This is a genomic window from Nocardia carnea (assembly GCF_029868855.1).
Lineage (GTDB): Bacteria > Actinomycetota > Actinomycetes > Mycobacteriales > Mycobacteriaceae > Nocardia > Nocardia carnea_A.
In genome coordinates this window covers 1-41711 of record NZ_JARWOV010000082.1, presented here as the reverse complement: position 1 = coordinate 41711, position 41711 = coordinate 1, and the positions used below count along the sequence as shown (strand labels likewise).

Here is a 41711-nt window from a genome sequence, read left to right as displayed (position 1 = left end):
AACTCGGCGTGCGCGACGAATTCGAGGCGCTGAAACAGCGTATTCAGTAATTTTGGAGGCGCTCCGCGCCTCGAGGGTGGGGGGCCAGATAAACCCCGAGGTGTAAAACACCCCACCCCACCCCCCCCCCCCCCCCGGCGCCCCCCCCCCCCCCCGCCCCGGGCCGCCCCCCCCCACCCCTATATCGGGCCGACAGCGTCCCGGTGCCCGCACAGCGGAGCCGGAGCGCCTCCGAACTTACAGCTGCACCTCCGCGGACGCTCCACTCCCGAGACCGGATCGATCAGCCTCCGCCCCGCTGCGCCGAAAACACGGTTGGTAAGTTCGGCCGGTGTCGGATGCCGAGATGATGGCGCGTGGTGAGGCTGCCCTGCTGGGCCCCGCGCAGGTGCGGGAGCTGGCCGAGCGGCTCGGTGTCCGCCCGACCAAACAGCTCGGGCAGAACTTCGTGCACGACGGCAATACGGTCCGGCGGATCGTGACCGCGGCCGGTGTCGGGCGCGCGGATACGGTGCTCGAGGTGGGGCCGGGTCTGGGTTCGCTGACCCTGGCCCTGTTGGATGTGGTGGATTCGGTGCTCGCCGTCGAAATCGACCCGGTGCTGGCGGCGCAGTTGCCCGATACGGTGCGGGAACGGGCCGGTGTACTGGCCGACCGGTTGACCGTGGTACCCGGTGACGCACTGCGGGTCCGTTCGGATATGTTGCCGGGCGTGCCGACCGCTCTGGTGGCGAATCTTCCTTACAACGTGGCGGTTCCGGTGCTGCTGCACCTGCTGGCCGAATTCCCGAGTATTACTACGGCATTGGTGATGGTGCAGGCCGAGGTCGCGGATCGGCTGGCCGCGCGGCCGGGCGGCCGGGTGTACGGCGTGCCCAGTGTGAAGGCCGGTTTCTACGGCACCGTGTCGAAGGCGGGTGCGGTAGGCCGGCAGGTGTTCTGGCCGGTGCCGCAGGTGGAATCGGGACTGGTTCGGGTGGACCGGTTCGCCGAACCGCCCTGGCCGATGGACGAATCGCATCGCCTGCGGGTGTTCGAGGTGATCGATCTCGCGTTCGCGCAGCGCCGGAAGACTTTGCGGGCTGCGCTGGCGGGCTGGGCGGGGAGCCCGGCGGAAGCGGAACGGAGGCTGCTCGCCGCGGGAATCGCGCCGACTGCGCGCGGGGAAACCCTCGACACCGCGGCCTTCGTCCGCCTCGCCGCGCAGGCCGGCGATCAGCTCGCCAGTTCGTAACCCGCTTCGTCCACCGCGGCCGCGATATCGGAATCGGCGATCTCCGCGGCGGCGTCGACGACGACCCGCCCCGAGGCGAGGTCGACGTCCACGCTGGTGACGCCGTCGATTTTGCCGATTTCCGTTTTCACCGCCTGGACGCAGTGGCCGCAGGTCATACCGCTGACGGTGTAAGTGCTGGTGGTGGACATGGTGTCTCCTTCGTGCTCGGTCCTCTGCCGGGACACCCCGAATATACCCCCCGGGGGTAATTTACTGCAAGGCTGGTGCCGACTCGGGCCCTGCGTGGTCTTCGGATGGTCGCTGCCCGACAGCACCTATTAGGCTTGGGCACCGTGCTGTCCGTTGTGCCCAGTCCCGTCACCGTGCGGGCACCCTCGAAGGTCAACCTCCATCTGGGAGTAGGTGACCTGCGCGCCGACGGCTACCACGAGCTCACCACCGTTTTCCAAGCCCTTTCGCTGGCCGACGATCTCGAGATCGCACCCGCCAACTCGCTCACGCTGCGGGTCACCGGAGAAGGCGCCGCGGAAGTACCCACCGACCGGACCAACCTCGTCTGGAAGGCGGCGGTCCGGCTCGCCCAGCTGGCCGGCCGCGCGCCGCTGGTGGAGATCACCATCGACAAAGGTATTCCGGTAGCCGGGGGAATGGCCGGCGGCAGCGCCGACGCCGCCGCCGCGCTGGTAGGCCTGAACGAGCTGTGGGAACTGGGGCTGCATCGGGACGAACTCGCCGCGGTGGCCGCCGAACTGGGCAGCGATGTGCCCTTCGCCCTGCACGGGGGGACGGCGCTGGGCACCGGTCGCGGGGAACGGCTGCTTCCGGTGCTGTCGCGCAATTCATTCCACTGGGTGCTGGCCTTGGCGAAAGGTGGACTGTCCACACCGGAGGTATTCACCGAACTCGACCGGCTCCGCGTCCAGGGCGACCCCCCGCGACTCGGCGAACCACAGGCCCTCATGCAGGCCCTGGCCTCCGGCGACGCCCGCCAGCTCGCCCCGCTGCTCGGCAACGACCTCCAGGCCGCGGCCGTTTCGCTGCGCCCCGACCTGCGCCGGACCCTCCGCGCGGGAGTGGAGGCCGGGGCGCTGGCCGGTCTCGTCTCCGGTTCCGGCCCGACGTGCGCTTTCCTCTGCGAAACCACCGAAGCCGCGGTCGCCGTTGCAGCCGAACTCTCCGGCGCGGGGGTTGCCCGCAGTGTCCGGACGGCGACGGGTCCCGTGCCGGGGGCGCGGATAACGAGCCAGGATGAACCGCACCACCCGTCCCCGGAACCGCCGCCCCCCGGCCCGCGCCGGGCGTGATTCGTTCGGCCGGTTCTGTATCGAGTCGAGACTTTTGCGGCCTGTCCACCGGTCGCGGCCCCCGGCCGGTCGGTACGGCGCAGTCCGTTCGAGTGATCCCGGTAGTGAACCGGCCCGACGTCCGCGGCGTGCTCGCTGTGCGCCGGGATGTCCACAGTCCCGGCGGCCGGTTTCCGGGCCGGACGTAGCCGGTCGACCGGTGATCACCGGTCCGCACGGAGAACTGTTCGTCCGGCAGGCCGTTCGGGCTGAGCCGGCGTCGTACAGGAAGCACTACGTACTGCGACCCAGCGGTTGGTCCGCGACCGGATCAACCGGTTCCCGGTTACAGGCCGGGCTGCACCCCGGCGGCGGTCGGCCGGTACGCGGGGCTCGATAGGCTGGGCGGGGTCGCGTATCGGCGTGGCCGGCAGCGGAGGCGGAAGGATTCATGGCCAACCTGATCAATCTCGAACAGGTCAGCAAGAGTTTCGGGATCAAACCACTGCTCGACGGGGTCTCGCTGGGGGTGCATGCGGGCGAACGGATCGGGGTGGTCGGTCTCAACGGCGGCGGTAAGACCACGCTGCTCGAAGTACTGACCGGGATCGAGGAGCCCGACGGCGGCCGGGTCAGCCGCCTGGGTGGATTGCGGATGGCCGTGGTCACCCAGCGTGGGGTGCTGCCCGAGGGCGCGACCGTCGGCGAGGTGGTGCTCGCGGGGCTGGCCGACGATGCGCCGACCGGGGATATCGCCGAACACGAATGGGCCGCCGACCCCCGGATCCGTTCGATACTCGACGGGATCGGGATCGCCGGGCTGGGGCTGGACACCGCCGTCACCAATCTCTCCGGTGGGGAACGCCGCCGGGTCGCGCTGGCCGCGGCGCTGGTGCGCGAGCTCGACCTGCTGGTACTCGACGAACCCACCAACCATCTCGATGTCGAGGGCGTGCAGTGGCTGGCCGAACATCTGCTGGCCCGGCGCAGTGCGCTGGTCGTGGTCACCCACGATCGCTGGTTTCTCGACACCGTCGCGACCCGCACCTGGGAAGTGGTGGGCGGCCGGGTGGAAACCTACGAGGGCGGATACGGCGACTGGATTTTCGCGCGCGCCGAACGCGCCCGGCAGGCCGATGCCACCGAGGCCAGGCGGCGGAACCTGGCGCGTAAGGAACTGGCCTGGTTGCGGCGTGGTCCGCAGGCCCGCACCTCGAAGCCGCGCTACCGAGTGGAAGCCGCGGAGGCACTGATCGCCGATGTCCCGCCGCCGCGGGACAGTGTGTCGCTGGCATCGTTCGCCAAGAAGCGGCTGGGCCGGGTAGTGGTGGAACTCGAGGATGCGACCCTCACCACGCCGGACGGCCGCGAACTGGTCCAGGATCTGACCTGGCGGCTGGCGCCCGGGGAACGGGTCGGCCTGGTGGGCGTGAACGGGTCGGGTAAGACCACCCTGCTGCGGGCACTGGCCGGTGACGTCGAACCGGTCGCGGGGAAACGTGTGCAAGGGCAGACGGTGCGGATCGGCTGGCTGCGGCAGGAGCTCGACGACCTCCCCACCGAGATGCGGGTGCTCGAGGCGGTCCAGGAGATCGCCATGCGGATCACTCTGGGCGAAGGCAGCAAGGCGCTGGAACTGTCCGCCGGTCAGCTGGCGGAGCGACTCGGGTTCACCCCGGCCCGCCAGCGCACCCCGGTCCGGGATCTCTCGGGTGGCGAACGCCGCCGGTTGCAGCTCACCCGCATCCTCATGTCCGAGCCGAATGTGCTGCTGCTCGACGAACCCACCAACGACCTCGATATCGACACCCTGCAACAGCTCGAGGATCTACTCGACAACTGGGCCGGGACGCTGGTTGTGATCAGCCACGACCGCTACCTGATCGAGCGGATCTGCGACAGCACCTGGGCGCTGTTCGGCGACGGCAAACTCACCAACCTGCCCGGCGGTATCACCCAATACCTGGCTCGGCGGGCCGAGCTCGCGGCCGGCGACACCGCCCGGCAGGCGGCGTCCGCGTCCGCGAACCGGGCCGAGGCGTCGCAAACCGATTCGGCGGCCTACCGGGCGGCCCGCAAGGAACTCACCCGCCTGGAACGCGCCATCGACAAACTCGGCGAACGCGAGGCGAAATTGCACACCGCGCTCGCCGCCGCCGCGACCGAGCCCGAGAAACTGGTCACCCTCGGCGCCGAACTGAAAGAGGTGCAGGCGGAGAAGGAAACCGCCGAGGAACGCTGGATGGAACTCGCCGACCAGGTCTGAGCGGTCGCGCCCACGGGCCGCTCGTGCGGGGAGCACCGCGCCGCCACTGATCGGCTACGACCCCGCGGCCCGGCAGGGACCGGCTCCGGATCGCTGTCCGAGCTGCGACGGGTCCCCGCGAACAAGCAGCAAGTGGTGCGCTCAGCACAGCTCGCGCGGTACCTGATCGCCGCCGGGGCGGGCCGAGGATCGCGATGGCGATTGCGCTGTACCGGTCGGCGGCTGCCTGCGGGCCGGGTATCGGGAACCGGCCGGCGAAGGATGTTCCGGTGCCGCCGCCCGCCACGGTGGGCGAGCCCGGAAACCACGTCGAAACCGACGAGTCGCACATCCCGGGTGGTGCCGTATCAGGGGGTGCCGGTGGCGGGGTCTTCTTCACCGGCGATGGGCAGGCTGGTCTGCACGAATTCTTCGCCGAAGGTGGTGAGCGCGATCCCCCGGTGCTGGAGTTTGCCGCGACCACCTGCGTGTTTCAGTAGGTCCGCCACCGCCGCCTGGGCTTCCAGGAGCTGGTAGCGCTCCGGGGTGCCGACCGGTTCGGGTAGTGCCTCGATCAGGCCCACCCGCCGCAGGTTGTTCAGATAGCGCTGGATCCGTTCCGGATGCCGGAGTCCCGCGTGTTCACCGATCATGCTCACCCCGAGATCGTCCGCCCCGGATCGTGCTTCTCCGGCTCGGCGGGCGCGCCGTGACGAACGGCCGCCGCGTACGGTCACGGTCGGCTGCGGCCCGTCGAGGCGGAGCAGCCGCAGGATGCGGGCTTCGTCGGAGGTGAGTTCGGCCAGAATCCGGGCGAAGGCCGGGTGCCCCTCGTCGGGTGCCCGCGTGCTGGCGGCCAGGCGCAGCAGTGCCGCCCCCTGTGCCCGCAGCGACCGTTCGGTCGGCGATGCGGTGGCGGCCGGTTCCGTGGCGGTGACCCCGAGCGCCAGGCGCAGCGCCTCCCGGATCTGCCGGGTCGCATCGGTGCGGATCTCGGTGGGCGGCTGCCCGGCCATACTGCCGCGTACCACCGTCTCGGTGACATCCAGTGCGGTGTGCACACCCCACCGTGCGGTACCGGACACCACCGACGCCGCGACCCGCGCGACCCCGCTCACGGCGCGTACCGCCGCGACGGGGCCGATAGGTCCCACCGGTTCGCGATATTCGCCGGGGCTCGGTTCGCCCGGATCTGCGGGTTCTCGTGGTTTCTCGTTCACAGCCATGTGGTCGCCACCCCCGTTCCGAACACCAGGATATGCGCGTATCCCGCGAACAGCCCGAGGACGCCGCCGTGCACGAACAGCAGCCATTCGTCCTGTTTGATGGCCGAGCGCAACATATCGACGAAATCGTTCGGTGAGAGCTCCGACATCTGTTTGGCGATATAGGCGCCGATCTGTTTGCCCTGGCGTTCGTTGAAGTCGGCGTCGGCGAACGCCAGCGGCGCGATGGCCATCGCCTCGGAGGTCAGGGTCTGGGTCAGAGTCTCGTAGTCGCGACTGCCGAGCACCAGTTTCACCGCGCCGCGCGCCGGGCCCAGGGCGCGGTCGGCGGCCGGGCGCAGGGTGTCCTCCAGCATCTGCAGGGTCCGATCCGATTTGGGCCCGTTGAGCAGTTCGTCACCGATATTGGCGACCGTCATCACCTGGGTGGAAACGAGTTCGGCGTAACCGTCGGTGATTTCGTTCTGCCGTTTGATCAGCAGACCCTGCCGCCACGGGCACCACCATTTCGGTTCGGCGGGGGCGAAGATCATGTTCAGGCCCACCCAGTTGACCACCCAGCCGATGATCACCCCGCCGATCGGCAGGACCGCCAATGTCGGCCACCCGGTCGTATGCAGGATCGCCACCAGCACCACGCCCATGGGGGCGCCGAAATAGAGACCGAAATTCTGCATGAACCGCAATTCCTTGGCGCCCAGCACCTGAAACAACTGGTTGAGCAGCTGCGGCCGCGCCTGGAAATACCGGATCACCATTTGTTTGACGTCGAGCAGCTGGTCGATGTTGGCGCCCAGTTCATCGGTGAGTTCGCGCAGGATATCCGGTAGTTGCTGCCGGACGCGCTCGTGCACCATCTCCCGGAGCTGGGACGGCAGGTTGTACCAGAGCTGCGGATGGTCGCGGCGCAGGATGTTCTCGACGATATCGCGGATCTGGGTTTCGGCGGTGAGCGCGAGATGTTCGGCGAGCGCGTCCGGTTCCAGTTCGCGATAGAAATCGGTGACACTACCGAGTTTCGAAAGTCCTTTGTCCACCGCGATACTGGCCATTTTGTCGGCTCGTGACGGCACGATGCCCTGCCAGCCGAAACGGCCGTCGTGGCTGAGCAGCGGCAGAATCTGGATCCGCTTGGGCAGATACGGGTACAGATAGCGCAGGCCGGGGATCCGGATACCGTGAAAAGCGATCGGCCGGAACAGCATCAGCACGCCGGTCCAGTTGGTGACGTAGCCGATGACGCCGGTGAACAGCGGAATGGTCAGTAATTCCAGGAGGATCGTCGGGTGCACCCCGAACACACTCTCCAACACGACACACCCTCCTGCTCCCGGTGATCGCCGCCTCACCGGGACCTCAAATTAGCACCACAGCCCAACCGTCACCGCGCTGCGGCGGCCATCCCGCCGGCAGCGCGACCGGCCGCGACACATTAGTGTCTCAGACGTGAGCCGGATCCATGGTCCGGCGCGGGGCTATCACCGTCGATGGGCAATAATCGGTGAGCGGGATTCGTTCATCTGGCGATATCGGAGTAGACGTGGCAGACGACAGGACCGGACAGGAGTTCACCCGGACCGGTTCCCGGCCCGTGCAATGGCGCCCGCCGGCCGGTACCGGCCCGAATCCGGCGCCGAAGACGAGCCCCGACCCGGCGGATGTCGTCCGCCGGCCGCCGTCGAGTGTCGAGCGCAGCGCCGATGTCGAACAGCGGCAGATCAGTAACGAGGCCCGGCTCATCCGCGGGGTTTTCCGCGCGGCCGGGGTCGCGGCCGGCAGTGTGGTGCGCGGTGGGCAGTGGGCGGCGAACACGTCATTCGAGGTCACCCGTGAGATCACCCAGGCGGCCCTGGACGGGGAGTCCTCGGCCGAGATCGCCGAACGCACCGGTAACGCGCTGCGGTCCATCGCGCGCAGTGCGCTCGGGGTCACCGAGGGCTCGGTGCGGGAAATCGTGAGCTATGTACCGACCGGGCAGACCTCCGGTCAGCAGACGGTGGCGGTGGGCTCCTATATGCGTTCGGCCACCGTCGCCGAACTCCGTAAACGTGGTGACGCGCTGCTGGCCCGATCGGCCGATGTCTACTTCACCGAAGAGGTACATCCCGCCTACGACCGGATCCTCGACGAACTCGCCCCCGACGAGGCCCGCATTCTGCGCTATATGGCGCTCAACGGCCCGCAGCCGACCGTCGACGTACGGACCAACCGCCCGCTGGGTATCGGATCCGAGCTGATTGCCGGTGGGCTCACCTCGGTGCCGGAGCAGGCCGGTGTGCGCTACATCGACCGGGCACGGTCGTATCTGATCAACCTCAGCCGGTTGGGCCTGACCCATAATTCCGACGATCCGGTGGTCCTGAGCCGGTATATGGTGCTCGAGGTCCAGCCGATCGTGGAGGACGCTTTGAAAAAGGCGGGCCGGGCCCCGAAAATCGTGCGCAAAAGTCTGCGCTTGACGGAGTTCGGCGAGGATTTCTGCCGTACCTGTTTCACCATCGGCAACGGTCAGCGGCTCTGATCCGCCGCCCGGCCCCGGTTACGGACCACCGCGCCGACCCGGCCCGATTCGCCGGTTGACCGGCCTGGACCCGGCCCCCGTAATACCTCCGACGCTGTATAGCAATCCGATACAGATCTGAATAACCTCCCAATTTGTCCATTTCAGGTGGGATGGTGGAGTTATGGACCAGGGCGAGGAGCGCAACGATCCGGGGCCGCACCCGGGTGGTTTTCCGCGGCGGCCGGGCCAGAGCAGTGAAACCATGGCCTTCTCCGGTGCCGCGCTCGCGGCGGCGCTGGGCGCCGGACTGGATGTCTCGCTCCCGCCGCGGCTCGAACCCGAAACGGATGTGCCGCTGACCATGGGACCCGTACGACCGAACACCTCACGCCAGACGACACCGGTGACGTCGGAGGACGTCCTGGAGATCCATCGCCTCAAGTTCCGCTATATCCGGGCGCTGGACAGCAAACTCTGGGAAGACTTCGCCGAGACGATGATCCCGGAGGCCACGGCCACCTACAGCGAATACCTGCAGTTCGAGTCCCGGGAAGCATTCCTGACTTTCCTGCGCAACACGCTGGGGCCGCATGTGATCACCGAGCACCGCTGCGATCACCCGGAGATCGATGTGGACGGTGATCAGGCCTCCGGTATCTGGTACCTCTCCGATACGGTGCTGATCCCCGAGAACAATATGCTGCTGCGTGGCGCCGCCTTCTACACCGACGAATACGTGCGCTGCGACGACGGCCGCTGGCGGATCGCGCACACCGGCTACGAACGCACCTACGAGGTGGTGCTCTCGCTCAGCGATCTGCCGAGTCTGCGGCTGACCGCCAATCGGTGGGGGCTGATCCAGCAGTCCGACGGGGTCGAAGCCGTCGAACGCGACCCGCGGGAGACCGCGACGCGCGACGAGACCCCGGAGGAGCCGATCGGCAGCAGCGACGACCAGGAGTATCCGGGCCCGGAACACAGGGCTGCGGGCTGAGCGGTTGCGGCGCTCGCTGACGCCGGTTATCCGGGGCTGTGCCGGCTGCTCCGGCGGTCTCCGCCGACACAGGGCCGGGAATCACGGGTACGGGTCCGACTCCGCCCGCCGGTCGCGTCACAGAGTCGGTGCCGCCTGACTGCCCGTGCGGCGATTCCCTCGGCTGAGCGGGTTTTGCCGGGGCCGAGGGGTATCGCTGGAGGCTCGAGAGTTCCTGCGCCGGGGTCGAGGGGTTGTATCGCGAGCTAGTGGTTGCGCCGCCGGGGACTGGGCGGTTGTAGCGCGAGCCGGCAGCGCAGCGTGGGACCATCGATCACGTCTGAGGCCGGGCGCGTCCGTCGTGGACCCCGCAAGTTTCAGTCGGCGGCGGCGACCAGCGGTTCCAGGGTGAGTTTCGGCATTTCCTTCTGGATGTACTGCAACCGCCATTTATCGCTGAACACCGCGAGGATCGCGCCGTCGGTGCGCGTGAACACCTCCACCCCGCGCTGGCGGTCCAATTCGGGTGCCGAGGCGGCATCGGTACGGCGGGCGATGGTGTAGGCGAGATGGTCGAGTTGGGTCTCCACCCCGAATTCGCCCTGCATCCGGGCGGTCACCACCTCGAACTGCATCGGACCCACCGCGGCGAGCACCGGGGAGGCGTCACCGCGGGAATCGTTGCGCAGCACCTGAACCACGCCCTCGGAATCGAGCTGATCGATCGCCTTGCGGAACTGCTTGTACTTACCGGCGCTCTGCGCCCGCAGTGCGGCGAAATGTTCCGGGGCGAACGACGGGATCGGCGGGAACTCGACCTTCTTGTCGACGAACAGGGTGTGCCCGGGGGCGAGCGCGGTCGCGTTGACCAGGCCCACCACATCACCCGGGTAGGCGGTATCGACGGTGGCGCGTTCCCGGCCGAAGACGGTCAACGCGTATTTGGTCGCGAACGGCCGGCCGGTCTGCGCGTGGGTGACCACCATGCCGCGTTCGAACTCACCCGAGACGATGCGCATGAACGCGAGCCGGTCGCGGTGGGCGGTGTCCATACCGGCCTGCACCTTGAACACCACCGCACTGAACGGGTCCTGCGGATTGCGCGGGGTGCCGCCGATATCGGCGCGCGAACCGGGTGCGGGCGCCAGCGCGACCAGCGTTTCCAGCAGCTGCCGGACACCGAAGTTCAGCATGGCCGAGGCGTAGATCACCGGTGAGGTCTGCCCGGCCAGGAACATTTCTTGATCGTGGTCCTGGCCGGTGGCCGAGAGCAGTTCGCTCTCCTCCGCCGCGGTGGTCCAGGCCGCGCCCTCCCGGGCCTCGGCGGATTCGGGGCGCAGCGATTCCTCGGGCGCGATGGTGGCGCCGCCCGCGGTCCGGGTGAAATGGATGTATTCGGCGGCCGCGCCCTCGGGACCGCGGCGCAGCAGACCGCGGAAATCACCCGCGATACCGACCGGCAGGAACAGCGGGGTCGGGGTGAGGCCGATCCGCTCCTCGATCTCGTCGAGCAGTTCCAGCGGGGCACGTCCGGGCCGGTCCCATTTGTTGATGACGGTGATCACCGGAATACCCCGGTGACGGCAGACCTGGAACAGTTTCAAGGTCTGTGGTTCGAGACCCTTCGCGGCGTCGATCAGCATCACCGCGGCATCCACCGCGGTGAGCACCCGGTAGGTGTCCTCGGAGAAATCGGAGTGGCCGGGGGTATCGACCAGGTTGATCACATGGTCGATATCGGAGCCCGCGGCCCGGTAGTTGAACTGCAGCGCGGTGGAACTCACCGAGATCCCGCGCGCCTTCTCCATCTCCATCCAGTCCGAGACGGTGGATTTGCGGCCCGCCTTGCCATGGATGGCACCGGCCTCGGAAATCTTGCGGGCATGCAGCGCGAGCGCTTCGGTGAGTGTCGATTTACCTGCGTCGGGATGCGAGATCACGGCGAAGGTGCGGCGCCGCGACACCTCGCCGGCCAATCCGCGCGCGACGGGCGCGGCGGAGCCCTCGGTGGAGGCGGTCAACGGATGAAACCTTTCGGCGGTGAGATCGGGAACAACCGTCCAGGCTACGTGACCGCCGTACCGGGACCGACGCCCGGCCGCACTCCGGTGCCACTCGCTCGCTGCTCCGGAACCGCGAGGGTTCGACCACGCCGAGGAGAGCCAAAACCCGCGCCGCCGCAGGCGGCGCAAAGAAACACAGCCCGATTCCGGACTTTCAGGGCCGCTGGGTTACAGTATTCGGGTTGTCTCGGCGAGGGTTCGCAACTTTGCGGCACCGTGATCGACGCGGCGCGGCTTCCGGCCGCTGGCGTTCGGTCTTCGCCTGACGAGCAGACCACCTGACCAGGGGCGCGATTTCCCTGGCAACCGCCCATAAGCCCGGTAGAGCCGTAGGAGTTATCCAGTCATGTCCGACGTCAACCTTCTCGAAGCGAAGATCCGCACCGAGTTCGGCAAGGGTGCCGCGCGCCGCACCCGCCGCGCGGGCAACGTTCCGGCGGTCCTGTACGGGCATCAGTCCGATCCGCAGCATCTGTCGCTGGATGCGCTGTCGTTCGCCGCCATCCTGCGCCAGCACGGCACCAATGCGGTGCTGAACCTGAACATCGAGGGTAAGAAGCAGCTGGCGCTGACCAAATCGGTCGTGGTGCACCCCATCCACCGCTACATCGAGCATGCCGATCTGCTGATCGTGCAGCGCGGTGAAGAGGTCAACGCCGATGTGCCGATCACCCTGGTCGGCGAGGCGGGCCCCGGCACCCTGGTCACCCAGGAAGCCACCACCGTCTCCGTTTCGGCCGATGCGCTGAACATCCCCGAATCCCTCGAGGTCTCCATCGCGGGTGCCGAGGCGGGCACCCAGATCACCGCGGGTTCGGTCGCGCTGCCCAAGGGCGTGAACCTGGCCGGCGATCCCGAGCTGCTGCTGGTCAACATTGTCGAGGCCCGCGCCACCGCCGAGCCCGAGGCCGAGGCCGCGGCCGCCGAGGGCGAAGCCGCCGAATAGGACGGGTCACCTTCCGCGATGGCCGATTCTGTACCGGCGCTCGTCGTCGGTCTGGGCAATCCGGGTCCCGAGTACGAACGCACCCGGCACAACGTGGGTTTTCTGGTCGCCGATTCGCTCGCGGAGCGGGTCGGCGGCCGTTTCACGGCCCACAAGAAGTCGGGTACCGATCTTTTGCAGGCCCGGCTGGACGGCCGGCAGGTACTGATCGCGAAACCGCGGTCGTATATGAACCTGTCCGGGCGGCCGGTATCGGCGCTGGCCCGTTTCTTCTCCGTTCCGCCCACCGAGGTGATCGTCGTCCACGACGAACTGGATCTACCGTTCGGTGCGGTCCGGTTGAAACGTGGCGGTGGTGAGGGCGGCCACAACGGGCTGCGCTCGGTTTCCGCGGCCCTGACCACCAAGGACTATCTGCGTACCCGGATCGGCATCGGCCGTCCGCCCGGCCGGCAGGATCCGGCCGATTTCGTCCTCAAACCGTTCGCGGCGGCCGAGCGTAAAGAGCTCCCGGTAGTGGTGGAGCAGGCGGCCGACGCGGTGGAACTGCTGCTACGAGTGGGTTTGGAAGCGGCGCAGAACCAGCTGCACTGAGGCAGCCCGCGCCCGGCGCACCGGAGCGGCCGGGCGACTTCGAGGGCATGGTCAGACGCGGGCGGCGAGGACGAGGGCGAAACGATCTTCCGGGTCGGTCCAGGTGTGTTCCGATACGAAGCCCGCGGCGCGGAGTTCGGCGTCCAGACCGGTAGGGCGGAATTTCGCGGAGATCTCGGTGCGGAGCTGTTCACCTCGGGCGAAGTGCAGCGTGAGACCCAGGTCGGCGACGGTGACATCCATATCCGTGGTGGCGGCCAGCCGCATTTCGATCCATTCGTTGTCCGCGTCCCAGTGCGCGATATGGTCGAACTTCTCGGGGGCGAAATCGGCGCCCAGCCGGTTGTTCAGGACGCGCAATACATTCCGGTTGAATTCCGCGGTGATACCGGCGGCGTCGTCGTAGGCGGGGATCACGATCGATGGGTCCACCACCAAACCCGCACCGAGCAGCAGTTGTTCGCCGGGTTCGAGCACATCGTGGATGCCGCCGAGGAATTCGGCGCGTTCCGCGGGCACCATATTGCCGAGTGTGCCGCCGAGGAAAGCGATCATCCGCCGACCGCCGCGCGGCAGGGTCGCCAGGGTGTCGGTGAAATCGCTGACCACCCCGTGCACGGCCAGACCGGGGAACTCCGCCGCGACCTCGGCCGCGGAAGCACGCAGCGCGGACGCCGAAACATCCTGGGGAACATAGGTTTTCAAAGGCCCATCGGCGGTGAGTGCGGTGAGCAACAGTCGGGTCTTACTGGCCGATCCCGACCCGAGTTCGACCAGCACCTCCGCCTGGGCCGTCCGCGCGATGGCGCTCGCGACCTTCTCCAGCAGGGCCCTTTCGGTGCGAGTGGGGTAGTACTCGGGCAGGGCGGTGATCTGCTCGAACAGTTCACTGCCGCGGGCATCGTAGAACCATTTGGGCGGCAGCCATTTCGGGCTGTCGGTGAGGCCGCGGCGGGCGTCGGCGCGTAGGGCCGCGGTGAGATCGGCGTCGGTGAGGTGGACTTCCACGGTGGGTTCGGTCACGATTGCAGGCTTTCGGTCGCGGTGGATCCGGCGGGTTCCAGTGGTTCGACACTCAGCCGGCCGGGTTCGGCATGGACGACCACCCGATCGGGCAGCGACTGCCACCTCGGATCGTCGTCGTACGGTTCGGAGGAAAGGATCGCGAAATCGTCGGTGACCAGCGCGGACAGTGAGTGGTAGCAGGTACTCGCCCACAGGCCGCGACCGTCGCCGATCAGCAGGTTCAGCCGGGCGTCGGGCGCGTGGTGCAGCACCGTCGTCACCAGCAGGCGCAGTGCGGTGGCCGGGTCTTCGGCGAGACCCGCCGGGGTATCGGGGTCGAGCAGGCGGCGCAGCAGCACCCACAGCGCGGCGGAATCGGTGAGTGCTTCCGCTTCGAGTAGATGACTGGTTTCGTAGCGGCGGGTCATCCCCGCGCGGGTGGCCGCCACATCGAGATCGGACAGGACGGCGGTGAGTGCCGGCCGCCAGTGCGGAATCACCCCGTTGTGGCTGAACGCCCAGCGATCCCACAGGAACGGCGCGCACGCTGAACGTTGCACCGGCATCCCGATGGTGGCCGAACGGACACTGCCGAGGACCGCGTGCGAAATGAGCTGCGGCAGTACTTCTTCCACCGCGGGGTCGGTCCAGATCGGGTCGGGATTGCGGTAGCGGGTCACCGTCGCCGGGTCCGGACCCCACCAGGCGACGCCGAACCCGTCGGCGTTGATGGTGCCACCGCCGCGCATATCCCGCGGTGCCCACGACTGGGTGCGCAGCGAATGCGGCCCGCGCAGCAGGAGTTCGCCTACCGACGCCGGTGGGCCCACATAACCCAGGTGACGGCACATCATGCCTCCCGCGGGTCGAGGGTGCGGGCCAGCCGGAATCCGGAGAAGATCTGCCGCCGGATCGGATGATCCCAGTTGCGGAATGTGCCACGGCAGGCGACGGGGTCGGTGCCGAACGAACCACCGCGCAGTACTCGGTAGTCGCCGCCGAAGAAGACCTCCGAGTATTCGCGGTAGGGGAAGGCGCGGAACCCTGGATACGGGTGGAAGCCCGAGGATGTCCACTCCCAGACATCGCCGATGAGTTGGTGCACGCCCGCCGGTGACGCACCCGCCGGGTAGGCGCCGATATCGGCCGGTTCCAGATGGCGCTGGCCCAGGTTGGCGGTGGCCGGGCCGGGCTCGGTCTCGCCCCAGGGGTAGGCGCGGGTGCGGCCGGTGGCCGGGTCGTAACGGGCGGCCTTCTCCCATTCGGCCTCGGTAGGCAGGCGTTTACCCGCCCAGGTGGCGTAGGCCTGCGCTTCGAACCAGCACACGTGCACCACCGGCTGTTGCGGCCGGAGCGGCCGGCGCACCCCGAACACGCGCCGCCACCACTGCCCGGCGGAATCCCGCTCCCAGAATTGGGGTGCGGTGAGCCCGGCCTGCTGCCGATGCTCCCAGCCGCGTTCGGACCACAGTTCGCGCCGGTCGTACCCACCGTCGGCGACGAATTCCAGGTACTGCCCGTTGCTGATCGGAGCGGCATCGATCGCGAAGGCCGGTACGTGCACGGGGTGGGCCGGGCGTTCGTTGTCCAGGGCCCACGGGTCGGTGGAGGTGCCCATCACGAACTCGCCCGCCGGAATCACGACCTCCCCGCGTACCGCGCTGTCGGCGGCCGGGGGCGCGGGTGCGGACAGTACCGGGGCCCCGGCGCGCAGCTGATGGGTGGCCAGCATGGTTTCGTCGTGCTGCTGTTCGTGCTGGGCGATCATGCCGAACGCGAAACCGCCGTCGACCAGCTCGCCCCCGCGCAGGGGACTGCGTTCGAGCACATCCCACACCTTCTCTCGCACGGTGCCGACATACCCGCGAGCCTCGACGGCATTCAGCAGCGGTAGTTGCGGACGGTCCGGCCGGGCATGTTTGAACGCGTCGTAGAGCTCGTCGATATCGGCGCGCACCGGGTCGCGGCCGCCGACATCACGAACCAGCCACAGCTCCTCCTGATTGCCGATATGGGCCAGATCCCACACCAGCGGGCTCATCAACCGGGAATGCTGGGCGACGAGGTCGGCCTCGTCCACGCAATCGGTGAGCGCGGCTGTCCGGTCCCGGGCCCGCTGCAGCGTCGACGCGATACGTTCGCGCAGCCGCTCGGTACCGGATCGGTCGGGGTAGTGCTGGATGGTCACGTAATCACTCCGCTCGACGGAAGGGTTCGGTTTGTGTTCGGGTGCGCACCGGGGCACCGGCACGGACTGCGACAGTTGGCGGAACCGCATCGAACTTCCGCGGTGGGGTCAGGGGAATCGAACCCCTGAACCCACCCTGCCGGTGTACGGAGCCGCTGTACGGATTCGACGGACCCCTGCAAACCGGCTCACTGCGGGTCATGGGATTCCCGCCGGCTGTGCGCCGGCCGAGCAACGGTGCAACGCCTCGTGCAGCTCCGGCGCGGGTGCCCGGCTGTGCGCCAGCGCTGCTTCCATGACGGCGATCGCGGCCGCCCGTAGTTGCGGATCGGCGAGACCGTGGCGGGCGGCGTCGAGCCAGCGGTCCGCGGTGCCCGCCACGGCGGCGATGGCGTCGGCGACGGCGGCCGGGGTGGACAGCAGGGCGTGCAGCACCGTGATCGGCACCTTCCAGCCCTCTCCGGGCTGGGCGTCGAGGTAACGGACCTCGAAGTACCCGGCCGGGCGGACCGGCGGGAACAGGGTGGTGAGGTGGTAGTGGAGATCGTCGATATCGGGTCGGCGGCCGATCTCGGTGTCCAGCGCGCCCGCGAGCCAATCGTCGAACGTGGCGCCCTCGGGTGCCCGCCAGGCGACACCGGGCCGGGCCGGACCTACTTCGTCGCGGCGTACACACAGCAGCGGCGCGTCCAGCGCCCAGCGGGCGTAACCGGCGACCGGATCGGTCCAGTCGGCGACCGGGGGACAGGCACGGGCGGGGTCCAGATGCAGCCAGGTGCGCATGCGCTGCGAGGCCCATTCACCGGACGGGGCACCGCGCAGCACAGGCGAGCACGCGAACGCGGCCACCAGCGCCGGCCCCAGGGCATGCAGCGCTGTCCAGCGGGCGGTGAGTTCGGCCCGGTCGGCACCGATATCCACGCTGACCTGTGCGGCCGCGGTATTGCTCATCATCAGCCGGCCGAACGGGCCGATCCGGCCGAAATAGTCCTCCATGGCCTGATAGCGCGGTAAGCGTAATTGGCAGCGTGGTGCGCGGGCCGGGTCTGCGGCGGCGGAGATCATCCCGATCGACCGGGAGTCGAGAAGTTCGTGCAGGCGCCGATGGTCGGCGCTCAGGCGGTCGCACAGGTCGGCGGGGTCGGTGACAGCGATGCTGGAGAGTTCGATCTGCCCGCCGGGTTCGACGGTGACGCGGCTGCCGCCGGACAGCGGCTCGGCGGGGGACTCCGGGGCAATGGAGCGGGGGGCGTGCGGGCCGAGGGCCTGCGCGAGGAGGGCGGCGGTGGGGCGGCGGCCGGTGAACGAGCCGGGTGCGGAGCCGCCCGTCGCGGCACCGGGGCGGTGAACGGTGAACCATTCGAGTTCGGCGCCGATGAGCTTCGGCGGGCCGAGTTTGAAACAGACGCCGCCGAGATACGCTTCGGCCGCCGCGCGGCTGCTGAGGGCCGGGTGTGGGGGTGAGTCGCTGGTCGATTCCGGATGTTCGAGGGTGACCGCCATACCAACCTCCATGCGGCTTCTCGGTGATTCGTCTGTCGTGCGTTCGGGCGCGGGTACTGGTCCGTGCCCATGTTCAGTTCTCGATGCCGGTCCGGGTGTTACAGCGGCCACCGGTGCGGTGAGCGCGTGGAATCCAGGGTAGCGACGGGCACGGACACGTTTTCGGCGCGAAGCCGTCACGGAATCGGCACTAAGGTCGGAGATATGGTGGATGAGCAGCGCGTACGCGCCGATACGCCCGGGATCGGGACCGGAGCGGTTTTCCTGGACAGCGCGGGGTCCTCGCTCCCGCCGCGGGTGGTCACCGACACCGTGATCGGGCATCTGCGCCGGGAGGCCGAGATCGGCGGCTACCGGGCCGCGAACGAACGGCTCGACGATTTGGCCGGGGTCAAAACCGCGATCGCGGAATTGATCAACTCGACCCCCGAAACCATCGCCCTCAGCGACAGCGCCACCCGTTCGTGGAGCGATTTCTTCTACGCCGTCCCGCTGCGACCCGGCGACCGGATCCTCATCTCGGGTGCCGATTACGCCAGCAACGCGATCGCGGCACTGCAGCGCGCCCGCACCACCGGTGCTCTGGTGGAACAGATCCCGAACGATTCGCTGGGCCGGATCGATATCGAGGCTCTCGACGCGATGATGGACGAGCGGGTGCGGCTGGTTTCGCTACTGCATGTGCCCACCAACGGTGGCCTGGTCAACCCGGTGGCCGCCGCGGCCCGGATCGCGCGGGCCGGCGGTGCGCTGGTGGTGCTGGACGCCTGCCAGTCCGCCGGGCAACTCCCGCTCGATGTCGCCGAACTGGGCGTGGATGCGCTGTCGGCCACCGGCCGGAAATGGTTGCGCGGCCCACGCGGCACCGGATTCCTCTATCTGCGGCCGGAATTGGCTGCCTCGCTGGAACCCGGCCGGCTCGACCTGCACAGCGCCACGTGGACCGGCCCCGACGAATACCGGATGGCGCCGGATGCCTCCCGTTTCGAATTCTGGGAACACGATGTAGCGGCCCGTCTCGGTCTCGGAGCGGCCGTGCGCTATCTTCTCGATCTCGGACCCGACCAGGTCTATGCCGCGATCGCCGAGCGCGCCGACTATCTGCGGGGCGCGCTCGGCGAGTTGCCGGAGGTGACGGTGCGGGACCTGGGCGTCGACCACAGCGGCATCGTGTCGTTCACCGTCGCGGGGGTGGAGCCGGTGAAGGTCCGGGACCGGCTGCTGGACTCCGACATCACGGTCACGGTCAGCCATGCGAGCTCGACGCTGCTCGATATGTCGGCCCGCGGTCTCGATTCGGTGGTCCGGGCCTCACCGCACTGCTTCGTCAGCCGCGAGGAACTGGACCGGTTCATCGCGGCCGTCGCGGCGTTGTAACTCGCTTTCCGCCATCGGCGCCCACACCCGGCAATCTGGTCCACGGTATGGCGCTGGCCACCCGGAATGTCGCCGACTTCGAGGAAACCGGAGTCCGCATCGTCGATCCCTGGGATCCATCCACCTGTTGATTCGGCCCATCGAATCCCGTGGTGGGCAACGGGCCCGTAGAGATATTGCCGAGGAGACGCCGGCCTGCCATCCGGCACCCGTGCTGTGTCAGCTCCACCGCAGTCCTCGGCTCAGGAAAGAGCGCAGTCGTGCGAGGTGGCCCGGGGTTGCAGGGAACGTGATGTCGTCCACGATCACCGATGTCACTTTGCGTAGGGCAGGCAGCTGTGTGCCGGGTAGGTGCGCCGGCGTCGCGATGATCACTGCGTCGGCTCCGGTCCGGGCCAGCGTGGCGCGCAGCGTTGCGAGATGGTCCGGGCTGGGGTCGGCCGGGAGTTCGACCAGCCGGCACAGTCGGTAGCCGTGGGCGACGGCGGCCAACCGCAGACGCGCGGTGACGAATCCGCGGTACTGACAGAGATCGGTGCGCAAGTAGCCGATAGCTGCCGGTTGCGTGCCGAGTACGTAAGTGTGTGCCTCCCCGTGGGTTTCGTGATCGATCACCGGTAGACCTCGGGTGTCGCCGGTATCCACTGATCCACATCGCCGTGGCGATACCACCCGTACGGGTGGACGATCATCAGCCCGCACCGCTCGAGTACCACCGGGGCGCGGAAACCGATATGTTCCACGGTCGGTGTCACAATCGCGTCGCCACCGAGTAATTCCGACTTCTGCAATGTCCACGGCAGTACATCCACACCGGACTCCACCACCGCTCGGGCGATGGCGAATCCGTGGGCGCGGGCGAAATCGCGGCATTCTGTTTCGAGATGCTGTTGCTTTGCGCCACAGAGACTTTTGTTCAGGTATACGATCGCAACGGGCATGGCTCCGCCTTTCCTGAAGAGGCGATGGGATGCAGCCCGGCACAGGGTCCGACAGGGAGTAGCGGCCGCGGTCGGACCACCGGTTCCACAACGCTCCAGGTAGTGGAACCGGTGTTACCCAATGGATTTCGAGGTATTTCCTGCGCCGGGCGCGAAATCAGTAGACCGGAACAGTGCGATATGTGGAACCGCCTCGGTGGAGATTCCTGCCCAGATCAGCCCGGCGACCGTGCCGGGCCACTTCCGGCATTGTGTTCCGGGCCGGAGTGTTCCACAGGGGAATTCGATAATTAGGGAAGGTAAGAAGATGGCGGGTGGATCCACACTCCCGAAACGAGCACTCGGCCGCGAACTGCGCCGGCTGCGGGAACGCAGCGGCACCAACCAGGCCGCCGCGGCCCGTGCGATCGAAGTAAGCCCGCAGACGATCGGCCGCCTGGAAGACGGGCACGCCTCCCGGCCCACAACATTGCAGATCAACGGACTGTGCGACCGATATGGTGCCTCGGACGAGGAACGCCGATTCGTCCTGGACTTGGTGCAGGAATTGCGCGCGATGAAACTGTCCGGAGGAGGGTGGTGGCGTGCATACGCCGACGAGATCCCCAGGGATTTCAACCACTATCTCGGGCTGGAGGCGGCAGCCTGCCGCATGACCAGCTGGCAGACAACACTCCTGCCCGGTCTGCTGCAAACGCCGGAATATCGGCGCGCGATAATTTGGGCTGCTCATCCGGACTGGCCGACTGTGGATGTCGAGCGGCGACTCGAACTCGCGGGACATCGACGGGAGAAATTCACAGACAGCACATTCCGTCTGGATGCTCTGCTTTCCGAAGCCGTGCTCCGCCACCATGTGGGCGGACCGGGTGTGATGGCGGACCAACTGCTGCATCTGATGGAAGCGAGCATGTGGCCGAACGTATGCCTGCGTGTAGTGCCGTACGACGCGCGAAGCCCCATAGGACTGGTGGTGCGATCCTTCGTGTTCCTGGAGTTCCCCGTGCCATCGAATACCAGGATCGCGGAACCATCCGTCGCCTATGTCGAGGGCTACACCGGAGACCTCTACCTCGAGCGCGCAAGTGAAGTCTCTCAGTACACGGAAGCCATGCGACGCATAGCCCAGGTAGCTTTGAACGAGCAGGAGACCAGAGATCTGGTCGCGCGTATCGCGAAGGAGTACCAGCGGTGACCGACAATCCAGCAGGCGCCCGGTGGTTCAAGAGCTCACACAGTGGCCCGGATCGCGAGTGCGTCGAGGTTGCTCATCTTGCGGGAGGTGCGGTCGGGGTTCGGGACAGTAAGAATCGGTCCGGATCGGTACTCGTGTTCGGCCCACAGGTTTGGGATGCGTTCCTGAACGCTGCGCAGCGAGGTACGGCTGTTCGTTCATGACGTGCGTGGTCCCGGCTGATGGCCAGTGGCCGGGACTACGGTCGACGGAATCCAGTGGAACCACGAAGCGTGGACGTGCGTCTTATAGTGATGGCGGGGTAATCCGCCGCACCGACACAGGGGAGATCCATGCGAACCGCCGACTTCGTCCGTGCCATGCTCGCCACGGCGGCTGCAGCGGTCCTGGCCACCGGATGCACATCCAGCACCGAGGGAGCTGCGACCGGGACGACGGCACCGACAACGACCGGACCCGTTGAGCTCTTCAATCCCTGCACCGAATTATCTGAAGGCGCAATTGCGGCTGCGGGCCTGGATCCTGCGTCGAAAGACGTAACGGTGGACCCGCCCAGTGGGCCGTCGACGTGGCGAGTGTGTCTCTGGCGCTCGAACGGTAATGAATTCTTCGTTTCGATATTCTCGACATCCCACACACTGGACGAGGCGCGCTCGAACCGAGACCTGGTCAGTATCTCTGAGACGTCCATAGCGGGCCGGCCCGGCCTGACATTCATGGACAAAACAGATTCTGCCGGAGAATCATGTTATGCAGCCATGCCCGCTGCGCAGGGCATGTTCGAAATCAATGTCGCATGGACAATCGACGCCGCGCGTAACCGTGACATCTGTGAGGTTGCCACCCAATACGCCACAGCCCTCGAACCGCACCTTCCGGACTGAGCACCAGCAGGAAGATCCGTCGCAGGCACCCAGGCACCTCTTAGGAAGATCCAGAGCATGAGCGACCAATTACAGCATTGGCAGAACCTGAAGCAACAGGCAATCGACGGAGATCTGCGGATGGATACAGGGATCGGTAGCGCGTTGCAAAGCCGTTGCGACACGTTGCGAACTCAGCTCGACCAGATCCGAAGGGAAGCCAAAGGACTTGCCCATCTCGCTGGTTACGGTGGCTTGCCATCTGCACTGGACATGAAAAAGAAGTTCGAACTCAAGGCAAGCGGCGCGGAGAACGGCGACTCCGCAGAATCGCGGCTCGACGAGATGATCCAGATTGTGACTCTTATGCGGGACACCTACGCCGCTGCGATCGGTCAACTTCAGGAAACCGATCAGCAGAACTCCTCGCAAACCACTGCCGCTGGAGAAGGACTTCACTGATGCCCGCACCATTGCTTGTCGCTGCCATCGCCGTCGCTGCCGTCGCCAGTGTCGATTCGGTAATCGATGAAGTCACCGGCAACTACGACGAATCCGAAGGTAACCGGAATCGCGCTTCGGATGCCGCCGGTGCCGCCGAACAGGAGTGGAGCGGTGACCGGACCCGCATAAGCAGCGAACTGGCCAGGGTCAGCCAGGGTTTTGACGGCGAATACGCTCCAGCCACCGCTACGAAGGAAGCGTTCAAAACCTGGACCCACCAGCAAATCTGGGAAGCGCTCAACGGCAGCTCTCAGCACCCGGCAGTGGAATCTGGCGATATCAATGCAGGGGCTGACGGTTGGCGACGATCTACCGAAGACCTCTTTCTTGCCCTGGACGGCTTCGGGAAAGGTGTCGAGTCCGATATCGCGAACCTGTGGGGTGGGCAGACAGCGAACGCTGCCATGGAAGGCACCCGCACCTTCGTCGCCGACGCGCAGAAGCTGGTCAAGAGCTTCGAAATGGTCGCCAACGGTATCGACCTCATGCAGGGCTACCTCGCCCAGGCCAAGATGTCGATCGTCCCGCCGGTCGAGGTGTCCGGATTCGATGGATTCGTGGGCCATATTCCCGGCAACGGTGTCGTCAAAGCCGCCAAGCATCGCGCCAACGAAGCCCAGGCGCAGGCCCAGGATCTGATGATCGAGTTCTATCAGCCCGGAGTCACGGCCGTAGACACGAAAACCCCTGTGCTGCCCGTGACGAAAAGCCCGGTCGGTGGGGGTCCCGGACCACAGCAGCCGGTCGGACCCGCAGGCGCGCAGAACCCCGCCGGTACAAACCCGAACGGCACCGATCCGGCCGGGACGAATCCGAGTGGCACGAGCCCGCAGGACACAGCCACTCCTGGGCAGGAGACACCGGATTCGGCGACCGACCCCGCCGGCACCGAGAACCCGGCATCCACCACCCCGTCGACTGCTACGACCCCGTCGAGCACCGTGCCGCTCGAAGAACCGGTAGGCCGTCCGAACACCACCACACCCGGGTCACCGAGTACAACGACCGGTGCCCCGGTGCTCGCCGGTCCGGGCGGTCAGCAGCCCGCCGGCGCCCCGGGCCGGACGGTCAGCGGGACCCCCGGTAGCCCCGGCCAGAACACCGGGCCCGGAACTCGCACCGGTAATCCCGCGGCGACGCGTGGAATGTCCGGTGTTCCCGGCATGATGGGTGCCGGTGGGCAACGGGGTCGCGGGGAGGACGACGACGAACACAAAACCCCCGACTATCTCGTCCAGGACCGCTCCACCGAGCTGCTCGGCGAACAGCCCCGAGTGCTCCCGCCGGGCGGGGTCATCGGCGCATGAACGGGTCTGGCTGGCAGCTGGACGGTTACGGATTCACATTGGCCCTCGAGGCGATGGGACGCGACCGCCTGCCGTATCCGCTGGAATACATGCCGCCCCGAATGGAGCACGACGACGAGTTCCGGCGTTACCGGCAGCAGTGCGCACGCCGGTTGCAGACGGTGTTCGACGAACCGCTCTACCGGGCGCTCACCGTGCTCCTGGAGCCGGAGATCCGGGTGGAGATCTACGGCGTGCACGGCCCCGGGCAGAACACCGCGGTACGGATGCACGCCGGGGTTATCGGCCGTGTCGCCGTACTCGCCACCCAGTTACCCGGCCCGACACCGAAATCCGGTGCTGACATCGTCCTCACCCAGCTCCGCAGCGACCAACTGGCTCCCCGGCTGGTGGCGGGCCTGCCGAAAGTCGAAACCGGCCGTCACCAGCCTATTCGAGCCCGCCGCGGCGACCTGAACGCACCCGTGTACTCCCGGCATCCGACCCAGCTCTCGCTCGTAGAGGACATGCAACGTTTCTTCCGCCGCCCCCGCGCCGGCACCGGCGAGATCACGATCTACCCGGGCTACACCGTCGACACCCGGCCCACCGACGACGGTTACGCCTTCCTCTGGCTCGACTACCCGGACGACGGCCGCTACCTGCTCCACAACCACAACACCGACGATTTCACCGTCACCCCGGGCCCTCCGGACGAAATCCTGCGCCAACTCCGCAGCCGCCTGGAAGCCGCCCACCGAGTCCGAACCCGCACTTCTCGGTGAGGGCGCGGGATCATCGAATCAGGGGGAGGAATCGTCCCGTAGCGCTTGCCGAAATTTTGGGTGGGCTTGTACGAAGGCGAAACGCTCGTCGTAGATAGGGCGGAACTTGACGGGTTCGACAGATTTGTCGAGTAGATTCAGCGCCACGATGAAACCCAAGAGCGAACCAGGGCAGAATGCGTAACCCAACCAAGGTTTCAGCCATTCGATTCCTGCGAAACTCACCGTCAGGAACGCCGCGAATTCGGCGACCATGAAGACAAATATTCCGATCGCGATACGGCGGTAGATCCGAGCCATCCGACCACACCGGCGGCAAATCGGCCACTCACCGCTGACCAGCGTCGACACCGGTGCGATGTTCGGGGTCGTCTGCCACATTTTCCTGATGTATTCTATGCCTCGGCGTTCGGGAAATCGTGGATGAGCGTCGGTGTCGAAAAACAAGGTTCGCGCGGTCGAAGTATCGATCGCCGGCCGGCCGTGCGGGGCGCACACGTCCGGCAACGGCTGGGCGACTTCCAAATCGAGGGGTGCCACCCGAAGGTATGGCTTCGACTTCTGCCACAGACGGCCTACATTGGAAACCGGTGCCGGCGGCCGGCGTAAGCGAATGATCGCATCGTTCTCATGAGTCCACGGACGCTGATGAGTCATCGGCTCGGGCGTGCCCGTGTCACTGAATATTTCGGCATCACTGTTGGGGCGATAGAATTCGGCCGCCGGGACCAGTCTTCTCATTGGAGCCAGCCGTTCTGATTCCGCTCGCGAAAGTAACGGTCGTCCTCGTCCTCCGAATCGGTCGGTCCGACCACCTGTTCCCGATATGATTTCCGTCTTCCGGGCGCAGTGGTGGGTTGCGCACCGCTGGCTTCTTGTGTCTGCGGGGTCGCAAGAGTGGCGGGAGGCGTTCTTTCTGTGGACGGTTGAGATGCCGGTGGTTCCTGGTCCTGGTGCCGGTAGCTCTCGAGGACGGCCTCGCCCTGTGCCGCCATTCTTTCTCGCTCGTCCTCCGGTATCGATGCGAAATCCGCAAGCGCTTGCGGGATGATCGAATCGCCGACCCTGTCGAATGCTTCGCTCTGCGCCAGATCTCGTATTGTTCCAGTACCTTGGAGGATAGCCTGGATTTGCGCCTTGAAATCCTTGTCCAGGCCTGGCGCCGAAGAAAGAATCCCAAGTACGTTCGCCATATGGCGAGACATTCCCGGGTCGTCATCCAGAACAACTTCTTCGCCGGCCATCAAATCACCCCCGGATGGTCGTACTCGCTGTGGAGCACCGGCATATCCAGTTCGGCGGCCGAGCCCATCAAGCCATACAACGTGCCACACGCCGCAGCCGAACCGGCGAGAATCTGTCCCAGCAACCTGACCACTTTCAGGACTGTGGCCTTCATCGACATCACAATGGCCACGCAGACCGCCTCCAACGCCAGGACGGCCGCCGCGCCGTAAACGGTGGCGACAGACATACGCGCGAGCTTCTTCGCTGCCTGTGTCAACGCCCATTTGAGCGCTTGGTCGAGAAGCTCCAATATCAGGGACTGCACAGCCTGTGCCACCCCGTACGCGTCCCATGCGAAGGCTGCGATCGTATCCCCGATCTTCACCAACGGATCATGCTGCTTATCGATAGCGGAGGTGAAATCCGTGAAGTACTCGGTGGCGCTGGAAGCGGCATTTCCGCTCCAGGAGTTTTCGAACTGTTTTACGGCTGCGGATACTGCATCACTGTAGGCGCTGTTGAACTGGGCAAGATTTTCTGCCGCCTTGGCCGATTTGAGCAACTCGCCCCAATCGCCGCCGAGGTATTTTTGAACATCTCCGACCGGGTCCCAGCCGGTCGTGGATTTGATGATCTGGAGCAGGTAATAGGACACGCTATACGCGTTCCCTAATGCCATATCGACCATATTTCCGCCGGTCGAAAACCAATCCTCGACCTCTGGGGTGGCGAGCTTGGTGGAGGGATCGATCGCCTCACTCATTTTTCGCCCTCCGAGGAGTATGTCTTATCAAGCGACTCCGCGACCCCGAGGTCCGTTGTTTGATACATTTTTGCCGCTTTGGACAACTCTGTGGCGCTGGTGGACGTGATCGAACTCATCTGCGAATAGTTGTTCGATAACTTGCCGCACATTTCGATCACCTGATCCATCAGAGGTTTCAGCGCAAGGCCGGCATTCCCCTCGAGGTCGAAATTATTCTTCGTGTACTCCACAGCCTTCATGCCGGTGTCGGAAAGCGCTTTCAGCTTGTCTGCTGCAGTGCCCAAATCACCTGGCGTGACCTTGAATTCGTATCCCATCCCCAAACCTGCCGTGCGTAATTCGACGGACGTGACGCCCGTATCTCTGTCACGTCACCCTCCCGAGTCGGAACGGTGAGACTGTACCACTGTCGGTGGACTGTGGTTCGGCGCTTGCGATCCGGTGGGTCCGGGCCCGGCTTCGCGTTACATGCCGACGAATTCGACCGGCGACGAAACTATTTCGCTCGAGTTGGCCGCCTGTGCCGCCACGGGGCCTCCGCGACTTCGTTCGCTTCGACACCATCACCGGCCGGGAGAATCTGATGCTCCGCGTGCATCCCGGCTTCCCGAGTAGTTGACGAGGCGCTGATCGGGCAGGATCGAACCCCATGTCGTCAGGAGTGGTTTCGACAGTGGTCACCGGTCTCATGCCGTTGCTGGGTGCCGGACTCGGTGCGTCGGCAACGCTGCTGGTACAACGGAATTCGGCACGACAGACGAAGTCCCAGTTCCTCGCCGAGAGTCGCCTCGCCCATCGGGACGAGTTGAAATCCGCGATCCTCGCCTACTTCGAGGCGGCGCAGCGGCTGCAGGGGGAGTTGGATGTCCGGGAGCGCGGTGGCACACCGGACGATGTGAAACGGCTGATCGAGAGCGTCTGGCTGGCGGAGAAGCAGGTGGAGATCATCTGCTCGGATGCGCTACGGGACCGGATGGTCGCGCATGCCCGCGGCTTGCACGACGTCGTCCGTGACCCCGCGACCTATCCAGATTGGTGGGCTCATTGCCGGCCGTTGCAGGAGGACTTGCTGGCGCAGGCCAAGGTGGAGCTCACCCGCGATCACGACTGGTGACCGGGCGCGCACGCCGATCGCCCTTGGCTCGATGTGCCCGGACGACGGCCGCTACTTGCTCCACCACCACACCGACGATTTCACCCCTCACCCCGGGGGCCCCGGAAGGAAATCCTGAGCCAACGACGCGGCCGCATGGAAGCCCGCCCACCGGGTCCCAACCTGCCTCTCACGACCGGAAAGTCACCTGGAAATTGGCGGTGTGGGCTGCGAAAGCCTGCGCATCGATACGGTCATCAGCGCCGCGCGAGCCGAAGTCCTGCCGCGGCGGTGAGGTGCCTGTGCGGCATCCAGTCTCAGGCCGCGTCCGGTTTTTCGAACCGTGCGACGAAGCGCAACTCCAGGGCGTACGCCAAACGCTCGAGCATGCCGATGGTCGGGGTACCGCCACCGGATTCCAGGCGCGAGACGTCCGGCTGATGCAGTCCAGCACGCTCGGCGACATCATTCTGGGTCAACCCGAGTTCCAGGCGTCGCTCACGTATCGCGTTTGCGAACTCGATGGCGAGCCGTGCTTCTTCTCGACCCGCCTCGTATTCCGCAGCGTTGAAATCCCGGCGAGCGAAGCGCTCCCGCCGCAGATCATCCATGGACTCGTGTTCAGCCATCGCCGTTCACCTCTCTATTGAAACTGGATCGGGCGTGGGAATGTTCCGCCTCGCATACTTTGCGGAGCAGCTTCGCCCTGTCGACCTCGGCTGTCTCTCGCATTTTGGTTTTACGAAACACCGTCAGCAAGATCACTCGTCTGCCCGGCGCAAGCCAATATGTCACACGCATTTCCAGCGGGTGCAGGTGGAAACGCAGTTCTCGTTATTTTTCGCCGAGATTTCGTGACCAGGGCTCTCCGAGTGTATCCGCTTGCTCCGCAAGCATGCCGACGTATGTATCGACACGACCGAAATCCCGGTCCGATAGGGAACGGAGCCAATCGGCGACTTCCGGCTCGATCTCGACCGCATAGAGCGACATAGTATCAATCCTATATAGGAACAATCCTATAGGCAACCGCATCGGTGTGTCGGCGGGGTTATCTCTGGAGGTGGAGCTTTTCGTCCGGCAGGCGAGGCCGAGGGGATGGTGACGGCGTCAGAGAACAGGTCGCGCCAACGGCTTGCCGCCCCAGAGTGAACCCGGATCGGTAATGCCTCGCAGCTCACGAGGCGGTGACGCCGAGAACCACGCATCAGGGAGGAGCTCCGTACGGCCGAGGTTATACCTCGAAACCGCCGCGACAGCCCGTATCGTCTGGTCGACAAGCTGGATCATCAGAGCTGTGCACGCGCGTGCACCTCCGGCCTGAACGGTGAGGCCGTCGGATCCATCGGCATCGGACCGCCACACCGGGTGATTCTTGGCGACTTGCTGGGACAGGCAATGATGCGCAACTCCGTTTCGCGTCGCGATCCAGCCGGTCAGCTCATTTCTCAGCAAGTCGTGATCGCCCATGATTTCGCGTTGCTCGTCCGGGAACTTTCCCGTGTATGCCGTGAACAATGCGAGTTCGAAGCTGCGTGGCAATGCACTGTCCGTAACGGCTGCGAGAAGGGGAAAGGCGCGGTCCGGCCACGCGCCGCCCGGGGGCGCTCGCACCGGCGGTGATACCGCCGACCCTCCTCCGCAGCGACCGGCTGGCTCCCCACCTGGTCCGGACCGGAATCTAACGGTTAGTTGCGGAGATTCTCTGGCGATGGAATGAACACGCAGGGCCGGAACGTCTTTCAAGAGGCGTCGACAACGGTTTACCGGCGGCAATCCTCTTGTAGCGCTTACCGGAACTCGGGATGGGCTTGGACGAAGGCGAAACGTTCATCGTAGATCGGCCGGAGCTTCACGTGGCCGCCCTCCGAAGATCGACCTGCGGAAACGGTGATCAGGACTCCAGGTCAGGGGCGGTGGAGAGTGTCGAAGGTGATCGCCAGGGTTACCGGTCCGTCGAGGACCAGGGCGGTGCGGTGGACCTTGTGGGGCATGTATCGCAGCCCGGACCAGTCGAGGCGGTATTCCTCGATGCGATCGATGGCTTCCCAGCTTTTGTCGAAATGAACGATCAGGTATCCCGGAATACCGGCCTGCGCATACAGTTTGTGCTTCTCGGAGGTATCCGCATCGACGGTGCTTTTCGAGACGACTTCGACAACCAGCGCGATATGTTCTCTGACGGTGTTCACATCGTACGGTTCACAGTCGCGGACGAAGATATCCGGATAGCGGACGTTGAGCCGGTGGTCGTCTCGCCGGTCGTCGGTGTCGGCGAAGCGGACAGCGACATCGGAACCGACCCTCAGACAGGGGCCCGCGGGGTCGCGAGCGTCTTCCAGGGCAGCGGCCAAGCGCCGCACCACGCGACTGTGCGCTTCGCTCTGCGCCATCGATCGCACGACGAGGCCGTCCACGATCTCGATATCGCCGAGAGAATCCGGTTCGGCGTTCAGGAATTCTTCGACGGTGACCCGGGGGTGCTTGTCGGGATGTGATGCCGTCACGGTCAGCTCCTCGTGGGTACAGCGGCCATTCACCGGGATCGACCGCGAACATGCAGGTCGAAGGTATCAGCTGTCACGTCGGAGTTGCGGTATGAGGTGCTCGGCGTCGAAGCCGGGACGACAGCAGTTGCGTTGCCGTGGCCGGCGGTGCCGACCACGGCTGGGAATGGGACGCAGCGGGGATTCGGGACGATTCAGGCGTTGAGTGGAATGGCCAGCACGACCTCCCGCTCGTTCGCGGGCAGATAGTGGGCGGTGACTATGCGACCGACCTGCACGTTCCCGATCGCGGCTGGTGGCAGGAACTTCTCGGAGACGGTAGTGAAGATACTGCCGTCGGGGCGGGTGACTGCCAGGCCCACCTGGACCTTGGAATACCCGTCGCGGATCTCGCCGGGAACAGTGAGCGACTGCACGACCGCTTGCGCGGCGATGCCGCGGGCGGCGATATCGACCTTCTCCGGTGTGGTGAAACCCTTGCGGATCAGCGATTCGTTCATAACACGTTGCGCGGCCGCGGTGTCACCGGACAGGTCCAGTTGCACGAAACCGGGACGGTCCGGGCGGTAGCGCACCGGCAGCACCACACCGGGTGCGAGAAGCGCCAGTTCCGTCAGGGGGACGATCGCTTTCGCCGTCGCGTCGAAGACCTTGCCGTCCGCGCCTTCGACGCTGAACTCGATCCGGATCTGCGGCTGGTCGTTGAGTGTGACACCGGTGTGCGCGAATGCCCGCACCGTGCCCAGTCCCAGCGGGGCGTCGCGGAACTCGCCGGTGTTGTGGCCCGTCAGCGCGGTCACCATCCCTGACGCAGTGAACGCGAAGACCATCACGACGGCGGTGAAAGCGATGATGGGCAGTGCCATGAAGCCGTTCAGCCAAGCGAGATAGCCCGGCTCGTAGACACTGCTGGTTTCGTAGGTGATTCCGTGCCAGAGGTAGAAACCGACGGCGAGGGCGGCGAAGACCAGGGTCAGGGTGCGGACGGTGCGGATCATGGCTACTCCTGTGTGGATCGTGGTCCGGATACCGGGCCACCCCGTCGCGCCCGGCACCCTGGGTGCGGGGGCGACGAGGAGCCGGGTGCCCGGACCGGTCAGCCGACGATGTCGGAGCAGGCGAAGGTGATCTCGAACTTCGCGGTCGCCGGACCGGCCATCGGGTTGGCCATATCGGGCGCGCCGATCCCTTCACCGGTAACGGTGTAGGTGTCGCCATCCTTGCTGACCTGCGCGGAACCACCGGGCTGGCCGTTGCCGTAGCCGACGGCGTACGGCATCCCGTTCGATCCGCCCTGGCTGCCCGCGATCGCCACCGCCTGCACCGTGGTGTCGTCGAGGATGCTGGCGCTGACGCTCAACTGGCCGTACTGCTCGTTGGCGGTGTCGGTGAGCGCCAACGCCAGCGTGTTGCCCTGTTTCGCGCAGGTGGTGTCGAACTCGGCGGTGAGGGCCTTCCCGTCGACCAGCGCCTTGGATTCCCCGCCGGCTTCACCCGCCGGGGCAGCGGACTCCGTCGCCGGGGCTCCGGCAGCCGGGGTGGCCGGGCTGCTCGCGGCATCGTCACCGCAGGCGGAGGTCAGCGCGATGGTGGAGGCGGCGAGGACGGCGGCGCCGATACGGAAGAGCGTGGTGTTCATGGTGGATCCTGTTCTCTCGGTGTCGCGGCTCGATCGGCCGTTGAGAGAAAAGTTAGGAACCCGCGCTCACCTACCGATCCCAACTTTTGCCACCGCGAACCGCTGCGAACTCCGATAACCTGGGCGCATGCGACGACCGCGGGCCATGGTGCTCGATGAGGTGTGGCGCGGTCTGGAAGGTGTGCAAGCGTTGAGCGGGCCCCAGGGCGGGCCGCTGCGCCGGACCGTGAAACTGATCCTCGACCCGCTCGTCATCCGCCCGGTCCAGTACCCGAGTTGCGCGGGCGCGGTCCTCTCCGCCGATGGTGCGACCCTGCTGGCGGCCCGGATCCACGCCCACGCCGATACGCTGCGCGCGGCCGCCGCCTGGTTCACGCTCCTCAAACAGGTACGGCGTGATCTGCGGATCATCGAGGGCAACGCTCAGGACCTGTACTTCCAGCGCTGTTTCGAACTCGCCGCCACCCGCGGCCATCCTGACCCGCAACGCGACCGGTTACGCGCCGAGTCCGTGCTGCGCGAGATCCACGGGTTCGCCGCGGGCCGGACCACCCAGGCTTTGAAGGACCATCTGACGGACCCCGCGCGGGCGGCCGAACTGGAAGGTTTGCTGGAATCTGCCTGGGAGCGCCGGCCGTCGCCGCCGCCGGTCGCGCCCGAATACAGCGGAGAACTACGGCAACTCCTGGAGCTCGCGGTCGCCACACGATCGGAAGCGGATACCGCACCGGGTCGGCTGCTGTTGCGCCGGTTGATCGACAAGCGGACCGGAATTCATACGGGTATCGAGTTGTGGCTGGAGAGGGGTGATCGCCGGTCGGCGGGTGTGGTCGCCGCGGTACGCGAAAACGCTCGGACGAGCCCTACTGCCGAGCCGGCCGCTGCTCCCGCACAGCACGCCGGCGTGCGTGAGTACGACGCGAACCTGCTCGGTCTCACCGGAAACCCCGCGCCGCGCCGGCCCGCGCTGGGTTCGTCGGCGTCCACCGCGGCTCTGGGGCTGCCGTTCGACCGCACCGTCTACGAGCGGATTTTCACGATCCTCCAGGTGTCGACCGAACGCGCCGATCTGTCACCGATTCCCGAATTGGTGACCACCGAGATCACCCGGAGTTGCGCGCCCTGGGCGCTACTCGACGAATCCTTGCGGGTCACCGCCGCGGCGGGTGTGGAATTGGCGCTGGGCCTGACGCCGATCACGACGTCGGGGGGCTCGCGAACCACCGCGGACGGGTTGCCGGAAACCGCCGCCCACCGCCTGATCAACAACCGCTGGCAGCGGGAGTCCTACGTTCTGCAGGCGCGACGGCTGGCGATCCATCCCGTCGCGGGCGACGGGAATCCGCTCGCCGTGATCGCGGCCGAACTGCGTACTCCGTGGCGGCCCTATCTGCGCAGGCTGTGGGTCCGGCTGCACGGGCGCGATGTCCGGGAGCTACCGGTCGCCGAGCCGGACGAACTCTGGGACCTGCTGGACGGAATCGCCCGCTCGGTGGTTCTCGACCACCGCACCCGCGTCCGCAAGATCTTGAGCACGCAGGCGTCCGATCCCGGCTCGGTGATGGTCGAATCGAGGGCCGTCTGATGGCCGATATCGTGCGCATCCGGCGGATACGGCCGGACCTGTGGATCATCGGGCCGCCCGGCGCACCGACCGTGGCCGACTCCGACCCGGGCGTGGATACAGCGGTCCTCGAAGTCGCGGGCGGTTATCTCACCTGGAAGTTGACGTCCGGGCAGCGAGTCGCGGCGGCGACCCTGCACGATATGGGCACCGCGCAGGAGTGGTTGTGGGCACTCTACGGTGCCGAGATCGCGCTTGCCGCCGACGACTACACCGAGCCGGTCGATCTACCCGCCCGGCCCGAAAACCCCGATCTGGCGGCAGCAGTCCGTCGCCTCGCCTACGCCCACTGGGCGGCACGCTGGTGGCCCGCCTCGACCGTCGACAGTATTCCTACGCTCGACCCGTCGCTGCTGGACAGCGAAATCGCGGAGTTGACGGAGTTCTGCGAAAGTGTGGTCGACGGCACGGATTACGCGACGGGCGCCGGAGCCGAAGAGGATCCCGCCGAACTCACCGGCAGTCGAGACGCCGGCTGGGACACGGCCGTGCGAGCACGCGAACGGAGCGCGCCCCGCGCCGACGAGTACGCCCTCGCCGCCGGGCACGCGCCGGCCGGCACGGGCTCGGCCCTCGTGCTCGATCGCGGTAGCGCCGGCTGGGATTGGCGGTACTGCCCTGCCGGGGTGGTCGATGCCTCCGAGCGCGCCGTGACCTGGGAATTGCTCCGGGCAGCAGGCAGCACGACGATCCGGGTACACGCGGTCACCGCCCCTGCCGTAACCGCCGATTTGCCAGGCTATCTGCGACCACACGCGCTGATCCGCACTCCTGCCGGATTCCGCGACATCCCATTGGAATTGAGCGGTGACTCCTGGTCGGGAGAGACCGGCGATCGGGCGGATTCGGTACTGGGTATCGAGATCTACGTGCCCGGAGTGGGCCCGAGCGCGCCGATGCCGAAGCCATCCCGGGTGTCCGGTTCTCCCCATACCGCCGACTCGAACGCGCGGCCGGACTCGCAGGGGGCGGTCGATCGCCGGCCTGTCGCTGATCCGTACGCGCAGCCGGAATCGGTCCATTCCGCCGATCGCGCGCATGTGGACGGCCCGGTGGGGCGGCCACCAGCGTCCTCGGCCACCGATCCAGTCGAACAGCGGCGGATGGTACGGGAGCTGGCGCGGAACAGGTTGCGGATGGCCGCGGCATGGTCCGGCGAGGTCTCGCCCGGAACCGCCGCTTCCGAACCGATCGCCACTGGCGAATCCGGGGGCTCCGACGCCGCCATCCCGCTCGCCGATATCGCGCTGTTGCGATCGGAAATGGCGGCAGCCGAAGAGGATTCGGATTTCTGAAATGAGCGAGCCCGATGGCCGGCCACCCGGCGTGGAACTTCTGTACGAGGGCGCTGCCGCGTATGAGCGCGGCGATGTCACCGAGGCGCTGCGCATCTTCGAACATGCCGTGCACACCACCACCGACGGTGTGCGCACCAGTGCTCTCATCAATGCCGCGAATATGTACGACGAACTCGGTGACCACGAGGGCGCCGCGACCCGGTACCGGGACGCGCTCGGCCGGATCCCCGGCGATGCCGTCGAGAAGCGGGCTTCCGCACTGGTCAACTATTCGCAGGCCCTGCAGCATCTCGGCGAACTGGACGAGGCGCAGGAAGTGCTGGAACAGGCTCGTACGTTGCTCGCCGACGCCGACGACCTCGGCGTCCTGCGGGTTTCGTGCCTGATTTCACTCACCGCCGTCGCAACCCATCGGGCCCAGTGGAACCGGGCCGTGGAAATCGCCACCGAATCCCTGAACGCCGCTCTACGGTTCGCCCCCGAGCTGGCGGGTTATCCGTTGATGAACCTGGCCGGCGCCTACTTCGAGACGGGCCGGCGCGATCTCGGTGTGGATTTCGCGCGGCAGGCGCTGACGGCGTTCACCGAGGCCGGTAACCACAATGCCCTCGCCGATACACAGCAGAACCTGGCCCAGATCTTCATGCGCCTGGACCGGCTCGACGAGGCCGAGGAACTCGCCGAGGCCAGCCAGCTGTACTACGAGCGGACCGGACTCGCCCACCGGGCGGGGATCGGCTGGAAGATACGCGGTTTCCTCGCCGAACGCCGTGGCGATCTCGACCGTGCGCAGGAATGGTATCGGCGCAGCCTCGACCATTTCCAAGCTTCCGGTGCGGTACTCGACGTCGCCGCGCTGCAGTGCAGGCTGGCGACCATCGAGTTCGCGTACGGCAGGGTCGGTGCGGGACAGCAACTGCTCGACGGCGCGTTCGTCATCTACGCGGAGCGCGGACTCGGCTCCGAATGCGCGAAACTCGACTACTGGCATGCGGTGCTGCTGGAAATGGTGATCGATGATCTGGCAGAGCCGGCCCCGGAACTGGTGGTTCTCGGGCGGGCGCTGTCGGTTCCGGCCGCGATCGCCATCGACGCCGTCCGCTACACCCTGGCGAGCGGGAGCCGGCGCGAACAATGGCATCGGGAGGTAGCGGAACCCGCGATGCGTTTGGCATTTCGCTTCGCCCACCTCTGCCAGGACGGTGCGCTGCTCGCCGATCTGATCGAAACCCGCTGTGCCGGAACAACTCTGGATTTAAGTCGCGCGCAACCCAGCGAACGTCCCCAGTTCCCGCTGGATACTCCGAACCCGCCCGCCGCCACGGAATTGCCCGGACCATTGCAACTGGGTGCCGCACTCGCCCAGGTGGCCGCATCCGCGGGTCTGCCCGTCGCGCCGCCGCCGCGGCTGGCGGTCGAACCCGGCGCCCGGATCGCGCTCGCCGACTACATCGAGGCGGCCGAACACCGCTACGGCGGCCGATTCCGGGAGGACCGGGTGATCCCGGCATGAAACGCCTATTCGGCGGAGGATCCGATGAGTGACCAGCCGACCGTGGTGGTCCGGATGGCCGACGCGGGCGATGTCTACATGTCCTGGCGGTGGACCGACGGGTCCGCGCTGCCGGGCGTGACCGTGCTGCCCGGCGACGATATCGACGCGGCCGTCCGCAACCTGTCCCAGTCGCTGCCCGCTCCCGAAACTGCCGGTGGCCTCGAGAAAGCGCTCACCACCGGGGCATTCGCCGCGCCCGGCACCGAGTACGAACTCGCCCGCGACCTGTCCCGGGCGCTGCTGCCCTATGACTTCGCCGGCCAGTTGTACGACCTGTACCAGCGCGGCGTGCGCCCGCATATCCGGTTGCAGCCCTCGCCGCGGGTCGCGCAGGTGCCGTGGGAGATCATCGCCCCGGCCCCGGACGTCCGCCTGATCGATATCGCCGATATCAGCCTGCTGGTCCCCGCCGGAATCGTGCATGCCCCGGTGCGGGTGCCGCGGTCGTGGTCGGCCTCGCGTGACCTGCCGGTGGTCGCGGTTCTCGACCCCAGGGTGCCGGGTTTCCGCGCCGATTCCGCGCTCGGTTCGGTCCTGGGCCGAATGGACCGGCCGACACCGCTCACCGCACGTATCGCCGGCCATCTCGCCGCCGGCCGGTTGCGACCCGTCGTTCCCGGACCGGCGGATGTTTTCCGCCGCACCGATCTGGACCGCACCTGGCTTTCCGAAACCCTGCGCGCAGGTGCGTCACGGCTCGTCTACGTCGGCCATGTCACCGCGGCCTCCCCGGAATCGGGGCAGAGCGAGAACACCGAACTGCACCTGGCCTGCACCGCCGAGTCCGTGGGTTTCGCCGAACCGCAACGCGACCACCGCCCGCTTTCCGCGAAAGACCTGCTGCTCGGCACCTATACCTTGGAGCCGGAACCCGTTGCCGGAAACGAGCTCTGGCCGATTCCCGCCCGCGTAGCGCTGATCGCCTGCGAAAGCGGCGGCGACCTGCGTTTCACCGAAGCCCTCGGCCTGATCGCCGCCATGGTCACCGGTGGCGCGGAACTGGTCACCGCCACCCGCTGGCCCCTCCCGACCGACCTCGCCGTCCAGCGCTTCGGCGCCGCCCCCGAAGCGACCCCGCTCCAGGACACGATCTGTGCGGTGGACTCCGCCCACGACGCGGCCGACCCGGTTTCCGCGCTCACCGCCTGGCAGCACGACAGATTACGTCTCTGGCGCTCGACCGGTGCGATCGAATACTCGCCCCTGCTGTGGTCCTCGTTCGCGACCTTCACCACCTGACAGCCGCTCGAGTGGGCCGGTCGTTCGCGGCGGCCGCCGGGAGGGCTGCCTCCGGCGGCAGCGCCATCGGAACGCGGCCGTACCTCCCGGGCGAGTAGACGTGGCCGCCGCAGGAGGTCGGACGGGCGTTGTCGCCCAGCTCACGGCTGTAGGACGTACCTGCCGCGGATACCGCCCTGCGCCACCGCGCGGTGGGCGTCGGCAACCTGGTCCAGCGGGACGACTGCATGGACACGGGCCGGGAGCCGGCCGGTCACCGTATCCGCCAGCAACCCGGCCAGCCGCGTGCCGTCGGGGCGTACCGAGACCGCGCGCACGGTGATCCCGCGTTCGGCCGGGGGTTCACCGCCCGGCCGGACACCGACCAGCAGCCCGCCGTCGCGCACCAGCGGCAGGGCTTTCTCCTGGAAGACGGCGGTATCGGCCACCGCGTCCCACCCCGCTGTCGCTGTAGTCGTGAAATCCGCGCCGAGGCCGCGGACGAACTTCTCGTCCTGGGGCCGGGCCAGCCCGGTGACCTTCCAGCCGCGGTCCTGAGCGAGCGTGACGATATATCCGCCGACCGCGCCGGCCGCCCCGGTCACCAGCAGGCTGCGGCCGCCGCCTTCACCGAGCAGATCCACCAACTGCGCCGCGGTCAGGCCGTTGAGCGGGACAGTGGCCGCCGTGGTGAGCTCCAGCTCGTCGGGCACCACCGCGACAGCGCTTGCCGGTACGACGAGTTGCTCGGCGTAGGTACCGAAATCGCGATCGAATCCGTCGAGTGTCCCCGCGACCCGGCTCCCGGCCGGTATGTCCACGTCCGGCCCGGCGGCCTCGACGATACCCGCGAAATCGGTGCCGAGACCGGTGTGGTCGGGCTGGGTGACGAACCCCAGCTGATGGAAGACGCCCGCGGTGAGAGCCAGGTCGATGGGGTTGACGGACGTACCGGCGACCGCGACCCGGACCTGGCCGGGGCCGGGTTCTGCGACGGGGACGTCGATGAACTCGATCGAATCGGGCCCGCCCGGGGTGCGGACGACTGCGGTGCGGAAGGTGGTGGGCATTGCGTCTCCTCTGGAGTAATCGGTGCTGTTACTCCAGAATGGACAGGTAACTCTCTATTCGTAAGTAGGCACTCAGAAGTGCGTAACCCACCGCCAGGTAGAAAGGTGCGGTCATGGCAACGATGACGGCGGCGCAGCAGCGAGCCCAGCAGAAAGCCGATTACGACGCGTTCTTCGCAGACTGCCCGAGCCGGCAACTGCTCGACCGGATCTCCGGCAAATGGGTCGCTCTCGTGTTGGCGGCCCTGGGCAGCGACGGCCCGCACCCGGCGGGACAGTGCGCCGGCGAACCCCGGGCCATGCGCTACTCGGAGCTGTCCCGGCGGCTGGGCGGTGTCAGCCAGAAGATGCTCACCCAGACACTGCGGTCCCTGGAGCGCGACGGCCTGCTGACCCGGACAGTGACCCCGACCGTGCCGGTCACGGTCACCTACGAGCTCACCGACCTGGGCCTCTCGCTGGACAGGGTGATCCGCGGTATCAAGGTGTGGGCCGAAACCCATATGGACGAGGTCCAAGATCACCGCACGCGTTTCGACAGCGAATCCGCCGAGCTCGCCGACACGCCGGTGTAGGGCCGGCGCTCGGCCATCTGAGCGCCGTCGTCCTGTTGCCACGATCCCGACCGGACGAAGCGGAGCTGATGCCGTTGCCGATGATGCGGTGCCGGACGTTGTCAACGAGGCGGGCGCAACTCCCGCATGGCCTGGCAGATCGTCGCGTGGATTTCCGATTCCTCGGTCTCCGCGTCCGGATCCCAGGTCGGGTCGGGTGCACCTGCGATCGCGGGCCCGAACAACCACCACACGTTGCTCCACGGATCGATGAACCGTGCCAGCGACGACGAACCGTAGAACGGTGTCGTCTCGGTGATCACCCGTGCCCCGCGCGCGGCCGCCCGCCGCAGAACCTCGTCGCAGTCGGTGACATTGACCTGCAGCAGCGCCGGCGTGAACACCCAGTCGGGCTTGGAATCCACCACCATGAGGCACGAATCCCCGATCCGCACCTCGGCATGGATCAGCAGCCCGTCGGTATCGTCGGCATGCGCCTCCGGATTCTCCTGTCCGTCGAAGACCTCGCCGAGGAATTCGATGAATCCTCGCGCGCCACCGGGTCCTTTGACCGCTGCAAAGGCGTTGACGCTGCCGTATCCATTGCCGATTTCGGAACCGGGCGTGATCAGGGGTGTTGTGGTCATGCGGCGATCATCGCACCGCTTCCGGCCGGTTCCCGTCCGCTATAGGACTTTTCGTTCCGTGATTCACGGCAACCTCGCGCGGCCGGCGCAGCGAACGTGCCGCGATCGGCCATTGCAGGTCATGACCGCCGGGGTCGAGTCGGCCTGACCAGCACTCGGTCGCGTATCCGGAGCGGCTGATCAGCGGCGGGGCGGCAGGGGGATGCGGGTGAGATCGGCAGCGATCACGATCTCGCCGGGAAATTCCCGGCGGGCTTCGACGAGGTGCTCGTCCAGGGTGCGGTAGCGCTGGGAGAAATGGGTCAGGACCAGCGTCCGAACCCCGGCCGCGGCGGCGATATGTGCGGCCTGGCCGGCGGTGAGGTGGCCGTGTTCGGCGGCCAGATGGGCGTCGGCGTCGCGGAAGGTCGCCTCGATGACCAGCATGTCGGCATCGGCCGCCAGTTCGTGGGCGGCCGGGCAGAGCCGGGTGTCCATCACGAACGCGAAGCTCTGGCCGCGCCGGACCGTGCTGACCTCCTCCAGGCGGACCGTTCGGCCCTGCCAGACGATTTCGCCCTCCCGCTGCAACCGGCCGACCGAAGGACCGGCCAGGCCGATATCGGCGAGGCGGTCGGGGAGGATCGCGCGGTAGTCGGGTTCGGTGATCCGGTAGCCGAATGCCTCGACGGGGTGGTCGAGCCGGGCGGTCGTGAGTTGAAAGGGCGCGCCGGGAGCCGGAAGCAGGCCGGGTTCGGTGATCGGGTGCGGCCGGAGTTCGACGGTGCGATGGTAGGCGGTGGCGTCGCACAGGTTGTCGAAATACCGCTGACCAGACGCCGGATAGTAGGCGTCGATCGGGTGCGGGACACGATCCAGGTTGATCCGTTGCATCACCCCGGCCAGCCCGAGACTGTGGTCGCCGTGGAAATGGGTTATCGCGATACGGGTCAGGTCGGTCGCGGAGATCCCGGCGTGGATCATCTGCCGCTGCGTGCCCTCACCGGGGTCGAACAGGATCGCCTCCCCACCCCACCGGAGCACGTACCCGTTGTGGTTACGGTGCGCGGTCGGCACCTGACTCGCAGTGCCGAGCACCATCAGCTCCCGCTGCGACATCTACGTGCTCCGTGGTCGGCGGGGCTGGTCCTCGAACGCCATGAGTCGACCATAACCGGCCGGCCCGGCCGCAGCGCTGCCAGCTTTCGGCAGCGGCCGCCTCCTAAGAGGTCTCGATAGGGACCACATCCATTCCGGAGAGCGCCAAGGCCAGGACCATTCCGATGATCAGGCATACGCCGGCCGCGATCGCCGCCCATTTCCCGAGCGATTCACCGCGGATATGCCCGATGACACCGAGTGCGATACCGGCGATGCCGAACAGGAGCGGGCAGAACAGCAGTGAGACCGCGGCGCAGACGAAACCGATGATCGACAGGACCTGTGGTCCGGAACGTTCCGGTTGCTGGGTGGCGCCATAGGGTTGGTACTGCTGCTGTTGCGGGTAGGCGGGATATCCGCCGGGCTGTTGCGCGCCGCCCCAACCCGGCTGCCCGGGCTGGGCACCGCTCCAGCCTTGTTGCCCGGACGGCCCGACACCCCACCCGTGCTGCCCGGGTTGCTCGGCTCCCCAGTCTTGCTGTCCCGGCTGTCCGCCGCTCCAGCCTTGTTGCCCGGGCTGTCCGCCGCTCCATCCCTGTTGCCGGGGCTGGTCGGCGCCCCATCCTTGGCCGCCGGGCTGGTCGGCGCCCCATCCTTGTTGTCCGGCCTGGCCGGTGCCCCAGCCGGATTGCTCGGAAGGTGGGGTCTCCCAACCG

At 66.9% G+C, this 41711-nt stretch carries 42 protein-coding genes and 1 pseudogene; 20 read left to right on the top strand and 23 right to left on the bottom strand.

All coding sequences use genetic code 11. The annotated features are described in order from the left end of the window. Positions 1 to 346 precede the first annotated feature (346 nt). Positions 347 to 1234, top strand: coding sequence for a 16S rRNA (adenine(1518)-N(6)/adenine(1519)-N(6))-dimethyltransferase RsmA (gene rsmA, locus QH195_RS07530; RefSeq protein ID WP_432278301.1), 888 nt, complete (start codon positions 347 to 349; stop codon positions 1232 to 1234). Here the strand turns inward: rsmA and QH195_RS07525 are convergent. After that, the gene (locus QH195_RS07525) at positions 1216 to 1425 is read right to left on the bottom strand and encodes a heavy-metal-associated domain-containing protein (protein ID WP_280419775.1); all 210 of its coding nucleotides are present in this window, start codon (positions 1423 to 1425) and stop codon (positions 1216 to 1218) included. The two genes, rsmA and QH195_RS07525, sit on opposite strands and share 19 nt — an antisense overlap. Before the next feature lie 144 nt (positions 1426 to 1569). Between QH195_RS07525 and QH195_RS07520 the strand changes: the two genes are divergently transcribed. Both QH195_RS07520 and QH195_RS07515 read left to right on the top strand, forming a co-directional pair. Continuing rightward, the gene (locus QH195_RS07520) at positions 1570 to 2541 is read left to right on the top strand and encodes a 4-(cytidine 5'-diphospho)-2-C-methyl-D-erythritol kinase (RefSeq protein ID WP_280419774.1); all 972 of its coding nucleotides are present in this window, start codon (positions 1570 to 1572) and stop codon (positions 2539 to 2541) included. A 430-nt stretch (positions 2542 to 2971) separates the two neighbouring features. Next, positions 2972 to 4786: an ABC-F family ATP-binding cassette domain-containing protein gene (locus QH195_RS07515; RefSeq protein WP_280434838.1), complete on the top strand. Its 1815-nt coding sequence runs from the start codon at positions 2972 to 2974 to the stop codon at positions 4784 to 4786. 347 nt (positions 4787 to 5133) lie between these two features. On the opposite strand, the gene QH195_RS07510 is transcribed toward QH195_RS07515, so the two are convergent. Continuing rightward, positions 5134 to 5991, bottom strand: a complete 858-nt coding sequence (locus QH195_RS07510) for an Abi-alpha family protein (protein WP_280434837.1) — start codon at positions 5989 to 5991, stop codon at positions 5134 to 5136. Continuing rightward, on the bottom strand, positions 5982 to 7304 hold the full coding sequence (locus QH195_RS07505) for a hypothetical protein (RefSeq protein ID WP_280420582.1): 1323 nt from the start codon (positions 7302 to 7304) through the stop codon (positions 5982 to 5984). Before QH195_RS07505 ends, QH195_RS07510 begins: the two co-directional genes overlap by 10 nt. 227 nt (positions 7305 to 7531) lie before the next feature. Here QH195_RS07505 and QH195_RS07500 point away from each other — a divergent pair, with 227 nt between their 5' ends. Together QH195_RS07500 and QH195_RS07495 are read left to right on the top strand one after the other, a co-directional pair. After that, positions 7532 to 8512, top strand: a complete 981-nt coding sequence (locus QH195_RS07500; RefSeq protein ID WP_280434836.1) for an Abi-alpha family protein — start codon at positions 7532 to 7534, stop codon at positions 8510 to 8512. 343 nt (positions 8513 to 8855) lie between these two features. Continuing rightward, positions 8856 to 9488: a nuclear transport factor 2 family protein gene (locus tag QH195_RS07495; protein ID WP_432278479.1), complete on the top strand. Its 633-nt coding sequence runs from the start codon at positions 8856 to 8858 to the stop codon at positions 9486 to 9488. A 356-nt stretch (positions 9489 to 9844) separates the two neighbouring features. On the opposite strand, the gene QH195_RS07490 is transcribed toward QH195_RS07495, so the two are convergent. After that, positions 9845 to 11488: a peptide chain release factor 3 gene (locus tag QH195_RS07490; protein WP_280421551.1), complete on the bottom strand. Its 1644-nt coding sequence runs from the start codon at positions 11486 to 11488 to the stop codon at positions 9845 to 9847. Positions 11489 to 11876: 388 nt separating this feature from the next. Here QH195_RS07490 and QH195_RS07485 point away from each other — a divergent pair, with 388 nt between their 5' ends. Together QH195_RS07485 and pth are read left to right on the top strand one after the other, a co-directional pair. After that, complete coding sequence (locus QH195_RS07485; protein ID WP_280434835.1) at positions 11877 to 12476, top strand: 50S ribosomal protein L25/general stress protein Ctc; 600 nt, start codon at positions 11877 to 11879, stop codon at positions 12474 to 12476. A gap of 18 nt (positions 12477 to 12494) precedes the next feature. Next, positions 12495 to 13070 (top strand): aminoacyl-tRNA hydrolase, encoded by a 576-nt coding sequence (gene pth / locus QH195_RS07480; RefSeq protein WP_280434834.1) that lies wholly within the window; start codon positions 12495 to 12497, stop codon positions 13068 to 13070. Between the two features lie 51 nt (positions 13071 to 13121). Here pth and egtD read toward each other — a convergent pair whose 3' ends face one another. The 4 genes from egtD to egtA all read right to left on the bottom strand — a co-directional run bounded on the left by egtD (position 13122) and on the right by egtA (position 17766). Further along, positions 13122 to 14096: an L-histidine N(alpha)-methyltransferase gene (gene egtD, locus QH195_RS07475; RefSeq protein ID WP_280434841.1), complete on the bottom strand. Its 975-nt coding sequence runs from the start codon at positions 14094 to 14096 to the stop codon at positions 13122 to 13124. Beyond that, the gene (gene egtC / locus QH195_RS07470) at positions 14090 to 14926 is read right to left on the bottom strand and encodes an ergothioneine biosynthesis protein EgtC (RefSeq protein WP_280434833.1); all 837 of its coding nucleotides are present in this window, start codon (positions 14924 to 14926) and stop codon (positions 14090 to 14092) included. The genes egtD and egtC overlap by 7 nt, the downstream gene beginning before the upstream one ends. Then, a complete protein-coding gene (gene egtB, locus QH195_RS07465; RefSeq protein ID WP_432278480.1) occupies positions 14926 to 16257 on the bottom strand; it encodes an ergothioneine biosynthesis protein EgtB in 1332 nt (443 codons plus the stop codon). The genes egtC and egtB overlap by 1 nt, the downstream gene beginning before the upstream one ends. 204 nt (positions 16258 to 16461) lie before the next feature. Beyond that, positions 16462 to 17766, bottom strand: coding sequence for an ergothioneine biosynthesis glutamate--cysteine ligase EgtA (gene egtA, locus QH195_RS07460; protein WP_280434831.1), 1305 nt, complete (start codon positions 17764 to 17766; stop codon positions 16462 to 16464). 204 nt (positions 17767 to 17970) lie between these two features. Here egtA and QH195_RS07455 point away from each other — a divergent pair, with 204 nt between their 5' ends. After that, positions 17971 to 19143, top strand: a complete 1173-nt coding sequence (locus QH195_RS07455) for an aminotransferase class V-fold PLP-dependent enzyme (RefSeq protein WP_280434830.1) — start codon at positions 17971 to 17973, stop codon at positions 19141 to 19143. Positions 19144 to 19362: 219 nt separating this feature from the next. On the opposite strand, the gene QH195_RS07450 is transcribed toward QH195_RS07455, so the two are convergent. Then, on the bottom strand, positions 19363 to 19758 hold the full coding sequence (locus QH195_RS07450) for a hypothetical protein (RefSeq protein ID WP_280434829.1): 396 nt from the start codon (positions 19756 to 19758) through the stop codon (positions 19363 to 19365). Further along, positions 19755 to 20084: a hypothetical protein gene (locus tag QH195_RS07445; protein WP_280434828.1), complete on the bottom strand. Its 330-nt coding sequence runs from the start codon at positions 20082 to 20084 to the stop codon at positions 19755 to 19757. The genes QH195_RS07450 and QH195_RS07445 overlap by 4 nt, the downstream gene beginning before the upstream one ends. 307 nt (positions 20085 to 20391) lie before the next feature. On the opposite strand from QH195_RS07445, the gene QH195_RS07440 reads away from it, so the two are divergent. The 6 genes from QH195_RS07440 (at position 20392) to QH195_RS07415 (ending at position 24717) form a co-directional block, all read left to right on the top strand. Next, complete coding sequence (locus QH195_RS07440) at positions 20392 to 21279, top strand: helix-turn-helix domain-containing protein (protein ID WP_280434827.1); 888 nt, start codon at positions 20392 to 20394, stop codon at positions 21277 to 21279. Further along, a complete protein-coding gene (locus QH195_RS07435; protein WP_280434826.1) occupies positions 21276 to 21482 on the top strand; it encodes a DUF397 domain-containing protein in 207 nt (68 codons plus the stop codon). Before QH195_RS07440 ends, QH195_RS07435 begins: the two co-directional genes overlap by 4 nt. Before the next feature lie 129 nt (positions 21483 to 21611). After that, a complete protein-coding gene (locus QH195_RS07430) occupies positions 21612 to 22163 on the top strand; it encodes a DUF3558 domain-containing protein (RefSeq protein WP_280434825.1) in 552 nt (183 codons plus the stop codon). 57 nt (positions 22164 to 22220) lie between these two features. Next, positions 22221 to 22604 carry a hypothetical protein gene (locus tag QH195_RS07425; RefSeq protein ID WP_280434824.1) on the top strand — a complete coding sequence of 128 codons (384 nt, stop codon included), beginning with the start codon at positions 22221 to 22223 and terminating at the stop codon, positions 22602 to 22604. Beyond that, positions 22604 to 23953 (top strand): hypothetical protein, encoded by a 1350-nt coding sequence (locus tag QH195_RS07420; RefSeq protein WP_280434823.1) that lies wholly within the window; start codon positions 22604 to 22606, stop codon positions 23951 to 23953. The genes QH195_RS07425 and QH195_RS07420 overlap by 1 nt, the downstream gene beginning before the upstream one ends. After that, a complete protein-coding gene (locus QH195_RS07415; RefSeq protein WP_280434822.1) occupies positions 23950 to 24717 on the top strand; it encodes an ESX secretion-associated protein EspG in 768 nt (255 codons plus the stop codon). The genes QH195_RS07420 and QH195_RS07415 overlap by 4 nt, the downstream gene beginning before the upstream one ends. Positions 24718 to 24735: 18 nt before the next feature. Here QH195_RS07415 and QH195_RS07410 read toward each other — a convergent pair whose 3' ends face one another. Genes QH195_RS07410 through QH195_RS07395 form a run of 4 tightly spaced genes read right to left on the bottom strand, consistent with a single transcriptional unit; the run spans position 24736 to position 27027 of the window. After that, entirely contained in the window at positions 24736 to 25458 is a 723-nt protein-coding gene (locus QH195_RS07410) for a hypothetical protein (protein WP_280421566.1), read from the bottom strand. Beyond that, positions 25455 to 25961, bottom strand: coding sequence for a hypothetical protein (locus QH195_RS07405; protein ID WP_280434821.1), 507 nt, complete (start codon positions 25959 to 25961; stop codon positions 25455 to 25457). The genes QH195_RS07410 and QH195_RS07405 overlap by 4 nt, the downstream gene beginning before the upstream one ends. Beyond that, positions 25961 to 26707 carry a hypothetical protein gene (locus QH195_RS07400; protein ID WP_280421568.1) on the bottom strand — a complete coding sequence of 249 codons (747 nt, stop codon included), beginning with the start codon at positions 26705 to 26707 and terminating at the stop codon, positions 25961 to 25963. The genes QH195_RS07405 and QH195_RS07400 overlap by 1 nt, the downstream gene beginning before the upstream one ends. Then, a complete protein-coding gene (locus QH195_RS07395) occupies positions 26704 to 27027 on the bottom strand; it encodes a type VII secretion target (RefSeq protein WP_280421569.1) in 324 nt (107 codons plus the stop codon). Before QH195_RS07395 ends, QH195_RS07400 begins: the two co-directional genes overlap by 4 nt. Before the next feature lie 332 nt (positions 27028 to 27359). Between QH195_RS07395 and QH195_RS07390 the strand changes: the two genes are divergently transcribed. Beyond that, on the top strand, positions 27360 to 27824 hold the full coding sequence (locus QH195_RS07390) for a hypothetical protein (RefSeq protein ID WP_280421570.1): 465 nt from the start codon (positions 27360 to 27362) through the stop codon (positions 27822 to 27824). 296 nt (positions 27825 to 28120) lie between these two features. Here QH195_RS07390 and QH195_RS07385 read toward each other — a convergent pair whose 3' ends face one another. From QH195_RS07385 to QH195_RS07365, 5 genes are all read right to left on the bottom strand, one after another. Next, positions 28121 to 28432, bottom strand: a complete 312-nt coding sequence (locus QH195_RS07385) for a helix-turn-helix domain-containing protein (RefSeq protein ID WP_280421571.1) — start codon at positions 28430 to 28432, stop codon at positions 28121 to 28123. Positions 28433 to 28913: 481 nt separating this feature from the next. Continuing rightward, on the bottom strand, positions 28914 to 29345 hold the full coding sequence (locus QH195_RS07380; protein ID WP_280434820.1) for a hypothetical protein: 432 nt from the start codon (positions 29343 to 29345) through the stop codon (positions 28914 to 28916). 365 nt (positions 29346 to 29710) lie between these two features. Continuing rightward, complete coding sequence (locus tag QH195_RS07375; RefSeq protein WP_280434819.1) at positions 29711 to 30310, bottom strand: Uma2 family endonuclease; 600 nt, start codon at positions 30308 to 30310, stop codon at positions 29711 to 29713. 194 nt (positions 30311 to 30504) lie between these two features. Beyond that, complete coding sequence (locus QH195_RS07370; RefSeq protein WP_280434818.1) at positions 30505 to 31308, bottom strand: hypothetical protein; 804 nt, start codon at positions 31306 to 31308, stop codon at positions 30505 to 30507. Between the two features lie 98 nt (positions 31309 to 31406). Next, positions 31407 to 31949: a lipoprotein LpqH gene (locus tag QH195_RS07365; RefSeq protein ID WP_280434817.1), complete on the bottom strand. Its 543-nt coding sequence runs from the start codon at positions 31947 to 31949 to the stop codon at positions 31407 to 31409. Between the two features lie 145 nt (positions 31950 to 32094). On the opposite strand from QH195_RS07365, the gene QH195_RS07360 reads away from it, so the two are divergent. Genes QH195_RS07360 through QH195_RS07345 form a run of 4 tightly spaced genes read left to right on the top strand, consistent with a single transcriptional unit; the run spans position 32095 to position 37665 of the window. Then, positions 32095 to 33534: a hypothetical protein gene (locus tag QH195_RS07360; protein WP_280434840.1), complete on the top strand. Its 1440-nt coding sequence runs from the start codon at positions 32095 to 32097 to the stop codon at positions 33532 to 33534. Further along, positions 33534 to 34868: a hypothetical protein gene (locus QH195_RS07355; protein WP_280421577.1), complete on the top strand. Its 1335-nt coding sequence runs from the start codon at positions 33534 to 33536 to the stop codon at positions 34866 to 34868. The genes QH195_RS07360 and QH195_RS07355 overlap by 1 nt, the downstream gene beginning before the upstream one ends. A 1-nt stretch (position 34869) precedes the next feature. Beyond that, positions 34870 to 36384: a tetratricopeptide repeat protein gene (locus tag QH195_RS07350; protein WP_280434816.1), complete on the top strand. Its 1515-nt coding sequence runs from the start codon at positions 34870 to 34872 to the stop codon at positions 36382 to 36384. A 24-nt stretch (positions 36385 to 36408) separates the two neighbouring features. Continuing rightward, positions 36409 to 37665, top strand: coding sequence for a CHAT domain-containing protein (locus QH195_RS07345; RefSeq protein ID WP_280434815.1), 1257 nt, complete (start codon positions 36409 to 36411; stop codon positions 37663 to 37665). A gap of 140 nt (positions 37666 to 37805) precedes the next feature. Here the strand turns inward: QH195_RS07345 and QH195_RS07340 are convergent, their stop codons facing one another. Further along, positions 37806 to 38714 (bottom strand): NADP-dependent oxidoreductase, encoded by a 909-nt coding sequence (locus QH195_RS07340; RefSeq protein WP_280421580.1) that lies wholly within the window; start codon positions 38712 to 38714, stop codon positions 37806 to 37808. Between the two features lie 113 nt (positions 38715 to 38827). On the opposite strand from QH195_RS07340, the gene QH195_RS07335 reads away from it, so the two are divergent. Continuing rightward, complete coding sequence (locus QH195_RS07335; protein ID WP_280421581.1) at positions 38828 to 39289, top strand: winged helix-turn-helix transcriptional regulator; 462 nt, start codon at positions 38828 to 38830, stop codon at positions 39287 to 39289. Positions 39290 to 39390: 101 nt separating this feature from the next. Here QH195_RS07335 and QH195_RS07330 read toward each other — a convergent pair whose 3' ends face one another. The 3 genes and pseudogenes from QH195_RS07330 to QH195_RS07320 all read right to left on the bottom strand — a co-directional run. After that, positions 39391 to 39915, bottom strand: a complete 525-nt coding sequence (locus tag QH195_RS07330; protein ID WP_280434814.1) for a bleomycin resistance protein — start codon at positions 39913 to 39915, stop codon at positions 39391 to 39393. A gap of 180 nt (positions 39916 to 40095) precedes the next feature. Further along, entirely contained in the window at positions 40096 to 41013 is a 918-nt protein-coding gene (locus QH195_RS07325; protein WP_280434813.1) for a ribonuclease Z, read from the bottom strand. A gap of 103 nt (positions 41014 to 41116) precedes the next feature. Next, a pseudogene (locus tag QH195_RS07320) lies at positions 41117 to 41711 on the bottom strand (hypothetical protein); the annotation flags it as partial.

Bases quoted from the DNA above. Each gene is read 5' to 3' on its own strand.
- QH195_RS07370 (WP_280434818.1), bottom strand. From the start codon at position 31,308: ATGATCCGCACCGTCCGCACCCTGACCCTGGTCTTCGCCGCCCTCGCC.
- QH195_RS07330 (WP_280434814.1), bottom strand. From the start codon at position 39,915: ATGACCACAACACCCCTGATCACGCCCGGTTCCGAAATCGGCAATGGA.
- QH195_RS07395 (WP_280421569.1), bottom strand. From the start codon at position 27,027: ATGGGATACGAATTCAAGGTCACGCCAGGTGATTTGGGCACTGCAGCA.
- QH195_RS07355 (WP_280421577.1), top strand. From the start codon at position 33,534: ATGGCCGATATCGTGCGCATCCGGCGGATACGGCCGGACCTGTGGATC.
- rsmA (WP_432278301.1), top strand. From the start codon at position 347: ATGATGGCGCGTGGTGAGGCTGCCCTGCTGGGCCCCGCGCAGGTGCGG.
- QH195_RS07410 (WP_280421566.1), bottom strand. From the start codon at position 25,458: ATGAGAAGACTGGTCCCGGCGGCCGAATTCTATCGCCCCAACAGTGAT.
- QH195_RS07485 (WP_280434835.1), top strand. From the start codon at position 11,877: ATGTCCGACGTCAACCTTCTCGAAGCGAAGATCCGCACCGAGTTCGGC.
- QH195_RS07430 (WP_280434825.1), top strand. From the start codon at position 21,612: ATGCGAACCGCCGACTTCGTCCGTGCCATGCTCGCCACGGCGGCTGCA.
- pth (WP_280434834.1), top strand. From the start codon at position 12,495: ATGGCCGATTCTGTACCGGCGCTCGTCGTCGGTCTGGGCAATCCGGGT.
- QH195_RS07425 (WP_280434824.1), top strand. From the start codon at position 22,221: ATGAGCGACCAATTACAGCATTGGCAGAACCTGAAGCAACAGGCAATC.
- QH195_RS07360 (WP_280434840.1), top strand. From the start codon at position 32,095: ATGGTGCTCGATGAGGTGTGGCGCGGTCTGGAAGGTGTGCAAGCGTTG.
- QH195_RS07495 (WP_432278479.1), top strand. From the start codon at position 8,856: ATGGGACCCGTACGACCGAACACCTCACGCCAGACGACACCGGTGACG.
- QH195_RS07390 (WP_280421570.1), top strand. From the start codon at position 27,360: ATGTCGTCAGGAGTGGTTTCGACAGTGGTCACCGGTCTCATGCCGTTG.
- QH195_RS07340 (WP_280421580.1), bottom strand. From the start codon at position 38,714: ATGCCCACCACCTTCCGCACCGCAGTCGTCCGCACCCCGGGCGGGCCC.
- egtA (WP_280434831.1), bottom strand. From the start codon at position 17,766: ATGGCGGTCACCCTCGAACATCCGGAATCGACCAGCGACTCACCCCCA.
- QH195_RS07335 (WP_280421581.1), top strand. From the start codon at position 38,828: ATGGCAACGATGACGGCGGCGCAGCAGCGAGCCCAGCAGAAAGCCGAT.
- QH195_RS07515 (WP_280434838.1), top strand. From the start codon at position 2,972: ATGGCCAACCTGATCAATCTCGAACAGGTCAGCAAGAGTTTCGGGATC.
- QH195_RS07385 (WP_280421571.1), bottom strand. From the start codon at position 28,432: ATGGCTGAACACGAGTCCATGGATGATCTGCGGCGGGAGCGCTTCGCT.
- QH195_RS07455 (WP_280434830.1), top strand. From the start codon at position 17,971: ATGGTGGATGAGCAGCGCGTACGCGCCGATACGCCCGGGATCGGGACC.
- QH195_RS07400 (WP_280421568.1), bottom strand. From the start codon at position 26,707: ATGAGTGAGGCGATCGATCCCTCCACCAAGCTCGCCACCCCAGAGGTC.
- egtC (WP_280434833.1), bottom strand. From the start codon at position 14,926: ATGTGCCGTCACCTGGGTTATGTGGGCCCACCGGCGTCGGTAGGCGAA.
- QH195_RS07345 (WP_280434815.1), top strand. From the start codon at position 36,409: ATGAGTGACCAGCCGACCGTGGTGGTCCGGATGGCCGACGCGGGCGAT.
- QH195_RS07525 (WP_280419775.1), bottom strand. From the start codon at position 1,425: ATGTCCACCACCAGCACTTACACCGTCAGCGGTATGACCTGCGGCCAC.
- QH195_RS07440 (WP_280434827.1), top strand. From the start codon at position 20,392: ATGGCGGGTGGATCCACACTCCCGAAACGAGCACTCGGCCGCGAACTG.
- QH195_RS07445 (WP_280434828.1), bottom strand. From the start codon at position 20,084: ATGCCCGTTGCGATCGTATACCTGAACAAAAGTCTCTGTGGCGCAAAG.
- QH195_RS07510 (WP_280434837.1), bottom strand. From the start codon at position 5,991: ATGGCTGTGAACGAGAAACCACGAGAACCCGCAGATCCGGGCGAACCG.
- QH195_RS07325 (WP_280434813.1), bottom strand. From the start codon at position 41,013: ATGTCGCAGCGGGAGCTGATGGTGCTCGGCACTGCGAGTCAGGTGCCG.
- QH195_RS07420 (WP_280434823.1), top strand. From the start codon at position 22,604: ATGCCCGCACCATTGCTTGTCGCTGCCATCGCCGTCGCTGCCGTCGCC.
- QH195_RS07365 (WP_280434817.1), bottom strand. From the start codon at position 31,949: ATGAACACCACGCTCTTCCGTATCGGCGCCGCCGTCCTCGCCGCCTCC.
- QH195_RS07415 (WP_280434822.1), top strand. From the start codon at position 23,950: ATGAACGGGTCTGGCTGGCAGCTGGACGGTTACGGATTCACATTGGCC.
- QH195_RS07405 (WP_280434821.1), bottom strand. From the start codon at position 25,961: ATGGCCGGCGAAGAAGTTGTTCTGGATGACGACCCGGGAATGTCTCGC.
- QH195_RS07350 (WP_280434816.1), top strand. From the start codon at position 34,870: ATGAGCGAGCCCGATGGCCGGCCACCCGGCGTGGAACTTCTGTACGAG.